Origin of the sequence: Bradyrhizobium sp. CCBAU 45389 (assembly GCF_028128625.1) — a bacterium.
Taxonomy (GTDB): Bacteria; Pseudomonadota; Alphaproteobacteria; order Rhizobiales; family Xanthobacteraceae; genus Bradyrhizobium; species Bradyrhizobium liaoningense_B.
Genome location: NZ_LBIY01000093.1, coordinates 226288 through 282535, shown reverse-complemented (window position 1 = coordinate 282535; position 56248 = coordinate 226288). Strand labels below are relative to the sequence as shown.

The 56248-nt window shown below is 64.7% G+C and carries 55 protein-coding genes, 1 tRNA gene and 1 pseudogene (2 of these 57 running past the window's edge); 43 read left to right on the top strand and 14 right to left on the bottom strand.

What is annotated here, in order from left to right; all coding sequences use genetic code 11:
• The 5 genes from XH79_RS25250 to XH79_RS25230 all read right to left on the bottom strand — a co-directional run.
• A protein-coding gene (locus XH79_RS25250) for a patatin-like phospholipase family protein (RefSeq protein WP_271583329.1) crosses the window boundary here: on the bottom strand, window positions 1–660 show its 5' portion. Its footprint begins 552 nt before the window's first position; the window shows 660 of its 1212 coding nt (coding positions 1–660); the start codon lies at window positions 658–660; its stop codon lies beyond the left edge, outside the window.
• 211 nt (window positions 661–871) lie between these two features.
• Window positions 872–1468, bottom strand: a complete 597-nt coding sequence (gene plsY / locus XH79_RS25245; protein WP_212335852.1) for a glycerol-3-phosphate 1-O-acyltransferase PlsY — start codon at window positions 1466–1468, stop codon at window positions 872–874.
• Window positions 1469–1530: 62 nt separating this feature from the next.
• Window positions 1531–2832 carry a dihydroorotase gene (locus XH79_RS25240; protein WP_271583348.1) on the bottom strand — a complete coding sequence of 434 codons (1302 nt, stop codon included), beginning with the start codon at window positions 2830–2832 and terminating at the stop codon, window positions 1531–1533.
• A gap of 5 nt (window positions 2833–2837) precedes the next feature.
• Entirely contained in the window at window positions 2838–3785 is a 948-nt protein-coding gene (locus tag XH79_RS25235) for an aspartate carbamoyltransferase catalytic subunit (protein ID WP_080137055.1), read from the bottom strand.
• Window positions 3786–3873: 88 nt separating this feature from the next.
• Window positions 3874–4026 (bottom strand): hypothetical protein, encoded by a 153-nt coding sequence (locus XH79_RS25230; RefSeq protein WP_271583328.1) that lies wholly within the window; start codon window positions 4024–4026, stop codon window positions 3874–3876.
• On the opposite strand from XH79_RS25230, the gene XH79_RS25225 reads away from it, so the two are divergent.
• The 3 genes from XH79_RS25225 to XH79_RS25215 are packed head-to-tail and all read left to right on the top strand — an operon-like array spanning window position 4025 to window position 7199.
• Window positions 4025–4747: a M15 family metallopeptidase gene (locus tag XH79_RS25225; RefSeq protein WP_271583327.1), complete on the top strand. Its 723-nt coding sequence runs from the start codon at window positions 4025–4027 to the stop codon at window positions 4745–4747. The two genes, XH79_RS25230 and XH79_RS25225, sit on opposite strands and share 2 nt — an antisense overlap.
• A 20-nt stretch (window positions 4748–4767) precedes the next feature.
• Entirely contained in the window at window positions 4768–6411 is a 1644-nt protein-coding gene (locus XH79_RS25220; RefSeq protein ID WP_271583326.1) for an acyl-CoA dehydrogenase family protein, read from the top strand.
• Between the two features lie 23 nt (window positions 6412–6434).
• Window positions 6435–7199 carry a CPBP family intramembrane glutamic endopeptidase gene (locus XH79_RS25215; RefSeq protein WP_271583347.1) on the top strand — a complete coding sequence of 255 codons (765 nt, stop codon included), beginning with the start codon at window positions 6435–6437 and terminating at the stop codon, window positions 7197–7199.
• On the opposite strand, the gene XH79_RS25210 is transcribed toward XH79_RS25215, so the two are convergent.
• Together XH79_RS25210 and ruvX are read right to left on the bottom strand one after the other, a co-directional pair.
• On the bottom strand, window positions 7196–8119 hold the full coding sequence (locus tag XH79_RS25210; RefSeq protein ID WP_271583325.1) for an AEC family transporter: 924 nt from the start codon (window positions 8117–8119) through the stop codon (window positions 7196–7198). The genes XH79_RS25215 and XH79_RS25210 overlap by 4 nt on opposite strands.
• Before the next feature lie 4 nt (window positions 8120–8123).
• Entirely contained in the window at window positions 8124–8603 is a 480-nt protein-coding gene (gene ruvX / locus XH79_RS25205; RefSeq protein ID WP_212335856.1) for a Holliday junction resolvase RuvX, read from the bottom strand.
• A gap of 46 nt (window positions 8604–8649) precedes the next feature.
• Between ruvX and XH79_RS25200 the strand changes: the two genes are divergently transcribed.
• Entirely contained in the window at window positions 8650–8865 is a 216-nt protein-coding gene (locus XH79_RS25200) for a hypothetical protein (protein WP_212335857.1), read from the top strand.
• Window positions 8866–8923: 58 nt separating this feature from the next.
• Here the strand turns inward: XH79_RS25200 and XH79_RS25195 are convergent, their stop codons facing one another.
• Window positions 8924–9859, bottom strand: a complete 936-nt coding sequence (locus XH79_RS25195) for a cyclase family protein (RefSeq protein ID WP_271583324.1) — start codon at window positions 9857–9859, stop codon at window positions 8924–8926.
• 194 nt (window positions 9860–10053) lie between these two features.
• Window positions 10054–10944 (bottom strand): LysR family transcriptional regulator, encoded by an 891-nt coding sequence (locus tag XH79_RS25190; RefSeq protein WP_212335859.1) that lies wholly within the window; start codon window positions 10942–10944, stop codon window positions 10054–10056.
• A 97-nt stretch (window positions 10945–11041) separates the two neighbouring features.
• Here XH79_RS25190 and XH79_RS25185 point away from each other — a divergent pair, with 97 nt between their 5' ends.
• The 9 genes from XH79_RS25185 to XH79_RS25145 all read left to right on the top strand — a co-directional run bounded on the left by XH79_RS25185 (window position 11042) and on the right by XH79_RS25145 (window position 19356).
• Window positions 11042–12064, top strand: coding sequence for an NAD(P)H-dependent flavin oxidoreductase (locus XH79_RS25185; RefSeq protein ID WP_271583323.1), 1023 nt, complete (start codon window positions 11042–11044; stop codon window positions 12062–12064).
• A gap of 145 nt (window positions 12065–12209) precedes the next feature.
• Window positions 12210–13286, top strand: coding sequence for an NAD(P)H-dependent flavin oxidoreductase (locus XH79_RS25180; protein WP_212335861.1), 1077 nt, complete (start codon window positions 12210–12212; stop codon window positions 13284–13286).
• Between the two features lie 77 nt (window positions 13287–13363).
• Window positions 13364–13651 (top strand): Asp-tRNA(Asn)/Glu-tRNA(Gln) amidotransferase subunit GatC, encoded by a 288-nt coding sequence (gene gatC, locus XH79_RS25175; protein ID WP_008548395.1) that lies wholly within the window; start codon window positions 13364–13366, stop codon window positions 13649–13651.
• An 18-nt stretch (window positions 13652–13669) separates the two neighbouring features.
• A complete protein-coding gene (locus XH79_RS25170) occupies window positions 13670–13882 on the top strand; it encodes a hypothetical protein (protein ID WP_271583322.1) in 213 nt (70 codons plus the stop codon).
• On the top strand, window positions 13879–15354 hold the full coding sequence (gatA, locus tag XH79_RS25165) for an Asp-tRNA(Asn)/Glu-tRNA(Gln) amidotransferase subunit GatA (protein ID WP_271583321.1): 1476 nt from the start codon (window positions 13879–13881) through the stop codon (window positions 15352–15354). The genes XH79_RS25170 and gatA overlap by 4 nt, the downstream gene beginning before the upstream one ends.
• A complete protein-coding gene (locus XH79_RS25160) occupies window positions 15345–15647 on the top strand; it encodes a hypothetical protein (RefSeq protein WP_212335864.1) in 303 nt (100 codons plus the stop codon). Before gatA ends, XH79_RS25160 begins: the two co-directional genes overlap by 10 nt.
• Window positions 15644–17122 (top strand): Asp-tRNA(Asn)/Glu-tRNA(Gln) amidotransferase subunit GatB, encoded by a 1479-nt coding sequence (gene gatB, locus XH79_RS25155; RefSeq protein WP_271583320.1) that lies wholly within the window; start codon window positions 15644–15646, stop codon window positions 17120–17122. Before XH79_RS25160 ends, gatB begins: the two co-directional genes overlap by 4 nt.
• 1570 nt (window positions 17123–18692) lie before the next feature.
• Window positions 18693–18959 carry a hypothetical protein gene (locus tag XH79_RS25150; RefSeq protein ID WP_271583319.1) on the top strand — a complete coding sequence of 89 codons (267 nt, stop codon included), beginning with the start codon at window positions 18693–18695 and terminating at the stop codon, window positions 18957–18959.
• Between the two features lie 187 nt (window positions 18960–19146).
• Complete coding sequence (locus XH79_RS25145; protein WP_271583318.1) at window positions 19147–19356, top strand: hypothetical protein; 210 nt, start codon at window positions 19147–19149, stop codon at window positions 19354–19356.
• A gap of 139 nt (window positions 19357–19495) precedes the next feature.
• On the opposite strand, the gene XH79_RS25140 is transcribed toward XH79_RS25145, so the two are convergent.
• Window positions 19496–19588: transfer RNA gene (locus tag XH79_RS25140), tRNA-Ser, on the bottom strand.
• Between the two features lie 842 nt (window positions 19589–20430).
• Between XH79_RS25140 and XH79_RS25135 the strand changes: the two genes are divergently transcribed.
• From XH79_RS25135 to XH79_RS25125, 3 genes are all read left to right on the top strand, one after another.
• The gene (locus tag XH79_RS25135; protein WP_271583317.1) at window positions 20431–21999 is read left to right on the top strand and encodes a porin; all 1569 of its coding nucleotides are present in this window, start codon (window positions 20431–20433) and stop codon (window positions 21997–21999) included.
• 562 nt (window positions 22000–22561) lie between these two features.
• Window positions 22562–22990, top strand: coding sequence for a formylglycine-generating enzyme family protein (locus XH79_RS25130; RefSeq protein ID WP_271583316.1), 429 nt, complete (start codon window positions 22562–22564; stop codon window positions 22988–22990).
• 29 nt (window positions 22991–23019) lie between these two features.
• On the top strand, window positions 23020–24693 hold the full coding sequence (locus XH79_RS25125) for an arylsulfatase (RefSeq protein ID WP_271583315.1): 1674 nt from the start codon (window positions 23020–23022) through the stop codon (window positions 24691–24693).
• 158 nt (window positions 24694–24851) lie between these two features.
• On the opposite strand, the gene XH79_RS25120 is transcribed toward XH79_RS25125, so the two are convergent.
• A complete protein-coding gene (locus tag XH79_RS25120; protein ID WP_271583346.1) occupies window positions 24852–27239 on the bottom strand; it encodes a lytic transglycosylase domain-containing protein in 2388 nt (795 codons plus the stop codon).
• A gap of 278 nt (window positions 27240–27517) precedes the next feature.
• Between XH79_RS25120 and dapA the strand changes: the two genes are divergently transcribed.
• The 4 genes from dapA to XH79_RS25100 all read left to right on the top strand — a co-directional run bounded on the left by dapA (window position 27518) and on the right by XH79_RS25100 (window position 30011).
• Window positions 27518–28408, top strand: a complete 891-nt coding sequence (gene dapA, locus XH79_RS25115) for a 4-hydroxy-tetrahydrodipicolinate synthase (protein ID WP_260390074.1) — start codon at window positions 27518–27520, stop codon at window positions 28406–28408.
• 30 nt (window positions 28409–28438) lie between these two features.
• A complete protein-coding gene (gene mscL, locus XH79_RS25110) occupies window positions 28439–28879 on the top strand; it encodes a large conductance mechanosensitive channel protein MscL (protein ID WP_271583314.1) in 441 nt (146 codons plus the stop codon).
• Window positions 28880–28951: 72 nt separating this feature from the next.
• Window positions 28952–29425 (top strand): SsrA-binding protein SmpB, encoded by a 474-nt coding sequence (smpB, locus tag XH79_RS25105; RefSeq protein ID WP_035709956.1) that lies wholly within the window; start codon window positions 28952–28954, stop codon window positions 29423–29425.
• 4 nt (window positions 29426–29429) lie between these two features.
• Complete coding sequence (locus XH79_RS25100; protein ID WP_271583313.1) at window positions 29430–30011, top strand: peroxiredoxin; 582 nt, start codon at window positions 29430–29432, stop codon at window positions 30009–30011.
• A 12-nt stretch (window positions 30012–30023) separates the two neighbouring features.
• Here the strand turns inward: XH79_RS25100 and XH79_RS25095 are convergent, their stop codons facing one another.
• Entirely contained in the window at window positions 30024–30698 is a 675-nt protein-coding gene (locus tag XH79_RS25095) for a uracil-DNA glycosylase (RefSeq protein WP_271583312.1), read from the bottom strand.
• Window positions 30679–31326, bottom strand: a complete 648-nt coding sequence (locus XH79_RS25090) for a LabA-like NYN domain-containing protein (protein WP_018644573.1) — start codon at window positions 31324–31326, stop codon at window positions 30679–30681. Before XH79_RS25090 ends, XH79_RS25095 begins: the two co-directional genes overlap by 20 nt.
• 330 nt (window positions 31327–31656) lie before the next feature.
• On the opposite strand from XH79_RS25090, the gene rpoZ reads away from it, so the two are divergent.
• The 10 genes from rpoZ (at window position 31657) to XH79_RS25040 (ending at window position 40252) form a co-directional block, all read left to right on the top strand.
• Entirely contained in the window at window positions 31657–32049 is a 393-nt protein-coding gene (gene rpoZ / locus XH79_RS25085; protein WP_008133017.1) for a DNA-directed RNA polymerase subunit omega, read from the top strand.
• A 209-nt stretch (window positions 32050–32258) separates the two neighbouring features.
• Complete coding sequence (locus tag XH79_RS25080; RefSeq protein WP_212335872.1) at window positions 32259–34544, top strand: RelA/SpoT family protein; 2286 nt, start codon at window positions 32259–32261, stop codon at window positions 34542–34544.
• 45 nt (window positions 34545–34589) lie between these two features.
• Window positions 34590–35342, top strand: coding sequence for a pyridoxine 5'-phosphate synthase (locus tag XH79_RS25075; RefSeq protein ID WP_271583311.1), 753 nt, complete (start codon window positions 34590–34592; stop codon window positions 35340–35342).
• Window positions 35339–35758 carry a holo-ACP synthase gene (gene acpS, locus XH79_RS25070; RefSeq protein WP_212335874.1) on the top strand — a complete coding sequence of 140 codons (420 nt, stop codon included), beginning with the start codon at window positions 35339–35341 and terminating at the stop codon, window positions 35756–35758. Before XH79_RS25075 ends, acpS begins: the two co-directional genes overlap by 4 nt.
• Before the next feature lie 249 nt (window positions 35759–36007).
• Entirely contained in the window at window positions 36008–36772 is a 765-nt protein-coding gene (lepB, locus tag XH79_RS25065; protein ID WP_212335875.1) for a signal peptidase I, read from the top strand.
• Window positions 36769–37665 carry a ribonuclease III gene (gene rnc / locus XH79_RS25060; protein ID WP_271583310.1) on the top strand — a complete coding sequence of 299 codons (897 nt, stop codon included), beginning with the start codon at window positions 36769–36771 and terminating at the stop codon, window positions 37663–37665. Before lepB ends, rnc begins: the two co-directional genes overlap by 4 nt.
• Window positions 37655–38581, top strand: a complete 927-nt coding sequence (gene era / locus XH79_RS25055) for a GTPase Era (RefSeq protein ID WP_271583309.1) — start codon at window positions 37655–37657, stop codon at window positions 38579–38581. The genes rnc and era overlap by 11 nt, the downstream gene beginning before the upstream one ends.
• A gap of 21 nt (window positions 38582–38602) precedes the next feature.
• Complete coding sequence (locus tag XH79_RS25050) at window positions 38603–38983, top strand: hypothetical protein (RefSeq protein ID WP_271583308.1); 381 nt, start codon at window positions 38603–38605, stop codon at window positions 38981–38983.
• Between the two features lie 145 nt (window positions 38984–39128).
• Window positions 39129–39881 carry a DNA repair protein RecO gene (gene recO, locus XH79_RS25045; protein ID WP_212335879.1) on the top strand — a complete coding sequence of 251 codons (753 nt, stop codon included), beginning with the start codon at window positions 39129–39131 and terminating at the stop codon, window positions 39879–39881.
• A 101-nt stretch (window positions 39882–39982) separates the two neighbouring features.
• A complete protein-coding gene (locus XH79_RS25040) occupies window positions 39983–40252 on the top strand; it encodes a hypothetical protein (RefSeq protein WP_212335880.1) in 270 nt (89 codons plus the stop codon).
• Between the two features lie 71 nt (window positions 40253–40323).
• Here XH79_RS25040 and XH79_RS25035 read toward each other — a convergent pair whose 3' ends face one another.
• On the bottom strand, window positions 40324–41331 hold the full coding sequence (locus tag XH79_RS25035; protein ID WP_271583307.1) for a helix-turn-helix domain-containing protein: 1008 nt from the start codon (window positions 41329–41331) through the stop codon (window positions 40324–40326).
• A gap of 515 nt (window positions 41332–41846) precedes the next feature.
• Here XH79_RS25035 and XH79_RS25030 point away from each other — a divergent pair.
• The 13 genes and pseudogenes from XH79_RS25030 to XH79_RS24970 all read left to right on the top strand — a co-directional run.
• Window positions 41847–42860 carry a formylglycine-generating enzyme family protein gene (locus XH79_RS25030; RefSeq protein WP_271583306.1) on the top strand — a complete coding sequence of 338 codons (1014 nt, stop codon included), beginning with the start codon at window positions 41847–41849 and terminating at the stop codon, window positions 42858–42860.
• Window positions 42861–42886: 26 nt separating this feature from the next.
• A complete protein-coding gene (locus XH79_RS25025) occupies window positions 42887–44599 on the top strand; it encodes an arylsulfatase (protein ID WP_271583305.1) in 1713 nt (570 codons plus the stop codon).
• Between the two features lie 18 nt (window positions 44600–44617).
• Window positions 44618–44851: pseudogene (locus XH79_RS25020) on the top strand (haloacid dehalogenase-like hydrolase); the annotation flags it as partial.
• Between the two features lie 59 nt (window positions 44852–44910).
• Window positions 44911–45420 carry a hypothetical protein gene (locus XH79_RS25015; RefSeq protein ID WP_271583304.1) on the top strand — a complete coding sequence of 170 codons (510 nt, stop codon included), beginning with the start codon at window positions 44911–44913 and terminating at the stop codon, window positions 45418–45420.
• A gap of 32 nt (window positions 45421–45452) precedes the next feature.
• A complete protein-coding gene (locus XH79_RS25010; RefSeq protein ID WP_271583303.1) occupies window positions 45453–45692 on the top strand; it encodes a DUF3302 domain-containing protein in 240 nt (79 codons plus the stop codon).
• Window positions 45692–46633 carry an HlyD family secretion protein gene (locus XH79_RS25005; RefSeq protein WP_271583302.1) on the top strand — a complete coding sequence of 314 codons (942 nt, stop codon included), beginning with the start codon at window positions 45692–45694 and terminating at the stop codon, window positions 46631–46633. The genes XH79_RS25010 and XH79_RS25005 overlap by 1 nt, the downstream gene beginning before the upstream one ends.
• A gap of 12 nt (window positions 46634–46645) precedes the next feature.
• Window positions 46646–47665 carry a DUF1254 domain-containing protein gene (locus XH79_RS25000; RefSeq protein ID WP_212335887.1) on the top strand — a complete coding sequence of 340 codons (1020 nt, stop codon included), beginning with the start codon at window positions 46646–46648 and terminating at the stop codon, window positions 47663–47665.
• A gap of 22 nt (window positions 47666–47687) precedes the next feature.
• Window positions 47688–49121 (top strand): DUF1254 domain-containing protein, encoded by a 1434-nt coding sequence (locus XH79_RS24995; RefSeq protein WP_212335888.1) that lies wholly within the window; start codon window positions 47688–47690, stop codon window positions 49119–49121.
• 60 nt (window positions 49122–49181) lie between these two features.
• Window positions 49182–50198 carry a SphA family protein gene (locus XH79_RS24990; protein ID WP_271583301.1) on the top strand — a complete coding sequence of 339 codons (1017 nt, stop codon included), beginning with the start codon at window positions 49182–49184 and terminating at the stop codon, window positions 50196–50198.
• Window positions 50199–50219: 21 nt separating this feature from the next.
• Window positions 50220–52325 carry an adenylate/guanylate cyclase domain-containing protein gene (locus XH79_RS24985; RefSeq protein ID WP_271583300.1) on the top strand — a complete coding sequence of 702 codons (2106 nt, stop codon included), beginning with the start codon at window positions 50220–50222 and terminating at the stop codon, window positions 52323–52325.
• Between the two features lie 56 nt (window positions 52326–52381).
• Window positions 52382–53329 carry an ABC transporter substrate-binding protein gene (locus tag XH79_RS24980; RefSeq protein ID WP_271583345.1) on the top strand — a complete coding sequence of 316 codons (948 nt, stop codon included), beginning with the start codon at window positions 52382–52384 and terminating at the stop codon, window positions 53327–53329.
• Between the two features lie 194 nt (window positions 53330–53523).
• Window positions 53524–55782: a DNA topoisomerase IV subunit A gene (parC, locus tag XH79_RS24975; RefSeq protein WP_271583299.1), complete on the top strand. Its 2259-nt coding sequence runs from the start codon at window positions 53524–53526 to the stop codon at window positions 55780–55782.
• A gap of 385 nt (window positions 55783–56167) precedes the next feature.
• Window positions 56168–56248 carry the start of an ABC transporter substrate-binding protein gene (locus XH79_RS24970; protein ID WP_271583298.1) on the top strand. Its footprint extends 1470 nt past the window's final position, so only the first 81 of its 1551 coding nucleotides appear in the window; it begins with the start codon at window positions 56168–56170; its stop codon lies beyond the right edge, outside the window.

Sequence of the window (56248 nt, the reverse complement as noted above, 5' to 3'; positions counted from 1 at the left end):
CGCCGCGATCAGGAGTCTGGGCGATTTCACTTCGCGCAGCGCCGCGAAATCGATGTCGCGCGACAGCGCCTGCCTGAGCGGATCGAGATCGAAGGGGTCGAACTGGCCGGAGCGCAGGGTCGGCCCGAACGCGACCGAGCTTCCCGCCGGCGAGAAGCCGCCGACCAGCATCAATGAGCGGAACGAGGCCTCATGCATCAGGCGGACCCAGAACCGGTTCAGCCGGCTGCGGGCGGCTTCACGGCCCCCCTCGGCGAGGCCGGAGGCGAGCAGGAGCGCATTGACGGCGCCGGCGCTGGCGCCGCTGATGGTGTCGATTTCGATATCAGGCTCTTCCAGCAGCCGCTCCAGCACGCCCCAGGTGAAGGCGGCGAAGGTGCCGCCGCCCTGGAGGGCCAGCGAGAGTTTTCGCGGTGGCCATTGTCCCGATGGAGTCGGCGCAACAGGTGCGGCGACGGTGACCGCCTCGACAGGACGCGGAGGTTGCGCGGCCGGAACAGGCGGCGGCGCGGGCGGTGCAACGGAGGCAGGCTCAGGAGCGGGAGGCGGCGAGGGGGCAGCGGACCAGATGTCCGTTGCGAAGAGCAGCCGGCTTGCCGCGGTGCGTGCTGCACCTTGCGAACCACCGTCAATCTGCGCGCCGACCATCTTCTCGCTCATTCTGAGCAACCGCGTAACGCCATCTTCCACGTCAGGATGACAGGCATGGAACCCGTCCGCTACAGCCTGCCGCGAGTGGTGCGGAAGTTGCGAACAGGATTTGGCATATAATGCGGAAAGGGTGCGGCAGTATCCGTACTTTTTTCAGCCTTGGATTTTGTTTGACGCGTTTTCTTGACGCGAACCGGTATCCACTTCGCTCGAAAACGCCCTAGGCCTTCTCGCCGATCCGGCTTTCCTTGCCCGATTGCAGCCGCTTGATGTTCTCGCGATGCGCGTAGAACAGCAGCAGCGTCAGCACTGCGAACAGCGCAGACAAGGCGAGATGGCCGAACCACCACAGGAACATCGGCGTGATGAAGGACGCCACCAGCGCCGAGAGCGAGGAGTAGCGGGTGGTGAAGGCGGTCGCCAGCCAGAGCAGGCAGAACACCACCGCGGCCGGCCAGAACAGTCCGAGCAGGATGCCGATATAGACGGCGACACCTTTTCCGCCCTTGAACTTGAGCCAGACCGGAAAGAGGTGCCCGAGGAAAGCGCCGAGCCCGGCCACCATCGCGGCATTGGGGCCGGCGACGTAGCCGGCGATCACCACGGCCACGGTACCCTTCAGTGCATCGAACAGCAGGGTGCCCGCGGCAAGGCTCTTGCGTCCCGTGCGCAGCACATTGGTGGCGCCGATGCTGCCGGAGCCGATCGAGCGGATATCCTGCGTGCCGGCAAGTTTGGTGAGGACCAGCCCGAACGGAATCGAGCCGAGCAGGTAGCCGATGACGAAGGCCACCGGCAGGAAGGCTTCAAGCCCCATGGCTGGATCTCCAAAGGCCGCATCTGCATGTCGAACCCGGACGCCGCGCAAGAACTCGCACGTCAGACATGCTCGTAGACCGTCCGTCCGCCGACAATGGTGCGCACCACGCGGCCTGTAAAGCGGGCCTCGTCGAACGGGGTGTTCTTGCAGGGCGATTTGAGGTCGGCGGGATCGACCACCCAGGGCACATCGGGGTCGATCACGATCACGTCCGCAGGCGCACCCGCGCGCAGGGTTCCGCCCGGCAGGCCGAGCAGCTCCGCCGGCCGGGTCGACATCGCCCGGATCAGCGTCTTCAGCTCCAGCTCACCATTGTGCACAAGCCGCAGGCCGGCGGGCAGCATGGTCTCCAGGCCGATGGCGCCGGGCGCGGCTTCCGCGAACGGCAGGCGCTTGACCTCGACGTCCTGCGGATTGTGATCGGACATGATGACGTCGACGAGGCCGGAGGCGACGGCGGCGACCAGCGCGCGGCGGTCGTCCTCGGTGCGCAGCGGCGGCGACAGTTTCAGGAACGTCCGGTAGGGGCCGATGTCGTTCTCGTTCAGCGCGAGGTGGTTGATCGAGACCGAGGCGCTGACGGCGAGCCCGGCGTCGCGGGCGCGTTTCAGCACGTCGAGGGAATCGATGCAGGACAGCGATGCCGCGTGATAGCGGCCGCCGGTCAGTGCGACGAGGCGCATGTCGCGCTCGAGGATCACCGCCTCGGCGGCACTCGGGATGCCCATCAGGCCCAGTCGCGATGCGAACTCGCCCTCGTTCATCACGCCTTCGCCGACGAGATCGGGGTCCTCCGTGTAGTGCACGATCAGCGCGTCGAAATCGCGCGCGTAGGTCAGCGCGCGGCGCATCACCTGCGCATTGGTCACGCTTTTGTCGCCATCGCTGAAAGCCACGGCGCCCGCGGCTTTCAGCAGGCCGAACTCGGTCATCTCCTGGCCGTGCATGCCCTTGGTGAGCGCTGCCATCGGCTGGATGTTGACGATCGCGGTGTCGCGGGCGCGCCGCATCACGAAGTCGACGGTCGCCGAATTGTCGACCACGGGCAGGGTGTCGGGCTGGCAGATGATGGTGGTGATGCCGCCGGTCGCAGCCGCCTGGCTCGCGGTGGCAAAGGTCTCGCGATGGCTGTAGCCGGGCTCACCGACGAAGGCGCGCATGTCGATCAGGCCGGGCGCCACGATCTTGCCGGCACAGTTGACGACGTCGGTGCCTTCAGGGACGCCGGCCGCGCCGATGCCGCGGCGGGTCTCGCGGATGGTGCCGTCGGCAATCAGGACGTCGCCGACGCCGTCGAAATCCCTGGAGGGATCGACGACGCGGGCGTTGGCGAGCAGGATGGGTCGGCGGTCGGTCAGCATGGGCATCACGCGTTCGGCAGGTTACGGGCGAGTGCTTCCAGCACCGCCATACGGACGGCGACACCCATCTCCACCTGTTCGCGGATCAGGGACTGCGCGCCGTCCGCGACCGCCGTGTCGATCTCGACGCCCCGGTTCATCGGGCCGGGATGCATGACGAGGGCGTCCGGCTTGGCGTAAGCGAGCTTCTTCTGGTCGAGCCCGAAATAGTTGAAGTACTCGGAGGTCGACGGCACGAAGGAGCCGTTCATGCGCTCGCGTTGCAGCCGCAGCATCATGACGATGTCGGCGCCGTTGAGGCCCTCGCGCATGTCGCGCGCGACCTCGACGCCCATCCGCTCGATGCCGGGCGGCAGCAGGGTGGAGGGGCCGACGACGCGGACGCGGGCGCCCATGGTGTTGAGCAGGATGATGTTGGAACGGGCGACGCGCGAATGCAGCACGTCGCCGCAGATCGCAACCACGAGCCCCTCGATGCGGCCCTTGTTGCGGCGAATGGTCAGGGCGTCGAGCAGCGCCTGGGTCGGATGCTCGTGCGCGCCGTCGCCGGCATTGATCACGGAACCGTCAACCTTGCGGGCCAGCAGTTCCACGGCGCCGGAGGCGTGATGGCGCATCACCAGGATGTCCGGATGCATCGCGTTGAGCGTCATCGCGGTGTCGATCAGCGTCTCGCCCTTCTTGATGGACGAGGACGCCACCGACATGTTCATGACGTCGGCGCCGAGCCGCTTTCCCGCGAGCTCGAACGAGGATTGGGTCCGGGTGGAGGCCTCGAAGAAGAGGTTCACCTGCGTCCGTCCACGCAGGACGGTGCGCTTCTTGTCAACCTGGCGGTTGAGCTCGACATATTCTTCAGACAGGTCGAGGAGGCCGGTGATGTCGGCCGCGGAAAGGCCCTCGATGCCCAGCAAATGCCGGTGGCCGAGGACGAAGGTCGATTTCGATGTCATTAAAAGCAGAGCTATAGGCGCGGACCGGGGGTGGGGCAAGGGGCAAAGAGCGGGACCGGAGTTATCCCCTGATCTGTCTCCCGCACAGTCATTCCGGGATGGCGCGCCAGCGCCAGACCCGGAATCTCGGGATTCCGGGCTCGATGCTCCAGGCCGCGCTTCGCGGTCCTGTCGCATCGCCCCGGAATGACAGGGGAAGGTGAATGAGCTTGGTCAGATCTATTTCAATTTCATTTTTCATGATCGCTTCCATCTCATCCGCGGCCGCCCAGTCGCTCCCCGGCGGCTTCGTCTACCTGCGCGAGATCGATCCCAGCATCATCCAGGACATCCGCTACGCCACGTCGAACAATTTCGTCGGCCGTCCGCTTGCCGGCTACAGCGCCGGCGAGTGCGTGGTGAAACGGGAGGTGGGGGAGCGGCTGAGGGCGGTTCAAGCCGAGCTCGCCGCGCAATATCTGTCGCTGAAAATGTTCGACTGCTACCGCCCGGCGCGGGCCTCGCTCGACATGGTCAAGTGGTCGCAGAATGGCCACGAGACCGCCGCCGAGCGGCGCTACAATCCAAAGATTCCGAAGACCGAGCTGTTTCGCCTCGGCTACATCGCGAGCCGCTCGCAGCATTCCACCGGTGCCGCACTCGACCTCACGCTGGTCGATCTCAAGGCCGACAATTCCGGCAAATATGACCCGACAAGGACCTATGCCGATTGCACGGCACCGGTCGAGGCGCGGGCGCCGGAAGGCAGCGTCGACATGGGCACCGGCTACGACTGTACCGACGCCAGGGGCCATACCGCGGCACCGTCGATCACACAGGAGCAGCGCGCCTGGCGCAGGCGGCTGGTGGCTGCGATGGCCAGGCAAGGCTTTGTGAACTATTCGAAGGAGTGGTGGCACTTTTCCCTGCCGGGGGCGGGCGGGGCGGCCTATGATTTCCCGATCCAGCCGCGCCGGAACTGATTCCGCGCCGAGGACGTACGATGACCCAGCCCAGTTTCGCGACCCACGAGGTCTTCAACCAGTCGCCGCCATTCGAGGACGTCGACCTGTTCGCGGTGGATCGGCCGCTGGTCGATGCGGTCAAGGCCAATGGCGGCGCGGCGGCGGAACGCGAGCTGTCGGAGTTCGGCAGGCATTGGGGCTCGGCCGCGATGGCGGATCGCGGGCGCGTGGCGAACGAGAACACGCCGAAGCTGCGGACCTTCGATGCGAAAGGCAATCGCCGCGACCAGGTCGAGTTTCACCCCTCGTATCACGAGCTGATGGCGCACAGCGCGCATGCCGGCGTGCACAATTCGACCTGGACGACGGACGGTCGGCCTGCGGGCGACGCGGCCGAGGTCATCCGGGCCGCAAGGTTCTACATCGCTGCGCAAGTCGAGACCGGCCATCTCTGCCCCATTACGATGACGCGCGCCTCCGTGGCGGCGCTGGCGATGCAGCCGGACCTGCTCGCGCGCGTGATGCCGGTGCTGTCGACCAAGAGCTACGATCCCGGCTTCGCGCCGTGGTGGGACAAGCGCGGCATGACGCTCGGCATGGGCATGACCGAGAAGCAGGGCGGCACCGACGTCCGCGCCAACATGACGCGCGCGGTGCGCGACGGCGATGCCTATCGCATCACCGGGCACAAATGGTTCATGTCGGCGCCGATGTGCGACGCGTTTCTGGTGCTGGCGCAGGCCGAGCAAGGTCTGACCTGTTTCTTCATGCCGCGCTTTGCGCCGGACGGCTCGGTCAATGCGATCCAGTTCCAGCGGCTGAAGGACAAGCTCGGCAACCGTTCCAATGCGTCCTCCGAGGTCGAGTTCGTCGGCGCCTATGCGGAAGCCGTCGGCGAGGAGGGCAAGGGCATCCGCACCATCATCCAGATGGTGCAGCTGACGCGGCAGGATTGCGCCATCGCCTCGGTCGGCCTGATGCGTTCGGGCCTCGCCCATGCGCTGCATCACGCCCGCCACCGCAGCGTGTTCCAGAAGCATCTGGCCGATCAGCCCCTGATGCAGGCCGTGCTGTCGGACATGGCGCTGCATGTGGAAGCGAGCACGGCGCTGGTGATGCGGCTCTGCCGTGCCTTCGACCGCACCCCGCACGATGCGTCCGAGGCCGCCTACATGCGGCTGCTGACGCCCGCGATCAAATACTGGACCTGCAAGAGTGCGCCGGCATTTCTTTACGAGGCGATGGAGTGCCTCGGCGGCAACGGCTATGTCGAGGACGGCATTTTGGCGCGCCACTACCGGGAGTCGCCGGTCAACGCGATCTGGGAGGGCTCGGGCAACGTGATGTGCCTCGACGTGCTGCGCGCGCTCGCGCGCGAGCCGGATGCGGCGACGGCGGTGCTGCAGTCGCTCGCGGCCGAGACCAAAGGCCTGCCGGGCGCAGGCGAGGCGGCCGCGTTCATCGGCAAGACCTTTCGCCGCGCCGATGGCGAACGCGTCGCGCGCCTCGCGGTCGAGAGGCTGGCGCTGCTGGCGTCGGCCGCCGCGCTCAATGGCGTCTCGCCACGTCAGGCCGAGCTGTTCGCCGCCACGCGCCTCGCAACGACCCATGCCAGCATGTATGGCGCGGTGGAGCTCGAGAGCAACGACGTTCGCGCGCTGCTGGAGCGGGCGCTGCCGTGAGCCTTCCCAACGAAAGCCTCCTGATGGACTCCCTCAATCCCGATCATCCGCCGCTCGTCATGACGCCTGCGCCGCCGCGCGTCTGGAAGTTCTGGGGCACCGCGCTCTGGGGCCTCTTCATCTTCTTCGCGATGTTCGTTGGGCAGCTCAGTGCCATCGTGCTGCTGGTCGTGCTTCGCGGCGTCCCGATCGACATGGCCTCGTTCCAGTCGATCGGTCACGAGCCCCAGGCGCTGGCGCTGTCGGTGATTATGGGCCTGCCGGCGACGCTGGCGGCGGTGTGGCTCGCCATCCGCATCAAGAAGGCGGCCTTCGTCGACTATCTCGCGCTCTATTGGCCGTCCTGGAAGCAGCTGCTGTTCGGCGCCGTCGGTCTCGTCCTCATCGTCCTGGCCTGGGAGGTGGCGTCGCGATCGCTCGGCCGCGAGGCGACGCCGGGCTTCATGACCGATCTGTTGAAAACCGGCCGCGACAAGGGCGCCGCGCTCCTGCTGCTGCTCGCCTTCAGCGTGGCCGCGCCGATGTCGGAAGAGGTCTTGGCGCGCGGATTCCTGTTACGCGGTTGGTCGGCGAGCTTTTTGCGCGTGCCCGGCGCGATTCTGCTGTCGTCGCTGGTGTGGACGGTCGTGCACCTGCAATACGACATCTACTTTCTCGCCGAGGTCTTCACCATCGGCCTGTGGTTCGGTTACATGCGCCATCGCGCGGGTTCGCTCTGGCTGACGATCATATTGCACGCGCTCAACAACATGACGGCGGTGGTGCTGACGATGTGGTTGGGGAGCTAGGCCACCAGCGCGATCGCGACCGGCATGGTGATCGCGGCCAAGATCGTTTGCAGCGTGATGATCTGCGCTAGCAGCGGCGCATCGCCGCCCATCTGGCGAGCCAGCACATAGGCGCTTGGCGAGGTCGGCACCGCCGCGCAGATCGCGACGATCGCAAGGTTGGTGCCTGACAGCCCGAACCAGGCGGCGAGTGCCAGCGCAAGTATCGGCATCAGCGCCAGCTTGAACGCCACCCCGATCGTCACGCCCACGCTGGGGCGGAGCAGGCCCTTGAGCTGGAGGCCGGCGCCGGTCACGAGCAGGCCGATGGCGAGCGAGGAGCGGCCGAGCGCGTCCGCCACCTCGTGCCAGATCTTTGGCAGCGGCAGATGGACGACATTGACGAGAAGCCCGATGGCGCAGGCCCAGATCAGGGGATTGCGGATCACCGTCATGACGATCGCGCGCACGGACTGCTTCTCCGGCGAAGCATAGTGCGCAAGCACGGCCACGCTGAAGACGTTGACCAGCGGGATGATTGCGACCATGGCCACGGAAGCGAGTGCCAGCCCGACATCGCCGAACATGTTGGCGGAGACGGAGAGCGCGACATAGGTCTGCCAGCGCGTCGCGCCCTGGAAGATCGAGGTGAAGGCGGGGCCGTCGATGTCGAGCCGCGACAGCGCCGGGCGCAGTGCGAGGCAGAGCAGCGACATCGCCAGTGCCGACAGCAGCAGTGCGCCGCCGACCCCGGCGACCGGCACCTTTGTCAGGTCCGCCTTCACCAGCGTCTGGATCAGCAACATCGGGAACAGCACGAAATAGGTCAGCCGCTCCAGCCCGTGCCATTGCGTGTCCAGCCGCATCAGGCTGTGCCGGAGCACGACGCCGAGCACGATGAGGATGAAGACCGGCAGCAGCGCCGCGATCACCACAGTCATGGGATCAGCCGGTGCGCAGATTGGTCAGGCGGTCGAGCGCACCTTGCAGGATGAAGATCGCGGCGTGCTCGTCGATCACCTCGGCCCGCTTGGCGCGGCTGACGTCCATGCCGATCAGCTCGCGCTCGACGGCCGCGGTCGACAGGCGCTCGTCCCAGAGGCCGATGGGGAGGGCGGTGAGGCCGGCGAGGTTGCGGGCGAAGGCGCGGGTGGATTGCGCGCGCGGGCCCTCGCTGCCGTCCATGTTGATGGGCAGGCCGAGCACGAAGCCGGCCGCCTTGCGCTCGGCCGCGATGGCAAGCAGCCGGGCGGCATCCTGCTTGAACTGCTTGCGCTGGATCGTCTCGACGCCGGTCGCCAGCCGCCGGTCCGGGTCGGACACGGCGACGCCAATCGTTTTTGTGCCGAGGTCGAGCCCGACCAGCGCGCCGCGTTCGGGCCAGTGGGTTGCAGCATCGACGAGAGGCAGGATAAGAGCCGGCATGGATGTAGCGCATATCATGCGTCGCGCTGCGGAGTGAACCCGGAACATGGATGCGCTGACACTATTCGGCTTGTTTGCCGTGACGGCGATGCTGGTCTGCTATGCCCTGGAAGATCGCAGCCGCTGGTTCGTGCTGCTGTTCGCGGTGTCGTGCGCGCTCGGCTCGGCTTACGGCTTCCTGCAGGGCGCCTGGCCGTTCGGCCTCGTCGAGGCGATCTGGGCCTTGGTCGCGTTGCGGCGGTGGCATCTGAGGCCGCAGTGACGGAGGGGCGGGCGAGGGGGCCTGCAGGACAGCAAACGGCTCCTCGCCCGGCCTCAGATCAGCGGATCGCGATCGGGTTGATCATCGCCTGCACGCCGCCGGTCCAGCGCGGCTGTCCCAGCACGAACAGGAATTCATAACCCTTGTCCCGGGCGAGCGCGGCGGTGTCCATGTTCTCGAGGATGTAGGTCCCGTTCATCGCGAGCAGGATCTGGTGCACCTCGAACACGTTCTTGGACTCGAACGGCAGCACCTCGAGCGCCCAGGTGTCGGCGCCAACAGCGACGACGCCCTTGCCGGTCAGGTACTTTGCGCCTTCGACGCCGAGACCGGGCTCGCCCGCCGAGTAACGCTTGTCATCCTTGCCGATCAGGCTGAGCCAGCCGGTGTGGAAGATGACGACGTCGCCTTGGCGGATCTCGACGTTCTGCTGCTTGGCGGCTTCCTCGATCTCCTTGACGTTGAAGGCGGTGCCTTCCTTCACCACGTCGGTCTTGAAATAGGCGGCCATGTCGAGCAGGACGCCGCGGGTGACCATCGGCGGCACCTTCTCGATGCCGAGCTTCTTCAGCCCGGTGGGATCGGCGAAGTCGGCGAGTTTGTTGCCGTTGTAATAGACGTGCTCGACGCCGAGATGGCCGAGCCCGTCGAGCTGGCTGCCGATGCCGACCCAGGTGTCGAGGATGTCGTCGTTATAGGTTGCCTTGTTGGGACCAAGGCCCGGGCTGCCGGCCTGCCCCGGCTGCACCACGGTGATCTTGAAGCTGCGCGGCGGATAGGCGGGTGTCTGCGACGTGACGGGAATGCCGAGGGCGTAGGTCTTGCCGGTCTTCACCAGCGATGCCGCCTTCACCACGAGCTCGGGCGTCATGTAGTTGGCGGCGCCGATCTCGTCGTTCGGCCCCCATTTCGATTTGGTCCAGTCCTGTGCGATTGCAGTACCTGAGATCGCCGACAACGCGGCGACACAGCACAACACGAGCGTATTGCGCATCGATAGTCCTCCCGATGTTATGGCTTCGTTTTTGGTTTCGTGCTGGCTAGTCGCGCATCCTAACGTAGAAAACTCACAGGCTTCAAAACTTTTCGACGTGCGCCGATGCGACGGCTGAACGCAGCATCGAGGACAGATTCAAGTACGACAGATTTGTGACAGTGAATTTCGTGCGATGGAACGTTCGCGTCGCGTCAGGCCGCGATGACGTCATCATCCTTCTTCAGGCAGGAGATGAAACCCTGAAGCGCGCTGTATTGATGTCCGGCGCTGCGCTGGATGAAGAGCGTTTCCGCGCGTGCGTGCGAGGTGCTCAGCGTGTGGATCGACACGCTGCCGTTCATCGAGCTGCGTTCGACGACCGCGCGCGGCAGCAGCGTCACGCCCATGTCGGCGGCGACGCAGCCGATCATGCCGTCGAGCGTGCCAAGCTCGAAGCGTGTGGCCGACGGCCAGCCGAATTCGACGAACACCTGCTCGAGCCGCTGGCGATAGGTGCAGCCGGTGCGGAACACCAGCGCGGTCGGACCGGACTCCGGCGTGCCGGCCCGCAACTCCGCAAGCGAAGTCCAGCGCCGCGCGCTGACCAGCACCAGCTCCTCGCGGAAGGCGCTGGTCGCGGTAAGGTCGGCATGCGCGATGGGACCTGCGACGAAGGCGCCGTCGAGCGCGCCTTCGAGCACGCCGGCGACGAGATCGGCCGTGGTCGCGGTGCGCAAGGAGAGGCGCACGGCCGGGAAGCGGCGGTGGAAATCGGCGAGCAGCGGCGGCAAGCGCACGGCGGCGGTCGTCTCCATCGAGCCGATCGCCAGCGGCCCCTTCGGCTCGCCATCGTCGCGTGCGGCGAGCACCGCCTCGCGCGACAGCGCGGCCATCCGCTGTGCGTAGGGGAGGAGACGTTTGCCGGCGCCGGTCAGCGTCATGCCGCGGCTATGGCGCTCGAACAGCGGCGTGCCGATCTCGGCTTCCAGGGCCTTCACGCGCTGGGTGACGTTCGATTGCACCGTGTTGAGCTCTTCAGCGGCGCGGGTGATGCCGCCGGTGCGGGCGACCGCGGCAAAGGTCTGGATGTCGCTGAGTTCCATGGCGTCGTTTCGCTTTTGAGATGGCAGCGTTCGCAACAATTCATTTTTCGAGAATGCTAGTCGCGCCTAGTCTCGCTGTCCAGATCGGAGAGAGACCATGCCGCTTGCGACGTCGCTGACCACGCTGCTCCAGACCAGGCATCCGATCCTGCTGGCGCCGATGGATGTCATCGCCGGCAGTCGCTTGGTGACGGCGGTGAGCCGCGCCGGCGGGTTCGGCATTCTCGGCGGCGGCTATGGCGAGCGGGCTTGGCTGGAGCAGGAGACGGCGAAGCTCGCCGAACTGCGTGCGCCATTCGGCATCGGCTTCATCACATGGAGCCTCGCCCGAAAGCCCGAGCTGCTCGATGTCGCGCTTGCTGCAAAGCCGTCTGCGATCATGTTGTCGTTCGGCGATCCCGCGCCGTTCGCACCGAAGATCAAGTCGGCCGGCGCGCGCCTGATCTGCCAGGTGCAGGACGAGGCGATGGCGCGGCAGGCGCTCGCTGCCGGCGCCGACATCCTGATCGCGCAGGGGACGGAGGCGGGCGGTCACGGTGCTTCACGTACCACCGTCGATCTCGTGCCTGCCATTGTCGATCTCGCAGCAGGCCGCGTGCCTGTCGTTGCGGCCGGCGGCATCGCCGACGGGCGCGGGCTCGCCGCGATGATGGTGCTGGGTGCAAGCGGCGTCCTGCTCGGCACGCGCTTCTATGCCAGCCGGGAGGCCGACGGCGCGGAGGAGGCCAAGCGGCGCATCTGTGCAGCGAACAGCGGCTCGACCGTGCGCGGCATCATCTTCGATCTCTCCCGCAACAATGTCTGGCCGGCGCCGTTCACGGGACGGTGTCTGGTCAACGACCACGCCCGGCGCTGGATCGGGCGCGAGGTCGAGCTGATGCAGAATGTTGCCGCAGTCGCGGCCGAGTATGCGGCGGCAAAGGCGGCGGGCAATTTTGATGTTGCGGCCGTGATCGCCGGCGAGGCGGTCGGGCTGATCCATGATATTCCACCGGCGGCGGAGATCGTCGAGCGGATTGTGGTTGAGGCCGAGCAGTTGATCGCTGGGCGGCGGAATTCGGTGACGGCGCCGCAGAATCTTTCACCCTCCCCTGGAGGGGGAGGGTCGCTACGCATGTAGCGAAGCGAAATGCGAAGCGGGGTGGGGTGATCTCTCCCTGCGGGCACCGCCTCAATGGAGAGACTGTCACCCCACCCCGCTCGCGCTACGCGCGATCGACCCTACCCCTCCAGGGGAGGGTAAGAAAGAACGAGAGAGAACAACCATGTGGCCTGACCGTCGACTGATCGATCTCTTCAAGACCGAATTCCCGATCGTGCTGGCGCCGATGGCCGGTGCGATAGATGCGGAGCTGGTGATTGCGGCCGCGCAGGGCGGCGCGCTGGGGTCGCTGCCGTGTGCGATGATCTCGGCGGAGAAGGCGCGCGAGCAGGTCGGCCTCATCCGCCAGCGGGTGAAGGCGCCGGTCAACATGAACTTCTTCTGCCACACACCGGTCGAGCTCACGAGCGAGGCCGACGCGCGCTGGAAGCAGCGGCTGACGGGCTACTACACCGAGCATGGTCTCGATCCGGCGGCGCCGATCGCTGCGGCCAACCGCGCGCCGTTCGATGCGGCCTTCTGCGAGGTGGTCGAGGAGCTGAAGCCGGAGGTCGTCAGCTTCCATTTCGGCCTGCCGGAGCAGGCGCTGCTGAGGCGCGTCAAGGCCGCCGGCTGCCTCGTCATCTCATCCGCCACCACCGTGAAGGAAGCGGTCTGGCTCGAGCAGCACGGCGTCGATGCCGTCATTGCGCAGGGCGCCGAAGCGGGCGGCCATCGCGGCATGTTCCTGACCGACAAGATCGCCGAGCAGCCCGGCACGTTCGCGCTGGTGCCGCAGGTTGTCGATGCCGTGAAGGTGCCGGTGATCGCGGCGGGCGGCATCGCGGACGGGCGCGGCATTGCGGCGGCCTTCGCGCTCGGTGCCTCCGGCGTGCAGATCGGCAGCGCCTATCTGCGTTGCCCGGAATCCAAGGTCAGTGCGGGCGGCCGCAAGGCGCTTGCTGAAGCGCGGGACGATTCCACCGTCATCACCAATGTCATGACCGGACGTCCGGCGCGCGGTGTCCAGAACCGCCTGATGCGCGAGGCCGGCCCGGTCTCGCCGGATGCGCCCCCGTTTCCTCATGCCGCGACCGCGCTGGGGCCGCTCAAGGCGGCTGCCGAAAAGCAGGGCAGGGTGGATTTCACCAATCTGTGGGCCGGGCAGGCGATTGCCCTCGGTCGTGAGGTCCCCGCGGCCGAATTGACCCGGGATCTCGCCAAATCGGCGTTGGCGCGCATGAAAGTGCTGGCTGGGTAAGGGGAAAGCGCCGGTTGCGGCGCAAAAGCGGCCTCTGCTATACGGCACATAGGTTTTGCCGTGAGAGGCCTTATATAATGTCCGTCGACGCCGCTACCGTCCGCCGCATCGCGCATCTGGCGCGCATTGCGGTTTCCGAGGACGAGGTTCCGCACCTGCAGGGTGAGCTCAATGCCATGCTGGCCTTCGTCGAGCAGCTCTCGGAGGTCAATGTCGAGGGCGTGGAGCCGATGACCTCGGTCACCCCGATGCAGATGAAGAAGCGGCAGGACGTGGTCAATGACGGCGAGATCGCCGACGATATCGTTGCCAACGCGCCGGCGACCGAGGGGCACTTCTTCCTGGTGCCGAAGGTTGTCGAGTAAATTTCAGGACGTGGTCCGATGTGTCTGCTTTGCGACGATGAGAAGGCCTATCAGGCCTACATGAATTACCTCGACAAGATGGAGCGGCAGGGCAAGGCTGCCGATCCCAATGTCGCCGTCAATGCCGTGCTCGACGAGATCGAGGCGGCCGCGAAGGTCGCCGCCAAAAAAGACGACCCGGCCAACGACAAGACCCTGTCTCCGTTCTTCTGCAGCCCGATCAATAAATGACCGATTTGACATCGCTGACGCTCGCCGAGGCCCGCAAGGGTCTCGCCGACAAGACTTTCACGTCACTCGAGCTGACCGACGCGCATCTTTCCGCGATCGAAGCCGCGCGCGTGCTCAACGCCTTCGTGATGGAGACGCCGGATCAGGCGCGCGCCATGGCGAAGGCCGTGGACGAGAAGATCGCCAAGGGTGAGGGCGGTCCGCTCGCAGGCATTCCGCTCGGCATCAAGGACCTGTTCGCGACCAAGGGCGTGCGCACCACGGCGTGCTCGAAAATCCTCGGCAATTTCGTGCCGACCTATGAGTCCACCGTCACCTCCCAGCTCTGGCGCGACGGCGCCGTGATGCTCGGCAAGCTCAACAATGACGAGTTCGCGATGGGCTCGGCCAACGAGACCTCGTGCTTCGGTCCCGTCGGCAATCCCTGGCGGCGCGAGGGGAGCAATACGACGCTGGTGCCGGGCGGCTCGTCCGGCGGCTCGGCCTCGGCCGTGGCGGCGCTGCTGTGCATGGGCGCGACCGCGACCGACACCGGCGGCTCGATCCGTCAGCCGGCGGCGTTCACCGCAACCGTCGGCATCAAGCCGACCTACGGCCGTTGCTCGCGCTGGGGCATCGTCGCCTTCGCCTCTTCGCTCGACCAGGCCGGGCCGATCGCGCGCAGCACGCGCGATGCGGCGATGCTGCTGCGCTCGATGGCCGGGCACGATCCGAAGGACACGACCTCGGTCGACATTGCCGTGCCGGATTACGAGGCGGCGATCGGCAAGTCCGTGAAGGGCATGAAGATCGGCATCCCCAAGGAGTATCGTCTCGACGGCATGCCGGCCGAGATCGAAAAGCTGTGGAGCGAGGGCGCGGCGTGGCTGAAGGCGGCCGGCGCCGAGCTCGTCGAGGTGTCGCTCCCGCACACGAAGTACGCGCTGCCGGCCTATTACATCGTGGCGCCGGCGGAAGCGTCGTCCAACCTCGCGCGCTATGACGGCGTCCGCTACGGCCTGCGCGAGCAGGGCAAGACCATCATCGAGCAGTACGAGAACACCCGCGCCGAAGGTTTTGGCGCGGAGGTGCGTCGCCGCGTCATGATCGGCACCTATGTGCTCTCCGCCGGCTATTACGACGCCTATTATTTGCGCGCGCAGAAGGTACGCACGCTGATCAAGAAGGATTTTGAGGATTGCTTCGCCATGGGCGTCGACGCCATCCTCACGCCGGCGACGCCGTCGGCGGCCTTCGGCATCGGCGAGAAGGGCGGCGCCGACCCCGTCGAGATGTATCTCAACGACATCTTCACGGTGACCGTGAATATGGCGGGCCTGCCGGGCATCGCCGTGCCCGCCGGCAAGGACGCGCAGGGCCTGCCGCTCGGCCTGCAACTGATCGGCCGTCCGTTCGAGGAGGAGACGCTGTTCTCGCTCGGCGAGGTGATCGAGCAGGCCGCCGGCCGCTTCACGCCCGCGAGGTGGTGGTGAATGTCGCTGGCTTCATCGCAAGCCTCGACGGCGCGGCGCCCGCGCCGGAGCTGAACGCGCCGCTCAGAGGTCTCTGGTGGGCTGCGAAGGGCGACTGGGACCAGGCGCACAAGATCGTTCAGGACGACCAGGGTCGCGACGCCGCCTGGGTGCATGCCTATCTGCACCGCGTCGAAGGCGATCTCGGCAATGCCGGCTACTGGTACCGCCAGGCCGGCCAGCCCGCTGCAAAGGATTCATTGGAAGCGGAGTGGGAGCGGATCGCTGCCACGCTGCTCGGGAGCAAGACATGAGCACGGCCACGCACAAGCTTCTCAAGGGCGCCACCGGTGACTGGGAGATGGTCATCGGCATGGAGATTCATGCCCAGGTGACCTCGAACGCAAAACTGTTCTCAGGCGCAGCCACGGCGTTCGGCGGCGAGCCGAACAGCCACGTGTCGCTGGTCGACGCCGCGATGCCGGGCATGCTGCCCGTCATCAACGAAGAATGTGTCAGGCAGGCTGTCCGGACCGGGCTCGGCCTCAACGCGAAGATCAATCTGCGTTCGGTGTTCGACCGGAAAAACTATTTCTATCCGGACTCGCCGCAGGGCTACCAGATCAGCCAGTACAAGTCGCCCGTGGTGGGCGAGGGCGAGGTGCTGGTCGAGCTCGACGGCGGCAGAACCGCGACGATCGGCATCGAGCGGCTGCATCTGGAGCAGGACGCCGGCAAGCTGCTGCACGACCAGTCGCCGTCGCTGTCCTTCGTCGATCTCAACCGCTGCGGCGTGGCGCTGATGGAGATCGTCTCAAAACCGGACATCCGCGACGCCGAGCAGGCGAAAGCCTATGTGACCAAGCTGCGCTCGATCCTGCGCTATCTCGGCACCTGCGACGGCGACATGGAGAAGGGCTCGTTGCGCGCCGATGTGAACGTTTCCGTGCGTAAGCCCGGCGGGCCGCTCGGCACCCGCTGCGAGATCAAGAACATGAACTCGATCACCTTCATCGGCCAGGCAATCGAGTACGAGGCGCGTCGCCAGATCGAGATCCTCGAGGATGGCGGCGAGATCGAGCAGGAAACGCGGCTCTACGACCCCAACAAGGGCGAGACGCGCTCGATGCGGTCCAAGGAAGAGGCGCACGATTATCGCTACTTCCCCGATCCCGATCTGCTGCCGCTCGAGTTCAGCCAAACGTTGGTCGACGAGCTGAAGGCTGAGCTGCCCGAGCTGCCGGACCAGAAGAAGGCGCGCTTCGTCGCCGATTTCGGCCTGTCGGCCTATGATGCGAGCGTGCTCGTTGCCGAGCGCGAGAGCGCGGTGTTCTACGAGACGGTGCTCGACAAGCTCGCCAATCGCGCGCGCGACGGCAAGATGGCGGCGAACTGGGTGATCAACGAGCTGTTCGGCCGTCTCAACAAGGAAGGCCGGGATATTACGGGCTCTCCGGTCAATGCCGAGCAGCTTGCCGCGATCATCGACCTGATCGGCGAGGGCACGATCTCGGGCAAGATCGCCAAGGATCTGTTCGAGATCGTCTGGCAGGAGGGCGGTGATCCGCGCGCGCTCGTCGAAAGCCGCGGCATGAAGCAGGTCACCGACCTCTCGGCGATCGAGAAGGTGGTCGACGACATCATCGCGGCCAATCCCGACAAGGCCGCGCAGGTGAAGGACAAGCCGCAGTCGCTCGGCTGGTTCGTCGGCCAGGTGATGAAGGCGTCCGGCGGCAAGGCCAACCCGCAGAGCGTCAACGACCTGCTCAAGTCCAAGCTCGGCATCTAGCCTCACGCGTTCGAACGAGGTGACGGACACGCTCCGTCACCTCGCGACGCCTTCGCGATGCGACGTTCGCGCGCATCGTTGGCGGCAAACATCGCCCGCCGAGGGCGCGCAGCGCCACCGAATCGCCGCCGCGCGATTCGCGCAAAACGGCGACTTGCACACGCTCTGACGAGCGCTTGCGCCGTTAAGCATGAAAATAATTTCGTTGCCAAAATTCGCGACTCAGAGTCCGCGACTCGCCCCTGCGAGGCGACAGCGCGCACTGCAGCGCGCTTCATCGCACTGATCACGCGTGATGTGTGCGCGCAGGATAATACTTGCTGCATAGAGTTTTTTTGCAATCGCGTCGCTTGACGACGTCAATGCTGCGAGACGCATTTGCAATCGCAGACGCGTGTCTCTGCGTGTCGGCAAATCAGGCGCGGCTGGCGCACGCGCACTGCGCCGTCAACACTTCCTTAAGTGAGAAGATGTTTTTTTCGTCGTGTTGGTGTATTCGGGGTGAGTGCATTCGATCCCCGAGTGCACGCAGCGATTAAAGCCATCTCACACATCGGAGGGCAACATGGCCAAGAAAGCGAAGAAGGCGAAGAAGGCGAAGAGCGCAGTGAAGAAGACTGCGAAGAAGACCCGCAAGGTCGCCAAGAAGAAGAAGTAACTTCGACTTCTGAAGTTGCCGGCTCTTAAAGCAGCCGGCACGTCATCAGCGCCTCCCAGAGGTTCTGGTCGACGATAGAGGGTGTCGGCGAGACATCAGGTCAACGGTCGGGCCGTTCAATCACGGTCCGGCAGAAGAAACGAGTTTTCTTCGTTCGGTGCGGTTCTCCTTCCAAAGGGCTCCGCAATTCCGCAAGCGGCCTTCGGGTCAACGTGGAATCTGGTCCTGACGTGTTCGCCGACGCCCTCGTTCCCTGAGGCCGGGGTATTGCCGGCATCCCCTTTTCCGACATTGCTGATCTGACCGCGACGCGTCCGCGCGCCTCTCTTGTGCTGCCTTGGGGCGGGCGAGGGCTGCGGCGCCAGTGGCGTTGTGCGCGCGCCGTCTCTCCCTGCGCGGTCGCATCGCCTGGCTTCGAGCGGACGATCCTGGCGTCTCGCGGACATTGCTGTCCCTGCAATGCTGGGTCACCCGCCTGCCGCCTTCGCTGAAGCTTCATCGTCCCAGGACCGCAGGCCCCGGCGAGGCCTTCGCGTAGCCAGCTCGCGGGTGATGACAGCGAGCGGGGACGCCACAGGACACGCGCGCCTCCGCGCGCGATGGTTATCGTTCTCCCAAAATCGCAGGGTAAACCGAATCTGACGAATCGCAGAAGTGCCTGCAAATCAGGGGCTTCTTGAATTCCGTGCGCAGGCGCCGCGTGCTCGCGTTTACGTCTGCTTCATCGCGATACTTAAACTGCCATTCAAATTTGCCCGCCATCATCGCCTCCAACAAGCCGGCAAACTGCTTCGGCAAGAAGACTTGGGGAAGAGTTGAACAGTGCACGATCCCAGAAGGGATCATGCACATCAGAGTTGGACGGGAGCCGCGCTCGGGGGACGAGGCGGCATAAGAAGAAGGGGATGCGTTATGTTTCAGGGTACTTTCGATCTCGATACGGCGACGCCGATCGACGCGAGCGCGCTGTCGGACGTGCTGTTCGAGCGCGGGATCTATTGGGCGAGCGGCCGCTCCCGCCTCGTCGATCTCGTCGCCGCGCACAAATGGTTCAACCTCGCCGCCCTGAAGGGCCGCAAGGACGCCGTGGCGCTCCGCCAGGAAGTCGCGGGTCAGATGTCGGACGCCGAGATCTCGGCCGCACAGCGCGAGGCGAGGGCCTGGGTTTCCGCCCACTAGGGCCGTTTCCGTTCCGCTTGAATCGGAACGGGCTCTCGATTCTCGCCTGACGCGGTTCCTCGCGGGAACCAACCTCGAGCGAAACAGCCTTGGGAAGAGAATCGCGTCCAGACCCGTGTTTTCACGGGTGGACCTCGTTGCGTTGAATCAAAATCCTATGTCGTGCCGCCGCCTAGACCCGCGCGGTATGAGCGCCCACGACACCAATGAACAATGGCTGCCGATTCAGATCGCGCCCGACGATTGCGATCTGGAACTCGGCCGGCCGCACAAGACAGGGATCGTGCCCTGGACCTTTCCGGCCCGCCGCAGGTCCGGCGTCTGGTTCAACGTCTGGGCCAACGAGCCGGTGCTGATATCGCCCTGGCACTGGCGCATCTGGCGGTCCGGCGGCTAGGTGCGGACACGCTTATATTAAGGTGATCGCGAATCGGCCTGAGCGCGGCGGCGCTGATCCCTGGCGCAGGCTTTCGCAGCCGTTCGGCGGTCGCTTTCAGGTGAAAGAACCCACAGACCTTGATGCTGCTGCTGTTGGGTGGCGGAGAGGGAGGGATTCGAACCCTCGATACAGCTTGAGACCGTATGACGCTTTAGCAAAGCGTTGCCTTCAGCCACTCGGCCACCTCTCCGGTGCGAGCCTTATGCATCTAATTGCTTGAGCCGGTCAATTTGGAAGCGCGTGTTTTCGCTCGAATATTCCCATCGATTTTCCAGACAAACCGGTTTGCGCTCGGGGCGCGAGCCTGAGGCGGCGAGAGCAGACACGGTGCCGGAATCGTCTGGCGTCCCAAAACAAGGACGTCTTTCACGGATGGACGTGGCTCTTCTCAGGCAAGAACCTGACATTGCTGGTAAATTTCAGGGGCTTGCGCGCGGGAGCGCCTGACCGGGGGTCCTCCGGCTCCGCCGGGCGAGCTGCTCGCCCGATAGCCGCGCCAATCCCAGGGGGATGCTGCGGGCCGAAGCGCCGCCGTGACCGTGCCTGGACCAAGAAATGCGTCAAGAAACGAGCTGCGGAAGGAGGCTGCGCCTTGTCCTTGAGTCTCCTTCTGATTCCACGATTCGAAGGCGTCAAAGCTCGTGCGTGCGAGGGCGTTGCCCGTCGTTCCTTAAGTGGGGAATTTTGATGGCAAATGGAACCGCCTCGAAAACGTTAGTAATAACAGTATGTTACGAAGGCGCTGCGATCACATCTGCGTGTTATTTGTGCAACACCCATCGGAAAACGCGCTTCATAGGCCCGTTCCGGAGCGTTCTGTTGTTGTGTGTGCAAAGACGTTCGGTAATTGTGACTGAGCGACGGAGGGGGGCATCCCGAGGTCGTCCCGTTTAGGTCTTTCGCTTAAGTCCCTCGCGTTCATGCGGGTGTGTCCGAAGGCGCGAAGGGACCAACAGCGGTGATTTAGAGGGGGTTGGGGAATTGGCCGTCCGGGTCAGTGACCATCCCTGAAGAGCAACTTGGAGGTTTAACATGAAGTTGGTTAAGAGCCTTTTGCTCGGCTCAGCGGCGGGTCTGATCGCCGTGGGCGGAGCGCAGGCAGCCGATCTCCCCGTGAAGGCCAAGGCGGTCGAATACGTGAAGATCTGCTCCCTGTACGGTGCGGGTTTCTACTACATCCCGGGCACCGACACCTGCATCAAGCTGGGTGGTTACCTGCGCGCTGAAGTCGCGCTGGGCACCAACAGCGTCTACGGCATTGCCAACGGCTCTCCCGCCGGTGCGCACAATCGCCTGAGCAACTACTACACCGCGCGCGCTCGTGAAGATCTCAACATCGATACGCGCACCGCGACCGAATACGGCGTGGTCCGCACCTTCTTCGATGCGACGTTCTCCTGGACCACCGGCGGCTATCAGGGCACCGGCTCCGCGTTCGGCGGCACCGCCTACAGCAGCACGGTGGCTCTGAACACCTCGGGTGCGACCCCAGCCCTCGTTGGTACGACGATCAACCCGACTGACGGCGGTACCTCGGGCGGTTCGCTCGGCGTGTACTATGCCTTCATCCAGTTCGCCGGCTTCACGATGGGTAAGGCCGTGTCGCAGTTCGACGCGCCCTGGACCAACTATCCCGGCAACAACTTCGACGGTCTCGTCGGCGGCAGCGGCACGGTCACCGGTGTCAACCAGTTCAGCTACACCGCTGACTTCGGTCAGGGCGTGACGGCGGCATTCTCGGCGGAAGACGCGACGGCCTACTACCAGGCTGGCAACGTCAACCTCGCCGGCGCTACCGTGGCTGGCCTCGTCGGCGGCACCTCTGGCATCAACGCCATCGGTGGCTCGCGTTCGCCGAACCTCGTCGGTATGGTCCGCGTCGACCAGGCTTGGGGTCTCTTCCAGGCGTCGGTCGCTGCGCACGACAACCACGTTGCGTACTATGGCGCGACCGAGCCGACTGGCCACCCCGACGACAAGTGGGGTTGGGCGGTTCAGCTCGCTCTGTCGATCAAGAACATCCCGACCGGTGCGGGTGACGTGATCAACATCCAGGGCGTCTACACCGACGGTGCGACCCGCTACAACTTCCAGAACCTGGCGGGTAGCTCGTACTCGATCTTCGGCAGCTCCGGCATCGCCTACCAGAGCGTCGGCTTCGCCTTCGCGCCGGATACGGTGTTCACGTCGGCTGGTGGCGGTAGCCAGCAGGAGACCGTGAAGACCTGGGGCTTCCGTGGTGCCTACACCCACAACTGGGATCCCTACTGGAACACGGCGATCTACGGTGCCTACGCTCAGGCTCAGTACGGCTCGCTCGCGAAGACCTCCCTCTGCGGCGTCGGTGGCACGTTCGCCGTGGCTGGCGTTACCTCGTGTAACCCGGACTTCGCGATCGGCCAGGTGGGTATCATCACCCGCTGGACCCCGGTCAAGAACCTGACGTTCTCGGCTGACCTCAACTGGACCCATCTCGACCAGAAGTTCGCCGGTACGTTTGCTTACGCTGGTGCTGGTGCGATCGCCAAGCCGGCCGCTGTGTACGAGCTGAAGGATCAGGACAGCATCACGCTGCTGCTCCGCGCTCAGCGCAACTGGTAAGTTCGGTCTAACGACCTGACAGAGAGCCCCGGCGGGAAACCGCCGGGGCTTTTCTTTTGGTGCATGGGCTTGCGAGCCAGCGAGGGTCGGCCGGGTCGGCGCGTCGCTTCCGTGACCGGTCGCTCGCTACGCCTCGGGTCACGGCCGTTGCACAAGAGCCGGCGACTGCTCTGCACGCCATCTCCGGCCGGCGCGCACGTGGTCCCCCCGTCGCTTCACTGACACAGCCAGCGAACATCTCGCCGATTGATCTCGCCGCGGAGGCGAGGGCTTCCGTTCGTTTCTCTGCACTCGAAATCGGACGGTTCCGAACTGGCGGATGAGTCCCAGAACCGACGAGGTCGGCGGGCCAATTTCAAGCTCCTCAGGCTTGAGCCTCCGCTGCTGCCGAGCTGTGGACCCTTGATCTGGATCAATCCGGAGAAGGGCCGCTCCGTTTCTGTACGCCTCACCGTCCGTCAAGGCCCCACTTTCGAAAGACGCGTACCAAGCGAATCGACTCTTCGGGCGGTGTCACGAACCAAGCAACGCAGGCCGCTGATGCACGCGCCCGGGGGGCGTCATGAATCTGGCTGATACGAAATCGTTGTCTGGTTCCGGACAATCGTCCGAGCATCCGGCAGGTGAGGGGATGCTTTATGTGCCGGGCGGCACGTTTCGCATGGACTCGGATCGCCATTGTCCGGAGGAAGCGCCAGCCCATCGCGTTACCGTCGACGGATTCTGGATCGATCGCACGCCGGTCACCAACCGCCAATTCCGCAAATTCGTGAATGCGACCGGCTACGTCACTCCTCGCGGCGGGCCCGAGCTACGATCTTGTCAGCCAAACCTCAGGATTTCGCGCAAGGTGCTCAAAGGCGGCTCGCATCTTTGCGCTCCCAACTACTGCCGCCGCTATCGTCCGGCCGCGCGTCATGCCGAGCCGATCGACACCTCAGCAAGCCATCTCGGCTTCAGGTGCATCACCAGGAAGAGGATCACATCATGAGTACAGATAGGATTCCGGAAAAGCCTGAGATGAGCACGGGATCAATCGGCGGAGGATTGAAACGCCGCGATCTGTTGTTGAGTGGTAGTTCTTTGGTCGCCGCTTCGGCGCTCTCGGCCGTCGGATTGACGAGCCCGGCACAAGCGCAGCAACCGGCACCGGCGCCCGCAGCGGCCGGCCAGCGGCCTAACATCGTCTTCATCATGGGTGACGACATCGGCTGGTTCAATATCGGCGCCTACCATCAGGGCGTCATGGCAAGCCGGACTCCGAACCTCGACAAGCTCGCCGCGGAAGGCATGCGCTTCACCGACTATTACGCCGAGGCCAGCTGCACGGCAGGCCGCGCCAACTTCATCACCGGAGAATTGCCGATCCGCACCGGGCTTACCACGGTCGGCCAGGCAGGCTCCCCGATTGGCATGCCGGCGCAAGCGCCGACCATTGCGACCGCGCTGAAATCCATGGGGTACGCCACGGGACAGTTCGGCAAGAACCACCTCGGCGACCTCAACGAATTCCTGCCGACCATGCACGGCTTCGACGAGTTCTTCGGCTATCTGTACCACCTCGACGCCATGGAAGACCCGGCCCACCGCAACTACCCGCAGGCGCTATTGGCCACCGTCGGTCCGCGCAACATGGTTCATTCCTGGGCGACCAACGTCGACGATCCGACGGTGCAGACGCGCTGGGGCAAGGTCGGCAAGCAAAAGATCGAGGACTCCGGACCGCTTTATCCAAAGCGGATGGAGACGGTGGATGACGAAATCCTGAAGATCACGTTCGACTTCATCGACAAGGCGAAGCGCGACAACAAGCCGTTCTTCGTCTGGCTCAACCCGACGCGCATGCACGTCGTCACCCACCTCTCCGAGAAATACGAGAACATGCGCAACTCCGAAAACGGCTGGTCGGTTTCCGAGGGCGGATTCGCCCAGCTCGACGACATCGTCGGCGCCGTCATGAAGAAGCTCAAGGACGAGGGCTTCGACGATAACACGATCGTCGCGTTCACAACCGACAATGGCGCGGAGAACTTCACCTGGCCTGACGGCGGACAGACGCCATTTGCAGGCGGCAAGGGAACGGCCATGGAAGGTGGATTTCGCGTGCCCTGCATGATCCGCTGGCCGGGCAAGGTGCCGGCGGGAAAGGTCGAGAACGGCATCATGTCCGGACTTGATTGGTTCCCGACCTTCGTCGCCGCAGCGGGCAATCCGAATATCGCCGACGAGTTGCGGAAAGGAAAGCAGTTCGGCGACAAGACCTACAAGGTCCACCTCGACGGGTACAACCAGATGGACCTGATTACCGGAAAAGGCCCGTCTGCGCGCCACTCGGTCTTCTATTTCACCGAGGGCACGCTGAGCGCGGTGCGCATCGACGACTTCAAATATCGCTTCACCGATCAGCCGAGCGGCTGGTTGGGCGGCACGGTCAAGGTTGATTGGCCGATCCTCACCAATATCCGCCTCGATCCCTTCGAACGCACGAACTTGCCCAACGGCGCGCAGGGGTCGTTGGCCTTCTATAACTGGTTTGTTTACGAGTTCTGGCGGTTCCAGTTCGTGCAGCAGGAGGTCGGCAAGCTCGCCCAGACGGCGATCGAGTTCCCACCGATGCAGAAGGGTGCAAGCTTCAACCTGGAAGCCGTCAAGGAGCAGATAGAGAAGGCCATGCAGTCGCACGCTGGCAAGTAGGATATGCGGCGACGGGCGCTCCAAGCCCCGGAGTGACGCGAGCTGCCGGTCTGACCAGCGACACCGGCAGCTCTCAAGGTGCGCACTGGATTGGGATAGCTCGCCCGAGCGTCGGGTCAGACCCCATGCTCTTGGCCGCGAACCGAAGGAGGGTATTTCTATTCCACGCTGCCGACGCCGCGGCGCAAATCGGCCTCGATCTGCAACCGCGTGCCGCCGCCGAACCGGGCGCGGTAGACCTGAAGGTTCTCCATGATGCGCTGCACGTAGTTGCGCGTCTCGGAGAACGGAATCAGCTCGACCCAGTCGACCGCATCGACCTTGGGGTCACGCGGATCGCCGTAGCGGTCGATCCACTTCTTCACGCTGCCGCGGCCGGCATTGTAGGCGGCGAAGGTCATGATGTAGGAGCCGCGATAATCCTCGAGCAGCCCGCCGAGTTCGGCGGAGCCGAGCGTGGCGTTGTAGACCGAATCGTTCTTGAGCCGCCCCAGATCGTAGGTCGCGCCGTGCCGCTTGCAGACATAGCGCGCGGCATCCGGGGTCACCTGCATCAGCCCGTAGGCCTGGGCCGGCGAGACCACCGACGGGTTGAACGCGCTCTCCTGCCGGGCGATGGCGTAGACGATGCTGCGCTCGACCTCGGGGCCGATCGGCGTGAACTGCGGAATGCCGTTGACGGGGTAGGCATAGAAGTCGAACGGCAGGCCGCGGTTGAGTGCGGCCTTGCCGAGCAGCAGCATGCCGCGCGCGTCGCTGTAGCGCTGGGTGAGCTCGCCAAGGCCGGCGAGCGCCTCAGGATCGCCGTTCTCGCCCATGTCGGCCAGCAGCGGTATTGCCATCTCGCGCTCGTCGAGCTCGTAGAGCAGCTGCGCAGCGCGCACGATCTCAAGCCGTTCGGCGCCGCGGCCGCGCGGCTGGCTGTTGAGCTCGATCTGCGGCAGGCCGAGCTTGGCGCGTGCGAGCTGGCCGTAATAGCTGGTCGATTGTTCGGCTGCGCGGGCAAAGGCATTGCGTGCCTCCTGCTGGCGGCCGGCGGCTTCCGCGGCGCGGCCCTGCCAATAGCCGGCGCGCGCCAGCGTGGTCGGGTTGACGCTGCCGACGCCGATGCGGGCGAAATGCTGGGTGGCGGTTGCGGGGTCGTTGAGGAAGCGCAGCGCGATCCAGCCGGCGGTGAATTCCTGCTCGGTCTTGTAGATGTCGCGCGAGGGCAGGGCCGCATCGCGCGCGATGAGATAGGCGCTGCGGAATTCCTCGGTGTCGATCATCTTGCGCGCCAAAAGGCGCCGCTCGATCCACCATTCGTCGAGATTGTAGAGTCGGTTCGGATCCTTCGGCGCCGATAGCATCAGCTGGGCGGCCTCAGTGAACTTCTCTTCGCGGCGCAGCAACTGGATCTTGCTGAAGAGGAAGCCGGGATCGTTGTGCAGCTCGCGCGGCACCGCCTCGAGCAATGCCCGCGCGTTCGGTGCCTTCTTGACGGAGGCGATGCGGGCTTTGGCCAGCGCGATATAGCCGGCGCCGAGGCGTTTTGCGGCGCGCAGCGCGGCCTCGTTCTCGCTGCCATAGAGCAGGGTGTCCATCCGCGCCTTCTGGTCGCCCGCCGTCAGCAGGGCGCCGAACTGGTCGAGCGCGTTGTTCTCGGTGTCCTCCGACATCGGATCGCTGCGCCAGGCCTCGCGCACCAGCCGCTCGGCATTGGCGCGGTCGCCGCGTGCCAGCATCGCCCTGGCGAGCGTGAAGCGGCCCTTGGCGGACACCGGGGATTCGTTCTCGAACCAGGACCACGCGACGGACTCGTCGCGCCTGTCGTCCCACATAGCGGCCTCGAGGCGGCGGCGCAGGAAGGTCTGCGACGGCCAGCTCGGATTGGCCGAGAGGAAGGCGCGGTAGCGCTCGACGGTCGCGCCATTGTCCTCGCTACGCAGGATGATCCATTCCGCGAGCTTGCGGGCGACGGGATCCGAGATCGAGGCCGCATAATTGGTGGCATCGCCCGGCTTGCGCTTGCGGACGAGCTCGATGACGTTCTCCAGCGTGTCCTTGTCGGCCTGCGACGTCGAGGAGGTCGCAGCGACCGCGGCCGGCGTGACCGGCTTGCGCGGTGCGGCGTGCTGGCGGGTCGCAGGTGCAAGCACGGGCGCGGCGATTGGTTTGGCGGGGGCCGGGGCAGTCGGCCTGATGGTCGCCGTCACGGCCGGGGCGGGTGCGGTTTTGGGCGGCGAACTGTTGGCGGTCGGCTGTGATTTCGGCGCGGCTGCGGCCGCTGGCTTCGGCTTGTCCTTCCCGGAGTCCTTGCTTGCGGTCTTGCCGGCATCCTTGGCGGCGGCATCCTTGGCCGGCTTCTTCGCTGCGTCCTTGGCCGGGGCGCCCGCTGTCCCCTTGCTTGCGCCCTTCGTTGCGTCCTTGCCGGTTCCCTTGGCTGCGTCCTTCGCTGACCCTTTTGCTGCGTCCTTGGCAGCCTGCTTGGCGGGTTCCTTGGTCCCGTCCGCGGGCGTCTCATTGGACTTGGCGAGGGCGACGCAGCCGACCGACAGCCCTGCCATCAGGCTCACGACCAGACCGGCGGATCGCCAGGCGGCACGAGGAAAGGAGGTCACGGCGTTTGTCGCCCCGAATCAGTGAAGTGGCTCAAGATCTAGCTGAATCTGATTGAATATGCGGACAAAATACCAACAGGCGCTTACTTCCGGCGGGTTTGCACCACCACCGCGGCAAAATCGCGGCCTAAACGGTGCGTCCCGCGGCAGCGGCCCTTTTACCGGCGGGATAGACCCGATATGTATGGGCTTGCTCTCAAGATTGCCGCGTACGGAGGAAGTCCATGGCAGCCAAGACGAAATTCCGGGGGTCGTTCACCGCCTTGGTCACGCCGTTCAAGAACGGCTCGCTGGACGAGGCGGCGTTCCGCTCCCTGGTGAACTGGCAGATCTCGGAGGGCACCAATGGCCTGGTCCCGGTCGGCACCACCGGCGAGAGCCCGACGCTGAGCCATGACGAGCACAAGAAGGTCGTCGAGTGGTGCATAGCTGAGGCCAAGGGCCGCGTGCCCGTCATCGCGGGCGCCGGCTCCAATTCGACCAAGGAGGCGATCGAGCTCTCCCAGCACGCCGAGAAGGCGGGCGCGGACGCCGTGCTGATCGTGACGCCCTATTACAACAAGCCGACCCAGGAAGGGATGTATCAGCACTTCAAGGCGATCAATGATGCGATCGGGATTCCGATCATCATCTACAACATCCCGCCGCGCTCGGTGATCGACATGTCGGTCGACACCATGAAGCGGCTGTGGGAGCTGAAGAACATCGCCGGCGTCAAGGACGCCACCGCCAGCATGGTTCGCGTCTCGCAGCAGCGCGCGGCGCTGGGCGAGGATTTCAACCAGCTGTCCGGCGAGGACGCCACCATCATCGGCTACATGGCCCATGGCGGCCATGGCTGCATCTCGGTGACCTCGAACGTCGCGCCGCGCCTGTGCTCGGAGTTCCACGCCGCCTGGCAGAAGGGCGATCATGCCACTGCGCTCAAGCTGCACGACAAGCTGATGCCGCTGCACAACAACCTCTTCATCGAGAGCAATCCGGCGCCGATCAAGTATGCGATGTCGCTGCTCGGCAAGCTCGACGAGACGCTGCGGCTGCCGATGGTGCCGGTCTCCGAGCCGACGCGCGTTGCGGTGCGCAGCGCCATGGTGCATGCCGGCCTGATCAACTGATGCGCTAACCAAACCCCGGGGGAGCTTTTCATGGCGGTCGACGAAAAGGGCATGCGCATGCTCAAGGAGTTCCGCGAGTTCGCCATGAAGGGCAATGTCGTCGACCTCGCGGTCGGCGTCATCATCGGCGCGGCCTTCGGCGCCATCGTCACGTCGCTGGTCGGCGACGTCATCATGCCGATCATCGGCGCCGCCACCGGCGGCCTCGACTTCTCGAACTACTTCATCCCCTTGTCGAAGGCGGTGACCGCCACCAACTTAGCGGATGCGAAAAAGCAGGGCGCGGTGCTCGCTTACGGCAGTTTCCTGACGCTGACGATCAACTTCATCATCGTCGCCTTCGTGCTGTTCCTGGTGATCCGTGCCATGAACACGCTGAAGCGCAAGGAGGAAGCCAAGCCCGCGGAGCCGCCGAAGCCGTCGGCGGAGGTCGTGCTACTCACCGAGATCCGCGATCTCCTCAAGAAGTGACGCGCGCACTTCGTCCAAACTGTTAGCTTAAGCGCGCAACTCGATCAGGTTTGACTCCCAGGTTTCACCGTCATGGCCGACAAGAACGAACGTCCGATCAAGGTCATGGCGGAAAATCGCAAGGCCCGCTTCAACTATGCGATCGAGGATACGATCGAGGCGGGGATTGCGCTGACCGGCACCGAGGTCAAGTCGATCCGCAACGGCAAGAGCACGATCGCGGAATCCTACGCCGATTCCAAGGACGGCGAGATCTGGCTGATCAACGCCACCATTCCCGAATATCTGCAGGGCAACCGCTTCAATCACGAGCCGAAGCGGCCGCGAAAGCTGCTGCTGCATCGCCGGCAGATCAACAAGCTGATGGGCGCGGTCGACCGCGAGGGGATGACGCTGATCCCGCTCAAGCTTTACTTCAACGAGCGCGGGCGCGCCAAACTGCAGCTCGCGGTCGCCAAGGGCAAGAAGCTGCACGACAAGCGCGAGAGCGAGAAGAAGCGCGACTGGAGCCGGGAGAAGGGCCGGCTGATGCGGGCGAGGGGATAATGCGATGAACCAGCGGAACCTGCTCGAGGTGGATTGGAGCCAGATTCCGGCACCCGCCGATGACGGCGGTGCCGCGCACCTCAAAGGCTTGACGCTGCCCCCGATCGGCCTGCTCGCGACCGACGACAGGTCAGTGACGCTGTCGGCCCTGCGCGGCCGGACCGTGGTGTTCGCCTATCCGCGCACCGGCGAGCCCGGCAAGATCGCGCTGGTGGACGATTGGGACATGATCCCAGGGGCGCGCGGCTGCACGCCGCAGACCTGCGCGTTCCGCGATCTGTTCGCCGAGCTGAAGGCGGCCGGCGCTGCCCACGTGTTCGGTCTCTCCACCCAGAGCAATGACTATCAGACCGAGATGGCCTCGCGCCTGCACCTGCCGTTTCCCGTGCTGTCGGACGAGAAGCTGGCGCTCACGCGCGCGCTGAACCTGCCGACCATGGAGGTTGCGGGCCTGACGCTGATCAAGCGCCTTGCGCTGATCATCGACGATGCCCGCATCACGCATGTGTTCTATCCGGTATTTCCGCCCGACCGGAACGCCGGCGACGTCCTGGACTGGCTGAAGGCCAGTCCGGCCAAGGGCTGACCAGGGCGAGGCCTAGTCGAGGTCGGCCTTGATCTTCGCGAACACGCTCCGGAACATTTCGGCGGTCAGCACGCCGGTGTTCGTGTTGTAACGCGAGCAATGATAGCTGTCGTAGAGCCGGAACGGGCCGGCCTGATGCACCGCGCCATGGCCGAAGGGGGCCTGCGAGGCCTTCAGCTTCAGCGGCTTGAGCACGCTGTCGTGCGCAATCCGCCCGAGCGCGACGATCGCGCGCAGCTTCGGCATCGTCTCGAGATTGGCGACGAGGAACTGGCGGCAGGTGTTGATCTCGACCGGCAGCGGCTTGTTCTGCGGCGGCACGCAATGCACGGCATTGGCGATGCGGCAGTCGACCAGCTTCAGCCCGTCATCGGGCCGCGCCTGATAGGTCCCCTTGGCAAAGCCGTATTCGAGCAGCGTGGCGTAGAGCAGGTCGCCGGCATAGTCGCCGGTGAAGGGGCGGCCGGTGCGGTTGGCGCCCTGCATGCCCGGCGCCAGGCCGACGATCAGCAGGCGTGCCGTGATGTCGCCGAAGGGAGGCACCGGGGCGTTGTGCCACAACGGCTCGCGCGCGCGGTTCGCCTGGCGAAAGGCGACCAGGCGGGGGCAGAGCGGACAGTCACGGTCGGGGACGAGGGTGGGGGGCTGGCGGCTTGACCGTGCCGCCTCACTCCTCGAAGTCGTCATCGCCCCTCGGCGCCATGGTGGTCGCGCGCTGGAGGAACTGCGGGGCGTGGTGGCGTCCCTCACCACGCTCGCCGCGGTCGCGCGGGGCGGGGCGTTCGGACGGGTCGCGGCCGAGCTTGGATTGCAGCTCGACGAGGTCGGTGAAGACGTCGGCCTGGCGGCGCAGCTCGTCGGCGATCATCGGCGGCTGGCTGGCGATGGTGGAGACCACGGTGACCCGCACGCCGCGGCGCTGGACGGCCTCGACCAGGGAGCGGAAGTCGCCGTCACCGGAGAACAGCACCATCTGGTCGATGTGCTCGGCGAGCTCCATGGCGTCCACGGCCAGCTCGATGTCCATGTTGCCCTTGACCTTGCGGCGGCCGGAGGCGTCGATGAATTCCTTGGTCGCCTTGGTGACGACGGTGTAGCCGTTGTAGTCCAGCCAGTCGATCAGCGGGCGGATCGAGGAGTATTCCTGATCCTCGATGATGGCGGTGTAATAGAAGGCCCGCAGAAGCGTCCCGCGGCTCTGAAATTCCTTCAGCAGGCGCTTGTAGTCGATGTCGAAGCCCAGAGTTTTCGCCGTCGCGTAGAGGTTGGCCCCGTCGATAAAGAGCGCGATCTTGTTGGTAGGAGAAGGTGACATTCAGTTTGCTCGCGTAGTGTGTCGTGATTGATCGTTTATTGTTGGCGCGGCGGCAGCCGGCCGCGCAGTCCCCAGGTGGCGCCTAAACCCGTCGAATCCGCAAATCCGGAGAAGTCGGGGCAATCAAGGTATAGTTATGGCGGACTCTCATATGCCCGGCGCCGCCCCCGCTGGCAGCCCGGGAAATCACCCATCCCAGCCCTAATGTGGGGGTACCAGAGCCATTTGGCGAGGCCAAATCACAAATTGGCCTTGCGAAACCGCCTTGGCCCCTATAACTAGCCCCAATCATCCACATATTTCGTCCCACCCACAACGGAGCGACAGTCCATGGCTCGCGTCACCGTAGAAGATTGTATCGACAAGGTCGACAACCGGTTTGACCTGGTCCTGCTGGCCGCCCACCGCGCCCGCATGATTTCGTCAGGTTCACAACTAACGGTTGACCGCGATAACGACAAGAACCCTGTTGTGTCTTTGCGCGAAATTGCCGACACGACCATCTCGCCGGAGGACCTGCGCGAGGAGCTGGTGCACTCGCTCCAGAAGTTCGTCGAGGTCGACGAGCCCGAGCCGGATACGGTGCCGCTGATCGGTTCCGCCGGCGCCAGCGTCGATGCGGACGATACCGAAGTTGCCGTTGAGCGCATGACCGAAGAGGAGCTCCTGAAGGGCCTCGAAGGCCTCGCGCCGCCGGAAGAGCAGCCCGAGGAGGACGAGTAAATCGTCCCGTCGCAATCGTCGACTTCTTGTGATCTTATCAAAGGCCCGAACCGTTGTTCGGGCCTTTGCTTTTGTTGGCGTTTTCGTGGTTACCATAGTGTTGTCGGTTGGCGCTGCGCACCTGTCATCGAATTGATCTGACGCGCGCACGATCGAAGCTAAGATGTATACAACGGGCCGTCTCTTGGTCCGTTTGAAGGCAGGACGGAATGGTATATCGGCGCCGGAGATCCACGCAGATGCAAGCCGCAACCGAATCGGTTGCCGTGGTCCCGACTGCGCCGGTGGTGCGCCCGGCAAAGCCGCGCGCGCGCATGATGCGTCAATATGACCTCGTCGAGCGCGTCAGGTCCTACAATCCCAACACCAACGAAGATCTGCTGAACCGCGCCTATGTCTACGCCATGAAGGCGCATGGCTCGCAGACGCGAGCCTCGGGCGATCCTTATTTTTCGCACCCGCTCGAAGTGGCGGCGATTCTCACCGACCTCAAGCTCGACGATGCCACCATCGTGGCCGCGCTGCTGCACGACACGATCGAGGACACAGAGGCGACGCGAGGCGAGATCGACCAGATCTTCGGGCCCGAGATCGGCGCGCTGGTCGAGGGCCTGACCAAGTTGAAGCGGCTGGAGCTGGTGTCGCGAGAGGCCAAGCAGGCCGAGAACCTGCGCAAATTGTTGCTGGCGATTGCCGACGATGTCCGCGTGTTGCTGGTCAAGCTCGCCGACCGCCTGCACAACATGCGCACGCTGGAATTCGTGCCGACGGAATCGCGCCGGCGCATCGCCGAGGAGACGCTCGACATCTATGCGCCGCTCGCGGGGCGCATGGGTATGCAGGAAATGCGCGAGGAGCTGGAGGATCTGTCCTTCCGCACGCTCGACCCCGAGGCTTATTCGGTGGTGATGCAGCGGCTCGACGCGCTCGCCGAGCGCAACCGCAACCTGATCGGCGAGATCGAGGATCAGCTCTCCAACAATCTGCGCCACCGGGGCCTGGGGGCGCGCGTCTACGGCCGCCGCAAGAAGCCATTCTCCATCTGGACCAAGATGGAGCGCAAGTCGGTCGGCTTCGAGCAATTGTCCGATATCTTCGGCTTTCGCGTCGTCGTGAACGACGTCGAGGCGTGCTACCGCGCGCTCGGCATCGTTCATACCACCTGGCCGGTCGTGCCGGGCCGCTTCAAGGACTACATCTCGACGCCGAAGCAGAACGACTACCGCTCGATCCACACCACCGTGATCGGTCCGGGCAACCAGCGCGCCGAGCTCCAGATCCGCACCGAGGAGATGGATCAGATCGCCGAGCGCGGCATCGCCGCGCACGTGTTCTACAAGGAAGGCACGGGCTCGCCGACCGAATACCTCAAGCGGGAATCCAACGCGTTTGCCTGGCTGCGCCACACCGTCGGCATCCTGTCGGAGAGCGCCAATCCCGAGGAATTCCTCGAGCACACCAAGCTCGAGCTGTTCCACGACCAGGTGTTCTGCTTCACTCCGAAGGGCAAGCTGATCGCGCTGCCGCGCCATGCCAACGTGATCGACTTCGCCTATGCCGTGCACACCGATGTCGGCAACAGCGCGGTCGGCTGCAAGATCAACGGCAAGTTCTCGCCGCTGTCCTCGGAGCTGCAGAACGGCGACGAGGTCGAGGTGCTGACCTCGGAGGCGCAGTCGGCGCCGCCATCCGCCTGGGAGACGCTCGCGGTCACCGGCAAGGCGCGCGCCGCGATCCGCCGCGCCACGCGCACCGCCGTGCGCGACCAATATGTCGGCCTCGGCCGGCGCATCGTCGAGCGCCTGTTCGAGCGTGCCAAGATCGAATACGCCGACGACAAGCTCAAGGGCGCGCTGCCGCGGCTTGCGCGCACCTCGATCGAGGACGTCATGGCGGCCGTGGGGCGCGGCGAGATCAAGGCGTCGCACGTCGCGCGCGCGATGTATCCCGACTACAAGGAGGAGCGCGTCGCCCGCTACGGCATCAAGAAGGGCCTCGCCGCCAAGCTCAAGGAGAAGTCGTCCGAGCCGCCCCGCAGCCCGGTCGCGATCCCGATCCGCGGCATCAATTCCGACCTGCCGGTGAAGTTCGCGCCGAATGGCGGCGCGGTGCCCGGCGACCGCATCGTCGGCATCGTCACCCCGGGCGAGGGCATCACGATCTACCCGATCCAGGCGCCGGCCTTGAAGGACTTCGAGGAGGAGCCGGAGCGCTGGCTGGACGTGCGCTGGGACATCGAGGACACCGCGCCGCAGCGCTTCCCGGCCCGCATCAAGGTCGAGAACGTCAACGAGCCCGGCGCGCTGGCGCAGATCGCGACCGTGATCGCCGAGCACGACGGCAACATCGACAATATCAGCATGCAGCGCCGCTCGCCTGACTTCACGGAAACGACGATCGATCTCGAAGTCTACGATCTCAAGCACCTGAGCGCGATCCTCGCCCAGTTGCGCGCCAAGGCGGTCGTCGCCCGCGTCGAACGTGTTAATGGATAGACGCATCTCGCATGCGTCCGTCTCTCTGATTTCGTGAGTCCTGAAATGCCCGCAGCTCCGCTCCGCCTCGGCGTCAATATCGATCACGTTGCAACCGTGCGTAACGCACGCGGCGGCCGCCATCCCGATCCGGTGCGCGCCGCGCTGCTGGCCATCGCGGCCGGCGCCGACGGCATCACGGCGCATTTGCGCGAGGATCGCCGGCACATCCGCGACGAGGACATGGCGCGGCTGAAGGCGGAAATCTCCAGGCCGCTCAATTTCGAGATGGCGGCGACCGACGACATGATGCGCATCTCGCTCGCCACCAAGCCGCATGCGGTGTGCCTGGTGCCGGAGCGGCGCCAGGAGGTGACGACCGAAGGCGGGTTGGATGTGGTCGGCCAGCACAACGCGCTCGCGCCCTACATCGCGCGGCTGAGCGATGCCGGCATCCGCGTCTCGCTGTTCATCGCCGCCGACCCCGCGCAGATCGAGATGGCGGCGCGGCTGCGGGCGCCCGTGATCGAGATCCATACTGGCGCCTGGTGCGATGCCGTCGTCGACGGCCACACCGACAAGGCCGCGGCCGAATGGCAGCGGATCGTGGCGGGGGTGAAGCTGGCGAAGGACGCGGGGCTGGAGGTTCATGCCGGCCACGGGCTCGACTACGCGACGGCGGAGACGATCGCAGGCCTGCCGGAGATCATGGAGCTGAACATCGGCTACTACATGATCGGCGAAGCGCTGTTCGTGGGCCTTGCCGAGACGGTGCGCACCATGCGGGCGGCGATGGACCGCGGCCGGAGCCGGGCATGATCATCGGCATCGGCTCCGACCTGATCGACATCACCCGCGTTGCCAAGGTGATCGAGCGCCACGGCGAGCGCTTCCTCGACCGCATCTTCACCGCGGCCGAGCGGGCCAAGGCGGAGCGGCGGGCCAAGAACGAGAAGATGGTGGTGGCGACCTATGCCAAGCGCTTCGCCGCCAAGGAGGCCTGCTCCAAGGCGCTCGGCACCGGCATCCGCCGCGGCGTCTGGTGGCGCGACATGGGGGTGGTCAACCTGCCGGGGGGACGGCCGACCATGCAGCTCACCGGCGGCGCCCTGGCCCGGCTCCAGGCCCTGACGCCGGAGGGATTCGAGCCGCGGATCGACCTGTCGATCACCGACGACTGGCCGCTCGCCCAGGCCTTCGTCGTCATTTCCGCCGTCCCGCTGGCCAAGCCCTGACCGTTCAGCGGTCATTTTATAATTCTCGTTAAAAATCAATACTTTGCGCAGTTTTGATGCGATCCTTGATTGCGTGGCTCCCGACAACCGTCTAAAAGTCCGCCGACGCAAATCAGGCTGGGCGAATTCGGCTTTACGCCGGAATTGGCCCTCATTATCAGAATCAGGACAATCTCCTTGCGCCGCGAAGCGATGGGCTGTTCGCGGGAGGAGGGCGCTCTGTGATCGCCGGCCGGAATTGAGAGAGCAATGAGCGTGACTTCGGGAACGAAAACTGAGAGCGGCGTCGGCGAAACGATCCGGGTCGTGATCCATGCTCTCCTGATCGCGCTCGTGATCCGCACCTTCCTGTTCCAGCCGTTCAACATTCCCTCGGGGTCGATGAAGGCGACGCTGCTGGTCGGCGACTATCTCTTCGTCTCGAAATATTCCTACGGCTATAGTCACTACTCGATCCCGTTCTCGCCGCCGCTGTTCTCGGGGCGGGTCTGGGGCTCGGATCCGAACCGCGGCGACATCGTCGTGTTCCGCCTGCCCAAGGACGACTCCACCGACTACATCAAGCGCGTGATCGGCCTTCCCGGCGACCGCGTCCAGATGCGGGACGGGCTGCTCTACATCAACGACACCCCGGTCGAGCGGCAGCGCATGAGCGAATATGTCGGCGAGGACCCCTGCGGCGCCGAAAGCGGCGCGATTTCGCGCGTGAAGCGCTGGAAGGAGACGCTGCCCAACGGCGTGTCCTACGAGACGCTCGATTGCGCCGACAACGGCTACATGGACAACACCAACGTCTACACCGTACCGGCCGGGCACTTCTTCATGATGGGCGACAACCGCGACAACTCGACCGACAGCCGCTTCCTCGGCCAGGTCGGCTACGTGCCGCAGGAGAATTTGATCGGTCGCGCCCAGATGATCTTCTTCTCGATCGCCGAAGGCGAACATGCCTGGATGTTCTGGCGCTGGCCGTGGGCCGTGCGCTGGAATCGCTTCTTCAAAATCGTCCGATGAAAGACGAAGCCAAGGACATCACGACCGAACCGATCGACGCGCAAGCCGTCCCTGACGGCGAAGCTGCCGCCAAGACGCTTGCGACCAAGTCTTCTGAAACCAAGACTCCTGAAACCAAGTCTCCTGAAACCGAGACACCTGAAGCCAAGAAGCCCGCGAAGAAGAAGCGGGCGCGCAGCAGCAAGGCCAAGGCAGCGGACGCGAACGCCGCGCTCGAGGCGCGCATCGGCTACGGCTTCACTGACCCGAACCTCTTGATGCAGGCGATCACGCATGTCTCGGCGCTGAAGTCCGGACGCAAGCGCGGCGACAGCTATCAGCGGCTCGAATTCCTCGGCGACCACGTGCTCGGTCTGGTCGTTTCCGACATGCTCTATCATGCTTTCCCGAACGCCGATGAGGGCGAGCTGTCCAAGCGGCTTGCCGAGCTCGTGCGCAAGGAGAGCTGCGCGGACGTCGCCAAGTCGCTCGGCCTGCTCGACGACATCAAGCTCGGTTCGGTCGGCTCCAGCGCGGATGCGCGCTTGCGCAAATCCATCCTCGGTGACATCTGCGAGGCCGTGATCGGCGCCATCTTCCTGGACGGCGGCCATGCCGCGGCGGCCGAGTTCGTCCGGCGCAACTGGACCGAGCGCATGCACAAGCCGCGGCGTCCGTTGCGCGATCCCAAGACGGTGCTGCAGGAATGGGCCCAGGGCAAGGGGCTGCCGACGCCGGTTTACCGCGAGGTCGAGCGCACCGGCCCGCATCACGATCCACAATTCCGCGTCGCCGTCGACCTGCCGGGCCTCGCGCCGGCCGAAGGCGTCGGCGGCAGCAAGCGCGCGGCAGAGAAGGTGGCAGCTTCAGTGATGATCGAACGTGAAGGCGTTGGCGGCGGCAATGACGGCTGAAGCAAGCGGCGAGACGCCTGCCGCGACGCGATGCGGCTTCGTCGCGCTGATCGGCGCGCCCAATGTCGGCAAGTCCACGCTGGTCAACGCGCTGGTCGGGGCCAAGGTCACGATCGTCTCGCGCAAGGTGCAGACCACGCGCGCGCTGATCCGCGGCATCGTCATCGAGAACAACGCGCAAATCATCCTGGTCGACACGCCCGGCATCTTCTCGCCCAAGCGCCGGCTCGACCGCGCCATGGTCTCGACCGCCTGGAGCGGGGCGCATGATGCCGATCTCGTCTGCGTGCTGCTGGATGCCAAGACCGGGATCGACGAGGAGGCCGAGGCGATCCTTGCCAAGGCCGCCAGCGTCAACCACGAGAAGATCCTCGTCATCAACAAGGTCGACCTGGTCCAGCGCGAGAAGCTGCTGGCGCTGGCGCAGGCCGCCAACGAGCGCATGAAGTTCGCCAAGACCTTCATGATCGCGGCGATCTCGGGCGATGGCGTCGACGACATCCGCGCGACCCTTGCCGAGATGGTGCCGCCGGGGCCGTACCTCTATCCCGAGGACCAGATGTCGGACGCGCCGATGCGGCAGCTCGCTGCCGAGATTACGCGCGAAAAAATCTATCAGAAGCTGCACCAGGAATTGCCCTACCAGTCCACGGTCGAGACCGACAAATGGGAGGAGCGCAAGGACAAGTCGGTGCGGATCGAGCAGACGATCTACGTCGAGCGCGAAAGCCAGCGCAAGATCGTGCTCGGCAAGGGCGGCGCCACCATCAAGTCGATCGGCGCGGACTCGCGGAAAGAGCTCATGCAGATCCTGGACGTGCCGGTGCATCTGTTCCTGTTCGTCAAGGTGCGCGAGAACTGGGGCGACGATCCCGACCGCTACCGCGAGATGGGCCTGGACTTCCCCAAAGAATAACCAAGAAAAGATCGGCATTCGATGAGCGTACCCGCCAACGTCCAGCGCTTCGAAGCGCTGCTCTATGCATCATTGATGCTCGATGCCGTCTCGGTCGCCGTGCAGGACCGCACGCCCAATGTCGAGATGACCGAGCAGATGATCATGACGGCGACCTTGCTCGCCGGCGGCATGATCCTGCTCCTCGTCTATTTCGTCTGGCTGGCTGTGCGTTGGCGCAAGAACTGGCCGCGCTGGGTGCTGGCGGCAGCGCTCGTGTTGTCGGTGATCTCGCTCGGCCAGATCATCGGCGAGAAGGGCATGGAGCTCGACAGTGCCATCGAGATCGTCTCCTGCGTGCTGACGACGATGGGCTTGTATTTCTCCTTCACGGGCGATGCGCAGGGCTGGTTCAACGCGTGACGTCTTGCGCGATGCCGTAGGGTGGGCAAGGCGCGCCCTTGCGCGCCGTGCCCACCGTGATCAGCTGGTCTCGTGGATCAAATTTGGTGGGCACGCTTCGCTTTGCCCACCCTACGATAGCTCGAATTGCGCTAGACTTCCTCCCATGGAATGGACCGACGAAGGCATCGTGCTGGGCGTGCGGCGGCATGGCGAGAGCAGCGCCATCGTCGAGCTCTTGACGCGCGCGCACGGCCGGCATCTCGGCCTCGTGCGCGGTGGCGCCAGCGCGCGGCTGCGGCCGCTACTGCAGCCCGGCAACAGCGTCAGCGCGGTGTGGCGGGCGCGGCTCGACGAGCATCTCGGCACCTACGCCATCGAAGGACTGAAGCTGCGTGCGGCCACGCTGCTGGGATCGTCCCACGGGGTCTACGGCGTCACCCATCTCGCCTCGATCGCACGGCTCCTGCCGGAGCGTGATCCGCACGAAGAGATCTTTGCGCTGCTCGAGCATTCGCTCGATGATTTCGACGACATCGGCAGCGCGGCCGTGCATCTCATTCACTTCGAGCTGGCGATGCTCGCCGAGCTCGGCTTCGGGCTCGCGCTGGAGAATTGCGCGGTGACCGGCGAGACCACGGACCTGATCTACGTCTCGCCTAAATCCGGCGGGGCGGTGTCACGCGGCGCGGGCGAGCCGTGGCGGGACCGGCTGTTGCGGCTGCCGCCGTTCCTGCGGCACGGCGAAACCGCGAGCGAACTCACCGAGCAGGATCTCCAGGACGGGTTCCGCCTGACCGGTCTGTTCCTGCTGCGTCACGTGCTGGAGCCGCGGGGCCAAGGCCATTCCGATGCGCGGGCCGGCTTCATCAACGCGCTGATGCGGCAGCAGGCGAGGGCGGCGATCTCGGGGCCATGAGGGAACCGCAGTTCTGCCCCCGCCCAAGGGCATGGAATTCCCCGGAACGAAATCGGCCTGATCGAGTTGGCGCCCTGGGTTCCACAACGGGGACAGCCTAAATGTTGATCAGAGGATTTGCGCTGTCGGCGGCGCTGCTTGCTTTTGCGCCGGACGCGACGGCTGGCGAGCCGCAACCTGGCCTGTTTCGCCGCGCCTCCTGCACGGTCGTGCGGTACTATGTGGCGAAATACTCCGCGGCGGCCGCCGAGACGTGGGCGCGCGCCCACGGTGCGACGGAGGCCGAGATCGAGACGGCCCGCCGCTGCCTGACCAACACCCCGGCACAGGCCAAGACCCAGACCGTGACCGCGGGTTGGGCCGGGCAGTAGTCCGCCGCAAGAAACCGATTGATCCTGAACCGGGCCGCACGGGACAACGTCGCGCGATCCGCTCGTCGTTTTCATCTCTCGGAGAGGATGGAGCCTGCCTGGGCGTGCCCATCGTCCGAGAGCGGGAACGATGTGACTCCCAGCGTTTGCGACGGCCGCTCCCCGAACATCATCGAATAATACTGCGAGAAGCGCCCGAGCTCGTAGAAGCCCTGCTGCATCGCGACCGCCGCCACGGTGGTCGAACCCGGCCTGCTCTCCCGCAAGATGGAGTGAATGGTGCACAGCCGCTTCTGGCGCAGGAAGGTGACCGGGCCGAGCCCGAACACCTCTTGAAAGGCGCGATGCAGGGTGCGTCGCGACACCGTGAACGCGGCGCATATTTCCGAAACATGCACCGGGCGCGTGCCGGCCTGGTCAAGATAGTCCTCGACTTTGCGGATCAGCCGCCTTGCAGAAGGAAGTCTGCCGGGATCATCGGGCGGCAGCGACGACATTACGTTGGCAGCCATGCATTCGACGATCGATCGTTTCCAGAAATCGGCCGTCGACGCCGTCAGGCCGTCTTTGTTGGCGGCCAGATGGGACATGATCCGGATCAGACGACGCGAGGCCACTGCGCCGGTATCCAGGTCCGCGCGGAAGTGACCGCGCGTGCGCCATGTGTCGGGATCGCTCAGACGCGCCTCTCCACCGAACAGGGACGCCACCTCATCGAGATCGAAGCGCATCGCCGCATAAGCGGATGCGCCGTGGAAGACGCCGTCGTGCTCGAGCAGCGGCGGAATTACGAGCACGTCGTTGAGCTGCATGTCGAAGGACCAATGCGCAACGCGCCGCTCGGCCGCCAGCAGCATGCCGATGATGAGCTTGTCGTCGCTGGAAACGCGCTGCGTGCGCATTCCGATGTTGAAGGCGCCGATGCTGAGCGAGAAATCGCCGATGCCGACATGGGACAGTGTCCCGCGCAACCGCCCGCGTCCGAGCTGCATGACGTCGACGTGAGAGCCGTGCACGGCCTGGTGTAGACCCTCGAAACCGTCGAGCTTCCGCGAATCAACCAGAAGAGACTGCTCCATGGTCGTACACTTGTCTTGAAGCGCGACATTTGTGCGGCAGACGACAAGCGACATACCACCACAACGCGAAGGGGTGTTATGAATTGAGTTCGCGTTTTGAGGCGAATGATCGTCGAATTTGACGCGATGAATCCGGCAATGCGATCACGTATTTGAGTAGATCTGCGACGCGGTGTCGCTCGATCCCGGCCATGGCTGCGACGTGCTGGCACAATCTGCACATCACAGCCGCCCCATCTTCGGATACCATTTGCAACCTAAGCGATATTGAAAGCGCGCTGCGGATCGCGGGCGCGGAAGCGGTGGCGGTAGCGTGCTACTGCATGCCCGGACCGCGTTCGGGCAAGAACGGGAGAGATGTTGACGTAGTTCGCGATCTGCATCTCCGGCTCTAAGCGCCAGGAAGAGGGGGACCAGACACAATGCGTCCAATGCGCCGGGCAATCCGCCATCATCGGCGGCTGCCGACGTCCGCGTCGTAGCACCTGTGGACCACGCGTATCGGAGCTTCCACCATGCTGCGGGCTGACCCGGATCACTGCGAGTGGTTGCCGGATGACGTGAAGACCGGCGAGATGATCTTCATTCCCGGCGGCACCTTCCGTATGGGATCCGATCATCATTATCCCGAGGAAGCGCCGAGCCATCGTGTCTCAGTCGACGGCTTCTGGATCGACCGCACGCCGGTGACCAACCGGCAGTTCAAGAAGTTCGTCAACGCCACCGGCCATGTGACGGAGGCGCAGGTCGTCCCCGATCCCAAGGACTATCCAGGTGCGCTCAGCGAGATGCTCTACGCAGGCTCGCTGGTGTTCTCGCCGCTGCCGCGCATCACGGATCTTGCCGACTGGAGTCAGTGGTGGTCCTTCATGCGTGGCGCCAATTGGCGCCATCCCTACGGCCCCGGCAGCGATATCAAAGGGCTCGACGACCACCCGGTCGTGCACGTCTCCTACAATGATGCGGCCGCCTATGCGCGCTGGGCGGGCAAGGACCTGCCGACGGAGGCGGAGTGGGAGCTCGCTGCGCGCGGCGGGCTCGACGGTGAGGAGTTTGCCTGGGGTGATGCGCTGATGCCAGGCGGCAGGCACATGGCCAACATCTGGCAGGGAAACTTCCCTGTCCAGAACCTCGGCGAGGATGGGTTCAAGCGTACCTCGCCGGTCATGGCCTTCCCGCCGAATGGCTATGGTCTTTACGACATGATCGGCAATGTCTGGGAGTGGACCTCGGACTGGTGGTCGTCGCGACATCAGGCCGAAGCCGCCAAGCCCTGCTGCATTCCGAAGAACCCGCGCGGCGGCCGGGAGGATGCGAGCTTTGATCCATGTCAACCAAACATCCGCATCCCGCGCAAAGTCTTGAAGGGTGGCTCACACCTCTGCGCGCCGAATTACTGCCGCCGCTACCGTCCCGCAGCGCGGCACGCCGAGCCGATCGATACCTCGACCAGCCATGTCGGCTTCCGCTGCGTGGTGCGGTCGTCGCTTGGCGTTCACCACGAGCAAGAGGGAATAGCCGCAGCATAGCAGTGTCGGCAGCATAGGAGTGTCGGATGAGTACCGAATTGAAGAACAACAACAACCAGTCTCAGGCTGACCAACCGCTCAATCGCAGACATCTGCTTCTTGGAACGTCCTCGATCGTCGCCGCCGTGGCACTGACGTCCGAGGCAATGGCGCAGGCCCAGCAGGCCGCTCCCGCCACATCACCGGCACCGGCGGCGCCCGGCCGCAAGCCGAACATCCTCGTGATCTTCGGCGACGATATCGGCCAGACCAACATCTCCGCCTATTCCTTCGGCGTCATGGGCTATCGCACGCCGAACATCGATCGTATCGCCCGGGAAGGGATGATGTTCACCGACTACTACGCCGAGCAGAGCTGCACGGCGGGCCGTTCGTCTTTCATCACCGGCCAGTGCACGCTGCGGACGGGACTGTCGAAGGTCGGCATTCCCGGCGCGGCGGTTGGACTGCAGGCACGCGACGTCACCATCGCCGAACTGCTGAAGCCGCTCGGCTACGCGACCGGGCAGTTCGGCAAAAATCATCTCGGTGACCGCAACGAATATCTGCCAACCGTGCATGGCTTCGACGAATTCTTCGGTAACCTGTACCATCTCAACGCCGAGGAGGACCCCGAGAACCGGTTCTATCCACGCGATCCCGGCTTTCTGGAGAAGTTCGGCCCCCGCGGCGTTCTGCGCTGCAAGGCAAGCGATCGCGACGATCCTACCGAGCATCCGCGCTTCGGACGGGTCGGCAAGCAGACGATCGAGGACACCGGGCCGCTGAACAGGAAGCGAATGGAGACGATCGACGACGAGACTTCAGCCGCGGCGATCGATTTTATCAAGCGGCAGGCGCAGACCAACACTCCGTTCTTCTGCTGGTTCAATTCCACCCGCATGCACTTCCGCACGCATGTGCGGCCGGAGCATCGCGACAAGCCGGGGCTGACGTCCCGTACCGAATACGCGGATGGAATGATCGAGCACGATGCGACGATCGGGACGATCCTGAAGGCGCTCGACGATCTCGGCATCGCCAACGACACGATCCTGATCTATACGACCGACAACGGACCGCACCAGAATTCCTGGCCGGATGCGGGCACGACCCCGTTCCGCAGCGAGAAGAACACCAATTGGGAAGGCGCGTTCCGCGTTCCCTGCCTGATCCGCTGGCCGGGCCGCATCGCAGCCGGCTCGGTCTCAAATGAACTCGTCAGCGGTCTCGACTGGATGCCGACGTTGCTCGCGGCGGCAGGCGATGCCGATGTCAAGCAGAAGCTCCTGAGCGGCTATCAGATCGGCGGCAGGACCTTCAAGGTCCATCTCGACGGCTACAACCAGCTTGCCTATCTCACCGGCCAGCAGCCCAATAGCGCGCGCAAGGAGTTCGTCTATTTCAACGACGACGGCGACGTTGTCGCGGCACGGATCGAGAACTGGAAGATCGTGTTCGAGGAGCAGCGCGCAAACGGTACGCTCCGGATCTGGGCCGAGCCGTTCACGAAGCTTCGCGTCCCGAAATTCTTCAACCTGCGCTCGGACCCCTATGAGCGGGCCGACGTCACATCCAACGTCTACTACGACTGGCTCATGTCGGATGCGGCGGGCGTCATGATCGCCGGGCCAACGATTCTGTCGCAGTTCCTGCAGACATTCAAGACGTATCCGCCGAGCCAGCGGCCTTCGAGCTTCAGCATCGACCAGATGGTCGAGAAGATGCAGCAGAGCTTCGAAGCGGTGCAGAGTAACTGACGGTGGCGGCATGGCGGCGGCGACCACCAGATGCTGCAATGCATTGCGGCCGGGCCCGGTGCGCGTCTCATTGGCATCGTCCATCACACCGATGCAGCCCGCGAATATGCCTACGACCGGCAGTCCAGAATCGGAAAGCTCGACAAGGCGTGGGACGAGGCGCTGCAGCGCGGTTGGACTGTGGTCGGCATGGCCAGGGACTGGAAGACGGTGTTCGCGTTCGAACGCAGCAACACGGGTGCCTCGCAATGATGAGGACACGCGGAGCGGTCGCATGCATCAACGAGACACGAAGAGCGGGAGGCATCGGGATGTTCGGTCATATGCGCAACGTTCGATTGACGGGCTGCTTGCTGGCGCTTGCCACCAGTGTGTCTGTTCCCGGCGGAACGGCGACGGCGGCGCCGCTCCAGCCGGCGGCAATCCAGCAAAGTGCGATCGGATCATCCGATCTCATCGAAGTCCGCGCAGCCGCCCGCCGTGGCGGTGCGGTGGTCGGTCCGCGTGGTGGCGCTGTGGTTCATCGTGGAGGCGCCGCGGTCGGACCTCGCGGCGACGCCTATCGCGGCCGGACCGCGGTCGTTGGTCCGCGCGGCAACGTCGCCGTCCGCAGCACGACGGCGGTCGCCGGACGCGGCGGCTGGGCTCGGCCCGGCTGGTACGGCTGGCCGCGAGGCGGCGCAATCGCCGCGGGTGCCGCGATCGGCGTCGTGACAGCAGCGACGGCTGCGGCTTGGGCCGGTGCGGCTCCCGCACCCGGCATGTGCTGGTACTACACCGATCCGTCCCGCACGCAGGGCTTCTGGGACTATTGCCAATGAGGGAGCGTCACTGATGCGCTGAGGCGTCCGTCATGAGCGGCTATGACATCTTTGCCTGGATCGTGCTGGTGATCCTGCTCGCCAGCGCCATCGGCGTGGCTTGCATCGCCGGCTGGCTGCCCGGGCACATCGCGAAATCGCGTGGTCATCCCTATGCGGACGCGGTCACGGTCGCCGGCTGGATCACGCTGGTCTTCGGTTTCGCGCTGTGGCCGATCGCCTTCATCTGGGCCTATGTCGATGTGCCATCACGCAAGGCAGGGGACGCGTGATGGCGGTTGCGATCCTCAATACCTATCTCTTGCTGCTATTCCTGTTGGTGCGTTTCAAGGTCGTGCCCTTCAACCTCTTCTGGAAGGCCTCGCCGATCATTGTTTTGGTACTTGTGATGTTCGGCCTCCTCGTCCCGATGGGATGGGGCGCGCCGCAGGGCGATGCCCTCGTGGTACGCAATGCTGTTTCGATCGTGCCTGATGTCGCTGGCGAGGTAGCGGATGTACCGGTCGTCGCCAATGCTCCACTCAAGTCCGGTGATGTTCTGTTCAAGATCGACCCGACGCCCTACGCGGCGCAAGTCAAGGCGATCGACGCCCAGTTCAAGCTCGCCAAGACGCGCCTCGGCCAGATGACGCAGCTTTATGAGCGCGATGCCGGCCGCGGCTTCGACGTCGAGCAGCGCCAGTCCGAGGCCGACCAGCTCGCCGGCCAGCTCGAGTCGGCACAATGGAATCTCGACAAGACAATCGTGCGCGCGCCGACCGACGGCTATGTCACCAACCTAGCGCTGCGCAAGGGGGCGCGGGTGGCGAACCTGCCCCTGTCGCCAGTGATGGCCTTCATCGACACCTCCAACACCATTATCGGGGTCGAGATCAACCAGATCGACGCGCGCTACGTCGCGCCCGGCCAGGAGGTCGAAGCCACGTTCAAATTCGCGCCCGGACAGATCTTTTCCGGCAAGGTCGAGAGCGTGCTCCAGGCCATCGCGCCGGGGCAGACGCAAACCTCGGGTACTGCCGTCATGCCGAAGGCGATCGAGGCCGCGCCCTTCATCGTCCGCGTCAGGCTCGACGATGCCGAGTTCGTCAAGCGGCTGCCCGCCGGCAGTGCCGGGACGGCGGCGATCTACACCGACCACGTCAAGCCAACCCATGTCGTGCGCCGCGTGATCCTGCGGCAGGTCGCGATCCTGAATTACGTCAATCCGTTCTAGGCGAGGGGACGCATGAAGAGAGTATTGCTGACGGCTTCGATGCTTGTTCTCACGGCGACCGCATATGCGCAGTCGCCCGTTCCGGTCACGGTCGATAATTTCGGGCGCGCGGAGTCCGACCTCTATTTCGGCAACGGCGTCAAGGACGCCGGCGGCATCGGCAAGGTGTTTCACCATCGCGAGCCGATGCAGATCGACAAGCAGGGTGTGATCCGGTCGAACCGGGACACGTTGTATTCGATGGCCGTGTTCGACCTCGATGCCGGTCCCGCGACGATCACGTTACCGGACGCCGGCAAGAGATTCCGGTCAATGCAGCTGATCAACGAGGATCACTATGTCGTCGGCAAGGTCGAATACGGTGCCGGCAGCTACACGGTCGACAAGAACAAGGTCGGAACGCGCTATGTGCTCGTTGGGCTGCGGACACTGGTCGATCCGAGCGATCCCAAGGACGTCGAGAAGGTCCACGCGCTTCAGGATGCCGTCAGGATCAGCCAGAAGGCTGCGGGGAAGTTCGAAATCCCGAACTGGGATCCGGCAAGCCAGAAGAAGGTGCGCGATGCTCTGCTCGTGCTGGCCTCAACGACGGGCGGATTCAAGAATGCGTTCGGCCCCAGGGAGCAGGTCGATCCGATCAAGCACCTGATCGGAACCGCCGCGGGGTGGGGCGGCAATCCCGACAAGGAAGCCACCTATCTCAGCTTCAATCCCGAGAAGAACGACGGCAGCACGGTCTACAAGCTAGTCGTTCCCGGCAATGTGCCGGTCGACGGCTTCTGGTCGATCAGCCTCTACAACGCCGAGGGCTATTTCGAGAAGAACCCGTACAACGCCTACTCCGTCAACAATCTGACGGCGGTGAAATCGGCTGATGGCTCGACGGCGATCCAGTTCGGCGGCTGCGACGGCAAGATCCCGAACTGCCTGCCGATCATGAAAGGATGGAACTACACCGTGCGGCTCTACCGGCCGCGCCCCGAAATCCTGAACGGCAAGTGGAAATTCCCGGAGCCGAAGCCCGTGAGCTGAACACGGAGAAGGAGAGGCTTCCATGAAGATGCTGCTTTCTGGAGTTGCTGCCATGATGTGGATTGCTACGGGAGCAGCCGCGCAGACCAACAATCCGGATGAGCTTGCCGCGCGCCAGTTTCAGCGCCGCGCCGTCGAGGCCGTCATCTGGGGAATGCCGATCGTCAATTACGATCTCATGCTCCAGGAGATGCTGACCAAGACGCCGGGCAAGGTGAATCAGGTGATTTACTGGGGCAAGCCGCTTGACTGGAAGAACCAGACGCTGACGCCAAACCCGGACACGCTCTACCTGATGGCGTTCCTCAACACGAAGGACGTCGGCCCCATCGCCATCGAAATTCCGCCAGCGGGTCCCGGCGGCTCTCTCAACGCCAACATCGTCAATGCCTGGCAGCAGCCGCTGGAGGACGCGGGTCTGCTCGGCGTGGACAAGGGAGCCGGCGTCAAGCTCGTGATGCTGCCACCCGGCTACACGGGCCAGGTGCCCGCGGGGTTCGAGCCGCTGCAGCCCAACACATTCGGAAGTTACGTCCTGTTCCGCTCCAACATGAAGAGCCACGGCGAGGCTGACGTCGCCAGCTCCATCGCTTACGGCAGGCAGATCAGGGTCTATCCGATGTCACAGGCATCGAATCCGCCGGCAACTGTCTTTACCGACGTCAAGGACGTCACCTTCGACTCGACGATCCGCTACGATGACAGTTTCTTCGTCAACCTCGACCGCGCCGTGCAGACCGAGCCGTGGCTCACGCGCGATCGCGCGATGATCGATCAGCTGCGCACGATCGGCATCGAGAAGGGCAAGGCGTTCGCACCGGATGCGAAGCTGAAGCAGGCGCTGAAGGACGGAATTCGCGAGGCCCACGCGCTGATGGCAGAAAGATACGACGCCGGCCTGCCCACATTCTTCGACGGCACGCACTGGACGCTGCCCGCGCATCCGGAGGTGCTGAGCGCAGCCGCAGCCAATTTCGACGAACCGAATGCCTATCCGGTGGACTGGCGCGGCCTTGCCTATACTTATGCGTATGTCGGCATCAAGCGGCTCGGCGCCGGCCAGTTCTACCTGATCAACATCAAAGATAAGGACGGCCAGAGCTACGACGGTGCGAAGACCTATCGTCTCCACGTTCCGCCGAACGTGCCAGTCGAGCAATATTGGTCGCTGACGGCCTATGACCGCGAAACGCACGCGCTTATCAAGAACGTCGATCGTGCCAGCCGCGCCTCGAACAATGCGGATGTCAAAAAGAATGCCGACGGCTCAGTCGATCTCTACCTCGGGCCCAGGCCGCCCGCCGGGCAGGAGGCTAACTGGATCCCGACCGACCCCGCTCGCAAGTTCGAAATGATGTTCCGCCTCTATGGGCCGAAGCAGGAACTGTTCGCAAAGAGCTGGAAGCTGCCTGATGTCGAACTCCTCGCCACGACGGTCGGAGGCGCCACGAAGTAGCGGGGGCGCGGCCTGTGAAAGGCTAGTTGGTCGGGGCAGCGACAAGAACGAGGACACGACATGACGGGACATCTTCGAAAGGCCACGCTCGCTGCCGCACTGACATTCACCAGCCTCTCCGCCCAGCCGGCGCTGGCCGCCGCCGGCGGCGTGAGCTTCTGGCTGCCGGGCATCTTCGGCAGCCTGGCCGCCGTTCCGGTGACGCCGGGATGGGCCTATTCGACCATTTACATCCATCTTCAGGAGAAGGCAGGAGGAGGGCAGAACTTCGTCACCAGCGGCGGCATACCCGGCTCGGTGACCGCCGGCCTCAATGCGCATGCCGACGTGCTCGTCATGGGCATTACCTACACCTCGTCGATGCCGGTGCTCGGCGGCCAGGCCGGCGTCACCGTGCTGACCGCGCCGGGAAACATCGGCGTCGGCATCGACGCGACGCTGACGGGTCCGAGAGGCAACACCATCTCCGGCAGTGCGACCGACAACCGCACCACGCTGACCGACGTGTTCTACCAGGGCACGCTGAAATGGAACCAGGGCGTGCACAACGAGATGGTCTACATCACCGGCAACATCCCGAGCGGCACTTACGATTCCAGCCGGCTCGCGAACCTGAGCTTTGGTTTCCCCGCGATCGATGTGGGAGCCGGCTACACCTATCTCGACCTCAAGACCGGGCATGAATTCTCGGTCGTCGGCGGGCTCACCTACAATTTCACGAATCCGTTCCTCCAGTACCAGAACGGGATCGATTTCCACGTCGATTGGGCCGCGTCCCAGTTCGTCAGCAAGAATGTCCATATCGGCGTCGCCGGCTATTTCTTCCAGCAGCTCACCGACGACAGCGGTCCCGGCGCCAGGCTCGGCGGCTTCAGGGGCCAAGCGGTCGGCATCGGGCCGCAGATCGGTTTCATGATCCCGATGTCCGACGGCTACCAGGGCTACCTCAATGTCCGTGGCTACAAGGACCTGGAGGTCGAGAACCGGCCGAAGAGCTGGTCGACCTGGGTCACCTTCTCGGTCTCGCCGGCCGCGCCTGCGCCGGCGGCGACGAAGCCCATCGTTCGAAAGTACTGAGGGAGGCGCTGACGTCGCTCGATGGCGGGAGATCAAACCACAAAGCGCGCATTCAGCATCGGCTTTCAGACATCGATCATCACGGTGTTCGTTGCCGTCGTGCTGATCGTGGGCTTGGCGCTGGTCTATCTCAGCTTCGAACGCGTGACGGTGATCACGCAGAAGGCAGCCAGCAGCTTCATCGAGAAGGTGGCCCAACTGGGGGCGGACCACGTCGACGAGCAGTTCAAGAACGTTCGCGACAATCTCGACATCCTGTCCGGCCTGCCGTCGATCCAGGAGGCTGACATCGCCGATAACGCGCGGCTCTACAGCCTGATGGCGGCGATGCTGCGCAACAATCCGCAGCTCTTCAATCTCTATGTGGGCTATGAGGATGGTTCATTCATCGAGATGGACGTGATCGATCGCGCCAGGCCCGCTTTCCGGACGAGCCTGAACGTGGATCAGGATGCGGCCTTCCGGCTTGTGGTGATCTCGCGCACGGCGGGAGCCGCACCGGTGACCCAATATCTGTCCGAGAACCTCATCCAGGTCGCCGAGGTCGCCGGACCGACGGGCTACGACCCTCGGCAGCGGCCCTGGTATGTCGAGGCATTCAGGAATGACAAGACGCTGCTGACCGGCCCCTACGTCTTCTTTGCCACGGGCGAACCCGGCTACACCCTGCGGACGCCGCTGAGGGAGGGACGGCGCGGCGTCGTCGCCGGCGACGTGCTGCTGAACCGCTTCGAGGACATGCTGGCGGAGCAGAAGCTCGGGCAGTCGGGACAGGCCTTCTTGTTCAACGACAGCGAGCAGATCGTCGGCCATCCCGAGATGAACCGCCTGATGGCCGAGATCCCGGAGCGGCAGGACGACCTGCCGCAGGTCGGCGCGCTCAAGCTGCCGGGCCTCGTGCCGATCATCCGCTCCTGGCGCGAGGGCGGGCCGGCTCAGCAATTCTTCACAGGCGCATCGGGGCGCACCTATGTGGCCGCGGTCCATAAGCTTGAAACGACGGGCTCCGCCAATGTTCGCCTCGCGATGATCGCGCCGCTCGACGAATTCTACGCGCAGATCATCCGCGAGCGCCGCACCCTGTTCGCGCTGGCGCTCGCCTTCGTCGGCGCCACGCTGCCGTTCGCGTTCTGGCTGGGATCGCTGATGGCGCGGCCGCTGCGCAAGCTTGCGGAGGAAACCGACGCGATCCAGCGGTTCGAGATCGCGGAACGGCCGCGCATTCATTCGGTCGTCGCCGAGATCGAGGAACTCGGCCGCTCGGTGTTCACCATGCGCAGCGTGGTCCGCAGTTTTGCCAACTTCATCCCGCGCCAGATCGTGCGGCAACTGATCGAGACCGGCTCTGCGCTCAGGCTGGGCGGAGCCAGGCGCGAGGTGACGGTGCTGTTCACCGACGTCGCCGATTTCACCGCCAAGACGGAACGGGCCGACCCGTCGCAGGTGATGATCCACACCTCGCGCTATTTCGCTGTGCTGTCGGACGAGATCATGCACCACCGGGGCACGATCGACAAATATATCGGCGATGCCGTGATGGCGTTCTGGAATGCGCCCGCTGATGACCCTGATCACACCGTCAATGCCTGCCGCGCCGTCCTGGCATGCGTCGTGGCGAATGAAGCGCTCAACAGGGAATTTCGGCGCGAAGGCTGGCCGCCCTACGACACGCGCTTCGGCCTTCACGTCGGCGATGCCGTGGTCGGCAATATCGGCTCGAGCGACCGGATGAACTACACCGCGCTCGGCGCCACCATCAATCTGGCCTCGCGGCTGGAAGGACTGAACAAGAACTACGGCACGCGCGTGCTGGTCAGCGCGGCCGTTCGCGCCCGTGCGGAGCAGGCGTTCCTGTTCCGGGGCGTCGACAGCATCAGGCCGAAGGGATTTGCCGAGGCGATCGAGGTCAGCGAGTTGCGCGGCGAGCTTGCGAAGGCGGATGAAGCCGAGATCGCGATGTGCCGGCGCTGGGACGAGATTTTCGCGCTGATTGCAAAGGGCGGTGCGGTCGAGACGACTCTGGTTCGGCTCGCCGGCTTCCTGCTCGATTATCCCGCGGACCCCGTCGCGCAGTTTCACACCCGGCGACTCCGCGCGGCGGCCCAGAATTCGGGGGAGGCGGCGTGAGCGCAGGCGACATCAGCCGCAGACGGTTACTGCATCGTGGCGCGGGCCTAGCCACCATGTCGGCGCTGTGCGCACCGGCTCTTGCGCAGGCCCGCAGCAGAGTGCGGCTCGGCTATCTCCACGTGGTCGCCGTGGACGGGCACATCTGGACCGGCCTCGATCGCGGTTCGTTCGACCGCGAGGGAATTGATTTCGAGCTGCACGAATTCAGCACCGGACCGGAGGTCTTCGAGGCGATGGGGAAGAGCCAGGTTGACGTCGTCTCGGCCGGCGGCGTGATCTCGAACTATCTGGCGCTCGGCCACGGCCGGGGCTTTCTCATCAATGACATCGAGGTGGCGACCGCGCAGCTTTGGGTCCGGCCGACGCTGGGCGTAAAGACCTTTGCCGACCTCCGGGGCAGACGGATCGCGACGACGGCGAAGACGACCGCGCACATCTTTCTCGACCGCGCGCTGCGCGCCAACAACATCAATCCATCCGAGGTCGAGATCGTCAATCGCAGCATGCCCGCCGCGGTCCAGGCGTTCATCGCCGGCGACGTTCCCGCCGTGGCGCTCTGGGTGCCGTTCAATATCGCCGTGCGCCAGGCGCTGCCCGAAGCGATCAAGCTGGTCGATGCGTCCGCCTTCTATCCGCAATCGGCCGTGCTGGGCGGTTGGGCCGCGAGGAGCGACTACTATGCCGAGAACAGGCAGGTGCTCAGCCGGATCATCCGCGCCTGGACGGATGCCAACGACCACATGGTCCGCAATCCGGCGGCGGCCGCGGAGGCGTTACAGCGGTCGCACTATCAGCAGTCGGGGCGGGACGACCTCGCCGAGGCCTTCAAGGCGCAGAAGCTTTATTCCTCGCGCGAATGGCGACGTCTCTATTCGGACGGCACTGTCGTGAAATGGCTCCAGCAGGTCAGCGACTTCTTCATGGCAGATGCCGGAGTCACGAACCCGCTCCGCGCATCGGACTATTTCGACACGCAGCTCTATCTTTCGACCGTGGCGTAACCCCATACCGTCCGGAGCGGCCGCGGGCGCCCTGTGGATAATTCCGCCGGCGGCCCTGGCGCAGGGCAGGGGGCGCATGTCGCAGCCCAGCCTGCTATATATCCGCCCGAATCGCGCCCCAGCGGGGGAGAATTGGCCAGGTTTTTGGGGAGTTGCCCGAGGCCCAGCCGGAAGTCTTTGAAAGTAAAGGCCTAATGGGCAAACGAATAGTTCCGCCGGAAGAGCCGGCCGAAATCCATGAGGTGCCGCTGCGGGAAGCGCTGGAAGAGCGCTATCTCGCCTATGCGCTGTCCACCATCATGCACCGCGCGCTGCCGGACGCGCGCGACGGCCTGAAGCCGGTGCACAGGCGCATCCTCTACGGCATGCGCCTGCTCAGGCTCGATCCCGGCACGGCCTTCAAGAAATCCGCCAAGATCGTCGGCGACGTGATGGGCTCGTTCCATCCGCATGGCGACCAGGCGATCTACGACGCCATGGTCCGCCTCGCGCAGGATTTCTCCTCGCGCTATCCGCTGGTCGACGGCCAGGGCAATTTCGGCAATATCGACGGCGATAATCCGGCCGCCTACCGCTACACCGAAGCGCGCATGACCGACGTCGCGCGGCTTCTGCTCGAAGGCATCGACGAGGACGGCGTCGAATTCCGCGCCAATTACGACGGCCAGTCGAAAGAGCCGGTCGTGCTGCCCGGCGGCTTTCCGAACCTGCTCGCCAACGGCGCGCAAGGCATCGCGGTCGGCATGGCGACCTCGATCCCGCCGCACAATGCCGCCGAGCTCTGCGACGCCGCGCTGCATCTGATCGAGAAGCCCGACGCGAAGTCCAAGGCGCTCTTGAAGTGGGTCAAGGGCCCGGATTTCCCGACCGGCGGCATCTGCGTCGATTCCAAGCAGGCCATCGCTGAGGCCTACACCACGGGCCGCGGCTCGTTCCGTGTCCGCGCCAGATGGCAGCAGGAAGAGGGCGCGCGCGGCACCTGGGTCGTCGTCGTCACCGAGATCCCCTTCCTGGTGCAGAAGTCGCGCCTGATCGAGAAGATCGCCGAGCTGCAGGACCAGAAGAAACTGCCGCTGGTCGGCGACGTCAGGGACGAGTCGGCCGAAGACGTCCGCATCGTGATCGAGCCGAAGTCGAAGAACGTCGATCCCGCGCTGATGATGGAATCGCTGTTCCGGCTGACCGAGCTCGAGAACAAGATTCCGCTGAACCTCAACGTGCTGATCAAGGGTCGCATCCCGAAGGTGGTGGGGCTCGCGGAGTGCCTGCGCGAATGGTTGGACCATCTGCGCGACGTACTGATCCGCCGCAGCAACTTCCGCAAGGCGCAGATCGAGCACCGGCTGGAAGTCCTCGGCGGTCATCTGGTCGCCTATCTGAACCTCGACAAGGTGATCAAGATCATCCGCACCGAGGACGAGCCGAAGCCGGCCCTGATCAAGGCGTTCAAGCTCACCGAGATCCAGGCGGAGGCCATCCTCAATATGCGTTTGCGCAATCTGCGCAGACTCGAGGAAATGGAGATCCGCAACGAGGACAGGGATCTCCGCAAGGAGCTGAAGGGCATCGAGGGCGTGCTCGCCTCGGAAGCCGAGCAGTGGAAGAAGGTCGGCGAGCAGGTCGGCAAGGTCCGCGACATGTTCGGGCCGAAGACGCCGCTCGGCAAGCGCCGCACCACTTTTGCGGATGCGCCCGAGCACGATCTCGCGGCGATGGAGGAGGCCCTCGTCGAGCGCGAGCCGGTGACGGTCGTCGTCTCCGACAAGGGCTGGATTCGCACCATGAAGGGCCATGTCGAGGATCTCTCGGGGCTGGCCTTCAAGCAGGACGACAACCTCGGCTTCGCTTTCTTCGCGGAGACGACCTCGAAGCTCTTGCTGTTCGCGACCAACGGCAAGTTCTACTCGCTCGACGTTGCCAAGCTTCCGGGCGGCCGCGGTCACGGCGAGCCGATCCGCCTGTTTATCGACCTCGAGCAGGAGGCGGCGCCCGTCGCGCTCTTCGTCAACAAGGGCGGGCGCAAGTTCCTGGTCGCGAGCCACGAGGGCCAGGGCTTCGTCGTCAATGAGGACGATTGCGTCGGCACCACCAAGAAGGGCAAGCAGGTCCTCAACGTCGACATGCCGAACGAGGCGCGCGCGATCACCGAGGTGCTCGGCGACACCGTTGCCGTCATCGGCGAGAACCGCAAGATGCTGGTGTTCCCGCTCGACCAGGTGCCGGAAATGGCGCGCGGCCGCGGCGTGCGGCTGCAGAAGTACAAGGATGGCGGCCTCTCTGACATCGCCGTGTTCGACGCCAAGGCCGGCCTGACCTGGAAGGACTCCGCGGGGCGCGAATTCTCGGCGACCATGAAGGAGCTCGCGGAGTGGCAGGGCACCCGCGCCGATGCCGGCCGCCTGCCGCCGAAGGGCTTCCCGAAGTCGAACAAGTTCGGCCGGGTGATCGGGTAGAGCAGTCTCTTGTCCCGGACGCGCTGCAACGCTCTTGCGTTGCTGCGCAGAGCCGGGATCCACGCCACACGGATTGCTGGGAGACATGGGCCCCGGCTCAGCAGCGCACCGCTACGCGCTGCGCTGCGTCCGGGGCACGAGGGAGTGTGCGTGGCTCTCTCCCCACCGTCATTGCGAGCGTAGCGAAGCAATCCAGATTGCCACCGCGGAAAGATTCTGGATCGCTTCGCTGCGCGCAATGACGAGAGGCGATAGCGCTGCTCTCCAACTGACATTGAGTACCCCGCAAACGCGTGGCAGATAGCCACGAGAGCATACGTGCGGGCACGAACATTGCTTTTTCCTGGCGACTGCAAACGGCTGGTCAAAAGGCAAAAACACCCCAATGTTCAAACTGAAGGCTTTCATTCCGGCGCTGTTCGGCCTCGCGCTGGGGGCGGCGCCCGCGCATGCGGCGGGCAATCTG

Coding starts and splice junctions, on each gene's coding strand:
- plsY (WP_212335852.1), bottom strand. CDS start 1,468: ATGGGGCTTGAAGCCTTCCTGCCGGTGGCCTTCGTCATCGGCTACCTG.
- XH79_RS25240 (WP_271583348.1), bottom strand. CDS start 2,832: ATGCTGACCGACCGCCGACCCATCCTGCTCGCCAACGCCCGCGTCGTC.
- XH79_RS25235 (WP_080137055.1), bottom strand. CDS start 3,785: ATGACATCGAAATCGACCTTCGTCCTCGGCCACCGGCATTTGCTGGGC.
- XH79_RS25225 (WP_271583327.1), top strand. CDS start 4,025: ATGATCGCTTCCATCTCATCCGCGGCCGCCCAGTCGCTCCCCGGCGGC.
- XH79_RS25230 (WP_271583328.1), bottom strand. CDS start 4,026: ATGAAAAATGAAATTGAAATAGATCTGACCAAGCTCATTCACCTTCCC.
- XH79_RS25220 (WP_271583326.1), top strand. CDS start 4,768: ATGACCCAGCCCAGTTTCGCGACCCACGAGGTCTTCAACCAGTCGCCG.
- XH79_RS25215 (WP_271583347.1), top strand. CDS start 6,435: ATGGACTCCCTCAATCCCGATCATCCGCCGCTCGTCATGACGCCTGCG.
- XH79_RS25210 (WP_271583325.1), bottom strand. CDS start 8,119: ATGACTGTGGTGATCGCGGCGCTGCTGCCGGTCTTCATCCTCATCGTG.
- ruvX (WP_212335856.1), bottom strand. CDS start 8,603: ATGCCGGCTCTTATCCTGCCTCTCGTCGATGCTGCAACCCACTGGCCC.
- XH79_RS25200 (WP_212335857.1), top strand. CDS start 8,650: ATGGATGCGCTGACACTATTCGGCTTGTTTGCCGTGACGGCGATGCTG.
- XH79_RS25195 (WP_271583324.1), bottom strand. CDS start 9,859: ATGCGCAATACGCTCGTGTTGTGCTGTGTCGCCGCGTTGTCGGCGATC.
- XH79_RS25190 (WP_212335859.1), bottom strand. CDS start 10,944: ATGGAACTCAGCGACATCCAGACCTTTGCCGCGGTCGCCCGCACCGGC.
- XH79_RS25185 (WP_271583323.1), top strand. CDS start 11,042: ATGCCGCTTGCGACGTCGCTGACCACGCTGCTCCAGACCAGGCATCCG.
- XH79_RS25180 (WP_212335861.1), top strand. CDS start 12,210: ATGTGGCCTGACCGTCGACTGATCGATCTCTTCAAGACCGAATTCCCG.
- gatC (WP_008548395.1), top strand. CDS start 13,364: ATGTCCGTCGACGCCGCTACCGTCCGCCGCATCGCGCATCTGGCGCGC.
- XH79_RS25170 (WP_271583322.1), top strand. CDS start 13,670: ATGTGTCTGCTTTGCGACGATGAGAAGGCCTATCAGGCCTACATGAAT.
- gatA (WP_271583321.1), top strand. CDS start 13,879: ATGACCGATTTGACATCGCTGACGCTCGCCGAGGCCCGCAAGGGTCTC.
- gatB (WP_271583320.1), top strand. CDS start 15,644: ATGAGCACGGCCACGCACAAGCTTCTCAAGGGCGCCACCGGTGACTGG.
- XH79_RS25150 (WP_271583319.1), top strand. CDS start 18,693: ATGTTTCAGGGTACTTTCGATCTCGATACGGCGACGCCGATCGACGCG.
- XH79_RS25145 (WP_271583318.1), top strand. CDS start 19,147: ATGAGCGCCCACGACACCAATGAACAATGGCTGCCGATTCAGATCGCG.
- XH79_RS25135 (WP_271583317.1), top strand. CDS start 20,431: ATGAAGTTGGTTAAGAGCCTTTTGCTCGGCTCAGCGGCGGGTCTGATC.
- XH79_RS25130 (WP_271583316.1), top strand. CDS start 22,562: ATGAATCTGGCTGATACGAAATCGTTGTCTGGTTCCGGACAATCGTCC.
- XH79_RS25125 (WP_271583315.1), top strand. CDS start 23,020: ATGAGCACGGGATCAATCGGCGGAGGATTGAAACGCCGCGATCTGTTG.
- XH79_RS25120 (WP_271583346.1), bottom strand. CDS start 27,239: ATGGCAGGGCTGTCGGTCGGCTGCGTCGCCCTCGCCAAGTCCAATGAG.
- dapA (WP_260390074.1), top strand. CDS start 27,518: ATGGCAGCCAAGACGAAATTCCGGGGGTCGTTCACCGCCTTGGTCACG.
- mscL (WP_271583314.1), top strand. CDS start 28,439: ATGGCGGTCGACGAAAAGGGCATGCGCATGCTCAAGGAGTTCCGCGAG.
- smpB (WP_035709956.1), top strand. CDS start 28,952: ATGGCCGACAAGAACGAACGTCCGATCAAGGTCATGGCGGAAAATCGC.
- XH79_RS25100 (WP_271583313.1), top strand. CDS start 29,430: ATGAACCAGCGGAACCTGCTCGAGGTGGATTGGAGCCAGATTCCGGCA.
- XH79_RS25095 (WP_271583312.1), bottom strand. CDS start 30,698: ATGACGACTTCGAGGAGTGAGGCGGCACGGTCAAGCCGCCAGCCCCCC.
- XH79_RS25090 (WP_018644573.1), bottom strand. CDS start 31,326: ATGTCACCTTCTCCTACCAACAAGATCGCGCTCTTTATCGACGGGGCC.
- rpoZ (WP_008133017.1), top strand. CDS start 31,657: ATGGCTCGCGTCACCGTAGAAGATTGTATCGACAAGGTCGACAACCGG.
- XH79_RS25080 (WP_212335872.1), top strand. CDS start 32,259: ATGGTATATCGGCGCCGGAGATCCACGCAGATGCAAGCCGCAACCGAA.
- XH79_RS25075 (WP_271583311.1), top strand. CDS start 34,590: ATGCCCGCAGCTCCGCTCCGCCTCGGCGTCAATATCGATCACGTTGCA.
- acpS (WP_212335874.1), top strand. CDS start 35,339: ATGATCATCGGCATCGGCTCCGACCTGATCGACATCACCCGCGTTGCC.
- lepB (WP_212335875.1), top strand. CDS start 36,008: ATGAGCGTGACTTCGGGAACGAAAACTGAGAGCGGCGTCGGCGAAACG.
- rnc (WP_271583310.1), top strand. CDS start 36,769: ATGAAAGACGAAGCCAAGGACATCACGACCGAACCGATCGACGCGCAA.
- era (WP_271583309.1), top strand. CDS start 37,655: ATGACGGCTGAAGCAAGCGGCGAGACGCCTGCCGCGACGCGATGCGGC.
- XH79_RS25050 (WP_271583308.1), top strand. CDS start 38,603: ATGAGCGTACCCGCCAACGTCCAGCGCTTCGAAGCGCTGCTCTATGCA.
- recO (WP_212335879.1), top strand. CDS start 39,129: ATGGAATGGACCGACGAAGGCATCGTGCTGGGCGTGCGGCGGCATGGC.
- XH79_RS25040 (WP_212335880.1), top strand. CDS start 39,983: ATGTTGATCAGAGGATTTGCGCTGTCGGCGGCGCTGCTTGCTTTTGCG.
- XH79_RS25035 (WP_271583307.1), bottom strand. CDS start 41,331: ATGGAGCAGTCTCTTCTGGTTGATTCGCGGAAGCTCGACGGTTTCGAG.
- XH79_RS25030 (WP_271583306.1), top strand. CDS start 41,847: ATGCTGCGGGCTGACCCGGATCACTGCGAGTGGTTGCCGGATGACGTG.
- XH79_RS25025 (WP_271583305.1), top strand. CDS start 42,887: ATGAGTACCGAATTGAAGAACAACAACAACCAGTCTCAGGCTGACCAA.
- XH79_RS25015 (WP_271583304.1), top strand. CDS start 44,911: ATGTTCGGTCATATGCGCAACGTTCGATTGACGGGCTGCTTGCTGGCG.
- XH79_RS25010 (WP_271583303.1), top strand. CDS start 45,453: ATGAGCGGCTATGACATCTTTGCCTGGATCGTGCTGGTGATCCTGCTC.
- XH79_RS25005 (WP_271583302.1), top strand. CDS start 45,692: ATGGCGGTTGCGATCCTCAATACCTATCTCTTGCTGCTATTCCTGTTG.
- XH79_RS25000 (WP_212335887.1), top strand. CDS start 46,646: ATGAAGAGAGTATTGCTGACGGCTTCGATGCTTGTTCTCACGGCGACC.
- XH79_RS24995 (WP_212335888.1), top strand. CDS start 47,688: ATGAAGATGCTGCTTTCTGGAGTTGCTGCCATGATGTGGATTGCTACG.
- XH79_RS24990 (WP_271583301.1), top strand. CDS start 49,182: ATGACGGGACATCTTCGAAAGGCCACGCTCGCTGCCGCACTGACATTC.
- XH79_RS24985 (WP_271583300.1), top strand. CDS start 50,220: ATGGCGGGAGATCAAACCACAAAGCGCGCATTCAGCATCGGCTTTCAG.
- XH79_RS24980 (WP_271583345.1), top strand. CDS start 52,382: ATGTCGGCGCTGTGCGCACCGGCTCTTGCGCAGGCCCGCAGCAGAGTG.
- parC (WP_271583299.1), top strand. CDS start 53,524: ATGGGCAAACGAATAGTTCCGCCGGAAGAGCCGGCCGAAATCCATGAG.